The organism is Rhizobium sp. SRI_017 (assembly GCF_057586295.1).
On record NZ_JBYCZP010000003.1, the window covers coordinates 282,056 to 337,504 of the forward strand.

At 60.6% G+C, this 55,449-nt stretch carries 56 protein-coding genes (2 of these 56 only partly in view); 29 read left to right on the forward strand and 27 right to left on the reverse strand.

Annotation, left to right across the window (positions count from 1 at the left end; genetic code table 11):
- Window positions 1-192 carry the 3' portion of an ArsR/SmtB family transcription factor gene (locus tag AC2YI2_RS09075; RefSeq protein ID WP_487386141.1) on the forward strand. It extends 174 nt beyond the left edge of the window, so only the last 192 of its 366 coding nucleotides appear in the window; the start codon falls outside the window, past its left edge; it ends in the stop codon at window positions 190-192.
- A gap of 123 nt (window positions 193-315) precedes the next feature.
- Window positions 316-1,530 (forward strand): MFS transporter, encoded by a 1,215-nt coding sequence (locus AC2YI2_RS09080; RefSeq protein WP_487386142.1) that lies wholly within the window; start codon window positions 316-318, stop codon window positions 1,528-1,530.
- Window positions 1,531-1,597: 67 nt separating this feature from the next.
- Here AC2YI2_RS09080 and AC2YI2_RS09085 read toward each other — a convergent pair whose 3' ends face one another.
- The 5 genes from AC2YI2_RS09085 to AC2YI2_RS09105 all read right to left on the reverse strand — a co-directional run bounded on the left by AC2YI2_RS09085 (window position 1,598) and on the right by AC2YI2_RS09105 (window position 10,010).
- Window positions 1,598-2,875 (reverse strand): CAP domain-containing protein, encoded by a 1,278-nt coding sequence (locus tag AC2YI2_RS09085; protein ID WP_487386143.1) that lies wholly within the window; start codon window positions 2,873-2,875, stop codon window positions 1,598-1,600.
- A 161-nt stretch (window positions 2,876-3,036) separates the two neighbouring features.
- Window positions 3,037-4,848 (reverse strand): hypothetical protein, encoded by a 1,812-nt coding sequence (locus tag AC2YI2_RS09090; protein WP_487386144.1) that lies wholly within the window; start codon window positions 4,846-4,848, stop codon window positions 3,037-3,039.
- 148 nt (window positions 4,849-4,996) lie between these two features.
- Window positions 4,997-5,488, reverse strand: coding sequence for a hypothetical protein (locus tag AC2YI2_RS09095; protein WP_487386145.1), 492 nt, complete (start codon window positions 5,486-5,488; stop codon window positions 4,997-4,999).
- Between the two features lie 147 nt (window positions 5,489-5,635).
- A complete protein-coding gene (uvrB, locus tag AC2YI2_RS09100) occupies window positions 5,636-8,665 on the reverse strand; it encodes an excinuclease ABC subunit UvrB (RefSeq protein WP_487386146.1) in 3,030 nt (1,009 codons plus the stop codon).
- 154 nt (window positions 8,666-8,819) lie between these two features.
- Entirely contained in the window at window positions 8,820-10,010 is a 1,191-nt protein-coding gene (locus AC2YI2_RS09105; protein ID WP_487386147.1) for an acyltransferase family protein, read from the reverse strand.
- 385 nt (window positions 10,011-10,395) lie between these two features.
- Between AC2YI2_RS09105 and AC2YI2_RS09110 the strand changes: the two genes are divergently transcribed.
- The 3 genes from AC2YI2_RS09110 to AC2YI2_RS09120 all read left to right on the forward strand — a co-directional run bounded on the left by AC2YI2_RS09110 (window position 10,396) and on the right by AC2YI2_RS09120 (window position 15,576).
- The gene (locus AC2YI2_RS09110; protein ID WP_487386148.1) at window positions 10,396-11,343 is read left to right on the forward strand and encodes a DUF3137 domain-containing protein; all 948 of its coding nucleotides are present in this window, start codon (window positions 10,396-10,398) and stop codon (window positions 11,341-11,343) included.
- 194 nt (window positions 11,344-11,537) lie between these two features.
- On the forward strand, window positions 11,538-14,234 hold the full coding sequence (locus AC2YI2_RS09115) for a YncE family protein (RefSeq protein ID WP_487386149.1): 2,697 nt from the start codon (window positions 11,538-11,540) through the stop codon (window positions 14,232-14,234).
- A 223-nt stretch (window positions 14,235-14,457) separates the two neighbouring features.
- Window positions 14,458-15,576, forward strand: a complete 1,119-nt coding sequence (locus AC2YI2_RS09120) for a hypothetical protein (protein WP_487386150.1) — start codon at window positions 14,458-14,460, stop codon at window positions 15,574-15,576.
- Window positions 15,577-15,589: 13 nt separating this feature from the next.
- On the opposite strand, the gene AC2YI2_RS09125 is transcribed toward AC2YI2_RS09120, so the two are convergent.
- The 4 genes from AC2YI2_RS09125 to AC2YI2_RS09140 all read right to left on the reverse strand — a co-directional run bounded on the left by AC2YI2_RS09125 (window position 15,590) and on the right by AC2YI2_RS09140 (window position 19,227).
- Window positions 15,590-15,910 (reverse strand): PAAR domain-containing protein, encoded by a 321-nt coding sequence (locus AC2YI2_RS09125; protein WP_487386151.1) that lies wholly within the window; start codon window positions 15,908-15,910, stop codon window positions 15,590-15,592.
- Window positions 15,911-16,091: 181 nt separating this feature from the next.
- Window positions 16,092-17,267, reverse strand: a complete 1,176-nt coding sequence (locus AC2YI2_RS09130) for a DUF1501 domain-containing protein (protein WP_487386353.1) — start codon at window positions 17,265-17,267, stop codon at window positions 16,092-16,094.
- Between the two features lie 10 nt (window positions 17,268-17,277).
- On the reverse strand, window positions 17,278-18,801 hold the full coding sequence (locus AC2YI2_RS09135) for a DUF1800 domain-containing protein (protein WP_487386152.1): 1,524 nt from the start codon (window positions 18,799-18,801) through the stop codon (window positions 17,278-17,280).
- Window positions 18,802-18,873: 72 nt separating this feature from the next.
- Window positions 18,874-19,227 carry a DMT family protein gene (locus AC2YI2_RS09140; RefSeq protein WP_487386153.1) on the reverse strand — a complete coding sequence of 118 codons (354 nt, stop codon included), beginning with the start codon at window positions 19,225-19,227 and terminating at the stop codon, window positions 18,874-18,876.
- A gap of 542 nt (window positions 19,228-19,769) precedes the next feature.
- On the opposite strand from AC2YI2_RS09140, the gene AC2YI2_RS09145 reads away from it, so the two are divergent.
- Window positions 19,770-21,458, forward strand: coding sequence for a putative bifunctional diguanylate cyclase/phosphodiesterase (locus AC2YI2_RS09145; protein WP_487386154.1), 1,689 nt, complete (start codon window positions 19,770-19,772; stop codon window positions 21,456-21,458).
- Window positions 21,459-21,525: 67 nt separating this feature from the next.
- Window positions 21,526-22,359 carry an RDD family protein gene (locus tag AC2YI2_RS09150; RefSeq protein WP_487386155.1) on the forward strand — a complete coding sequence of 278 codons (834 nt, stop codon included), beginning with the start codon at window positions 21,526-21,528 and terminating at the stop codon, window positions 22,357-22,359.
- Here the strand turns inward: AC2YI2_RS09150 and AC2YI2_RS09155 are convergent.
- The 8 genes from AC2YI2_RS09155 to moaA all read right to left on the reverse strand — a co-directional run bounded on the left by AC2YI2_RS09155 (window position 22,337) and on the right by moaA (window position 29,046).
- Window positions 22,337-22,723 carry an acyl-CoA thioesterase gene (locus tag AC2YI2_RS09155; protein WP_487386156.1) on the reverse strand — a complete coding sequence of 129 codons (387 nt, stop codon included), beginning with the start codon at window positions 22,721-22,723 and terminating at the stop codon, window positions 22,337-22,339. The two genes, AC2YI2_RS09150 and AC2YI2_RS09155, sit on opposite strands and share 23 nt — an antisense overlap.
- 89 nt (window positions 22,724-22,812) lie before the next feature.
- Window positions 22,813-23,307, reverse strand: coding sequence for a hypothetical protein (locus AC2YI2_RS09160; protein ID WP_487386157.1), 495 nt, complete (start codon window positions 23,305-23,307; stop codon window positions 22,813-22,815).
- Window positions 23,308-23,357: 50 nt separating this feature from the next.
- On the reverse strand, window positions 23,358-23,879 hold the full coding sequence (gene mobB / locus AC2YI2_RS09165) for a molybdopterin-guanine dinucleotide biosynthesis protein B (RefSeq protein WP_487386158.1): 522 nt from the start codon (window positions 23,877-23,879) through the stop codon (window positions 23,358-23,360).
- A gap of 286 nt (window positions 23,880-24,165) precedes the next feature.
- Complete coding sequence (gene mobA, locus AC2YI2_RS09170; RefSeq protein ID WP_487386159.1) at window positions 24,166-24,804, reverse strand: molybdenum cofactor guanylyltransferase; 639 nt, start codon at window positions 24,802-24,804, stop codon at window positions 24,166-24,168.
- 5 nt (window positions 24,805-24,809) lie between these two features.
- Complete coding sequence (locus AC2YI2_RS09175; RefSeq protein ID WP_487386160.1) at window positions 24,810-25,718, reverse strand: DMT family transporter; 909 nt, start codon at window positions 25,716-25,718, stop codon at window positions 24,810-24,812.
- 130 nt (window positions 25,719-25,848) lie between these two features.
- Window positions 25,849-27,246 carry a sensor domain-containing diguanylate cyclase gene (locus tag AC2YI2_RS09180; protein ID WP_487386161.1) on the reverse strand — a complete coding sequence of 466 codons (1,398 nt, stop codon included), beginning with the start codon at window positions 27,244-27,246 and terminating at the stop codon, window positions 25,849-25,851.
- Window positions 27,247-27,334: 88 nt separating this feature from the next.
- Window positions 27,335-28,009 carry a DUF1176 domain-containing protein gene (locus tag AC2YI2_RS09185; RefSeq protein WP_487386162.1) on the reverse strand — a complete coding sequence of 225 codons (675 nt, stop codon included), beginning with the start codon at window positions 28,007-28,009 and terminating at the stop codon, window positions 27,335-27,337.
- Window positions 28,009-29,046 (reverse strand): GTP 3',8-cyclase MoaA, encoded by a 1,038-nt coding sequence (moaA, locus tag AC2YI2_RS09190; RefSeq protein WP_487386163.1) that lies wholly within the window; start codon window positions 29,044-29,046, stop codon window positions 28,009-28,011. The genes AC2YI2_RS09185 and moaA overlap by 1 nt, the downstream gene beginning before the upstream one ends.
- 138 nt (window positions 29,047-29,184) lie before the next feature.
- Here moaA and AC2YI2_RS09195 point away from each other — a divergent pair, with 138 nt between their 5' ends.
- Window positions 29,185-29,559: a gamma-butyrobetaine hydroxylase family protein gene (locus AC2YI2_RS09195; RefSeq protein WP_487386164.1), complete on the forward strand. Its 375-nt coding sequence runs from the start codon at window positions 29,185-29,187 to the stop codon at window positions 29,557-29,559.
- A gap of 12 nt (window positions 29,560-29,571) precedes the next feature.
- Here the strand turns inward: AC2YI2_RS09195 and AC2YI2_RS09200 are convergent, their stop codons facing one another.
- The 3 genes from AC2YI2_RS09200 to AC2YI2_RS09210 are packed head-to-tail and all read right to left on the reverse strand — an operon-like array spanning window position 29,572 to window position 31,126.
- Entirely contained in the window at window positions 29,572-30,075 is a 504-nt protein-coding gene (locus tag AC2YI2_RS09200; RefSeq protein WP_487386165.1) for a hypothetical protein, read from the reverse strand.
- Window positions 30,069-30,599 carry a YegJ family protein gene (locus AC2YI2_RS09205; RefSeq protein WP_487386166.1) on the reverse strand — a complete coding sequence of 177 codons (531 nt, stop codon included), beginning with the start codon at window positions 30,597-30,599 and terminating at the stop codon, window positions 30,069-30,071. Before AC2YI2_RS09205 ends, AC2YI2_RS09200 begins: the two co-directional genes overlap by 7 nt.
- Window positions 30,600-30,655: 56 nt before the next feature.
- Window positions 30,656-31,126, reverse strand: a complete 471-nt coding sequence (locus AC2YI2_RS09210; RefSeq protein ID WP_487386167.1) for a MarR family winged helix-turn-helix transcriptional regulator — start codon at window positions 31,124-31,126, stop codon at window positions 30,656-30,658.
- A 45-nt stretch (window positions 31,127-31,171) separates the two neighbouring features.
- Here AC2YI2_RS09210 and AC2YI2_RS09215 point away from each other — a divergent pair, with 45 nt between their 5' ends.
- From AC2YI2_RS09215 to AC2YI2_RS09235, 5 genes are all read left to right on the forward strand, one after another.
- Window positions 31,172-32,056 (forward strand): alpha/beta hydrolase, encoded by an 885-nt coding sequence (locus AC2YI2_RS09215; RefSeq protein WP_487386168.1) that lies wholly within the window; start codon window positions 31,172-31,174, stop codon window positions 32,054-32,056.
- Window positions 32,057-32,102: 46 nt separating this feature from the next.
- Complete coding sequence (locus AC2YI2_RS09220; RefSeq protein WP_487386169.1) at window positions 32,103-32,711, forward strand: pyridoxamine 5'-phosphate oxidase family protein; 609 nt, start codon at window positions 32,103-32,105, stop codon at window positions 32,709-32,711.
- 109 nt (window positions 32,712-32,820) lie between these two features.
- Window positions 32,821-33,606: a M15 family metallopeptidase gene (locus AC2YI2_RS09225; RefSeq protein ID WP_487386170.1), complete on the forward strand. Its 786-nt coding sequence runs from the start codon at window positions 32,821-32,823 to the stop codon at window positions 33,604-33,606.
- Between the two features lie 12 nt (window positions 33,607-33,618).
- Window positions 33,619-34,236 carry a nucleoside 2-deoxyribosyltransferase gene (locus tag AC2YI2_RS09230; RefSeq protein WP_487386171.1) on the forward strand — a complete coding sequence of 206 codons (618 nt, stop codon included), beginning with the start codon at window positions 33,619-33,621 and terminating at the stop codon, window positions 34,234-34,236.
- Window positions 34,237-34,311: 75 nt separating this feature from the next.
- Window positions 34,312-35,148, forward strand: a complete 837-nt coding sequence (locus AC2YI2_RS09235) for a sulfotransferase domain-containing protein (RefSeq protein WP_487386172.1) — start codon at window positions 34,312-34,314, stop codon at window positions 35,146-35,148.
- A 21-nt stretch (window positions 35,149-35,169) separates the two neighbouring features.
- Here the strand turns inward: AC2YI2_RS09235 and AC2YI2_RS09240 are convergent, their stop codons facing one another.
- Entirely contained in the window at window positions 35,170-36,099 is a 930-nt protein-coding gene (locus AC2YI2_RS09240) for a sulfotransferase family protein (protein ID WP_487386173.1), read from the reverse strand.
- Between the two features lie 176 nt (window positions 36,100-36,275).
- Here AC2YI2_RS09240 and AC2YI2_RS09245 point away from each other — a divergent pair, with 176 nt between their 5' ends.
- Window positions 36,276-37,043, forward strand: a complete 768-nt coding sequence (locus AC2YI2_RS09245; RefSeq protein WP_487386174.1) for an FkbM family methyltransferase — start codon at window positions 36,276-36,278, stop codon at window positions 37,041-37,043.
- 9 nt (window positions 37,044-37,052) lie between these two features.
- A complete protein-coding gene (locus AC2YI2_RS09250) occupies window positions 37,053-39,101 on the forward strand; it encodes a sulfotransferase (RefSeq protein WP_487386175.1) in 2,049 nt (682 codons plus the stop codon).
- A gap of 61 nt (window positions 39,102-39,162) precedes the next feature.
- On the opposite strand, the gene AC2YI2_RS09255 is transcribed toward AC2YI2_RS09250, so the two are convergent.
- From AC2YI2_RS09255 to AC2YI2_RS09265, 3 genes are all read right to left on the reverse strand, one after another.
- A complete protein-coding gene (locus tag AC2YI2_RS09255) occupies window positions 39,163-39,810 on the reverse strand; it encodes a L,D-transpeptidase (protein WP_487386176.1) in 648 nt (215 codons plus the stop codon).
- A 283-nt stretch (window positions 39,811-40,093) separates the two neighbouring features.
- On the reverse strand, window positions 40,094-41,158 hold the full coding sequence (locus AC2YI2_RS09260; RefSeq protein ID WP_487386177.1) for a GGDEF domain-containing protein: 1,065 nt from the start codon (window positions 41,156-41,158) through the stop codon (window positions 40,094-40,096).
- 132 nt (window positions 41,159-41,290) lie between these two features.
- Window positions 41,291-42,898: a fumarate hydratase gene (locus tag AC2YI2_RS09265; RefSeq protein ID WP_487386178.1), complete on the reverse strand. Its 1,608-nt coding sequence runs from the start codon at window positions 42,896-42,898 to the stop codon at window positions 41,291-41,293.
- A 177-nt stretch (window positions 42,899-43,075) separates the two neighbouring features.
- Between AC2YI2_RS09265 and AC2YI2_RS09270 the strand changes: the two genes are divergently transcribed.
- The 4 genes from AC2YI2_RS09270 to AC2YI2_RS09285 all read left to right on the forward strand — a co-directional run bounded on the left by AC2YI2_RS09270 (window position 43,076) and on the right by AC2YI2_RS09285 (window position 44,446).
- Window positions 43,076-43,309, forward strand: a complete 234-nt coding sequence (locus tag AC2YI2_RS09270; protein WP_487386179.1) for a hypothetical protein — start codon at window positions 43,076-43,078, stop codon at window positions 43,307-43,309.
- 34 nt (window positions 43,310-43,343) lie between these two features.
- Window positions 43,344-43,574 (forward strand): DUF4189 domain-containing protein, encoded by a 231-nt coding sequence (locus AC2YI2_RS09275; RefSeq protein ID WP_487386180.1) that lies wholly within the window; start codon window positions 43,344-43,346, stop codon window positions 43,572-43,574.
- 303 nt (window positions 43,575-43,877) lie between these two features.
- A complete protein-coding gene (locus AC2YI2_RS09280) occupies window positions 43,878-44,096 on the forward strand; it encodes a hypothetical protein (protein WP_487386181.1) in 219 nt (72 codons plus the stop codon).
- Between the two features lie 59 nt (window positions 44,097-44,155).
- Window positions 44,156-44,446: an immunity protein Imm33 domain-containing protein gene (locus AC2YI2_RS09285; protein ID WP_487386182.1), complete on the forward strand. Its 291-nt coding sequence runs from the start codon at window positions 44,156-44,158 to the stop codon at window positions 44,444-44,446.
- Window positions 44,447-44,458: 12 nt separating this feature from the next.
- On the opposite strand, the gene fumC is transcribed toward AC2YI2_RS09285, so the two are convergent.
- Entirely contained in the window at window positions 44,459-45,847 is a 1,389-nt protein-coding gene (gene fumC / locus AC2YI2_RS09290) for a class II fumarate hydratase (RefSeq protein WP_487386183.1), read from the reverse strand.
- 167 nt (window positions 45,848-46,014) lie between these two features.
- Here fumC and AC2YI2_RS09295 point away from each other — a divergent pair, with 167 nt between their 5' ends.
- From AC2YI2_RS09295 to AC2YI2_RS09310, 4 genes are all read left to right on the forward strand, one after another.
- Window positions 46,015-46,707, forward strand: coding sequence for a molybdate ABC transporter substrate-binding protein (locus AC2YI2_RS09295; RefSeq protein WP_487386354.1), 693 nt, complete (start codon window positions 46,015-46,017; stop codon window positions 46,705-46,707).
- A gap of 418 nt (window positions 46,708-47,125) precedes the next feature.
- A complete protein-coding gene (locus AC2YI2_RS09300) occupies window positions 47,126-49,057 on the forward strand; it encodes a L,D-transpeptidase family protein (protein ID WP_487386184.1) in 1,932 nt (643 codons plus the stop codon).
- 127 nt (window positions 49,058-49,184) lie between these two features.
- A complete protein-coding gene (locus tag AC2YI2_RS09305; RefSeq protein ID WP_487386185.1) occupies window positions 49,185-49,517 on the forward strand; it encodes an ArsR/SmtB family transcription factor in 333 nt (110 codons plus the stop codon).
- Window positions 49,514-49,984: an SRPBCC domain-containing protein gene (locus AC2YI2_RS09310; RefSeq protein ID WP_487386186.1), complete on the forward strand. Its 471-nt coding sequence runs from the start codon at window positions 49,514-49,516 to the stop codon at window positions 49,982-49,984. Before AC2YI2_RS09305 ends, AC2YI2_RS09310 begins: the two co-directional genes overlap by 4 nt.
- A gap of 1 nt (window position 49,985) precedes the next feature.
- On the opposite strand, the gene AC2YI2_RS09315 is transcribed toward AC2YI2_RS09310, so the two are convergent.
- Window positions 49,986-50,660, reverse strand: a complete 675-nt coding sequence (locus AC2YI2_RS09315) for an HAD family hydrolase (protein WP_487386355.1) — start codon at window positions 50,658-50,660, stop codon at window positions 49,986-49,988.
- 160 nt (window positions 50,661-50,820) lie between these two features.
- Here AC2YI2_RS09315 and rpiA point away from each other — a divergent pair, with 160 nt between their 5' ends.
- From rpiA to gor, 3 genes are all read left to right on the forward strand, one after another.
- Window positions 50,821-51,522, forward strand: coding sequence for a ribose-5-phosphate isomerase RpiA (rpiA, locus tag AC2YI2_RS09320; protein ID WP_487386187.1), 702 nt, complete (start codon window positions 50,821-50,823; stop codon window positions 51,520-51,522).
- A gap of 14 nt (window positions 51,523-51,536) precedes the next feature.
- On the forward strand, window positions 51,537-52,067 hold the full coding sequence (locus tag AC2YI2_RS09325) for a DUF2059 domain-containing protein (protein ID WP_487386188.1): 531 nt from the start codon (window positions 51,537-51,539) through the stop codon (window positions 52,065-52,067).
- A gap of 118 nt (window positions 52,068-52,185) precedes the next feature.
- On the forward strand, window positions 52,186-53,574 hold the full coding sequence (gor, locus tag AC2YI2_RS09330; protein WP_487386189.1) for a glutathione-disulfide reductase: 1,389 nt from the start codon (window positions 52,186-52,188) through the stop codon (window positions 53,572-53,574).
- A gap of 7 nt (window positions 53,575-53,581) precedes the next feature.
- On the opposite strand, the gene AC2YI2_RS09335 is transcribed toward gor, so the two are convergent.
- On the reverse strand, window positions 53,582-54,442 hold the full coding sequence (locus tag AC2YI2_RS09335) for a LysR family transcriptional regulator (protein WP_487386190.1): 861 nt from the start codon (window positions 54,440-54,442) through the stop codon (window positions 53,582-53,584).
- A 157-nt stretch (window positions 54,443-54,599) separates the two neighbouring features.
- On the opposite strand from AC2YI2_RS09335, the gene AC2YI2_RS09340 reads away from it, so the two are divergent.
- From AC2YI2_RS09340 to AC2YI2_RS09350, 3 genes are all read left to right on the forward strand, one after another.
- The gene (locus tag AC2YI2_RS09340; protein ID WP_487386191.1) at window positions 54,600-54,842 is read left to right on the forward strand and encodes a hypothetical protein; all 243 of its coding nucleotides are present in this window, start codon (window positions 54,600-54,602) and stop codon (window positions 54,840-54,842) included.
- Window positions 54,843-54,962: 120 nt separating this feature from the next.
- A complete protein-coding gene (locus AC2YI2_RS09345) occupies window positions 54,963-55,133 on the forward strand; it encodes a hypothetical protein (RefSeq protein ID WP_487386192.1) in 171 nt (56 codons plus the stop codon).
- Window positions 55,134-55,337: 204 nt separating this feature from the next.
- A protein-coding gene (locus AC2YI2_RS09350) for a class II 3-deoxy-7-phosphoheptulonate synthase (RefSeq protein ID WP_487386193.1) crosses the window boundary here: on the forward strand, window positions 55,338-55,449 show its 5' end (the start). It continues 1,262 nt past the right edge of the window; 112 of the gene's 1,374 nt are visible here — the first part of the coding sequence; it begins with the start codon at window positions 55,338-55,340; its stop codon lies beyond the right edge, outside the window.

The window sequence follows — 55,449 nt, forward strand, 5'->3', positions numbered from 1 at the left end:
GCCGGGCTGATACAGCGCGAGGTGCGCGGCCGCACCCATGTCTGCCGCCTCGACCCGCGACCGCTCGAGCAGGCGCATGGTTGGCTGGGCTTCTACAGGCAATTCTGGACTGAGCGGCTCGATGCGCTGGATGAATTGCTGGCGGACGAACATGTTCGCGCCCAGCTGGAAGCCGAGGCGCGGAAGAGATGACGTGCTGCGCAAGATTTCTTGCGGACACCTGTCGGATCCGGCGTCGCTCGTTCGACAAGACTGATCAAGGTTAGAGCCGGCTGGCGCCCTGGTCGCTCGCCGCGGATGGAAGGGGAGAATGGCATGACGAATTCGCAATATCGCTGGGTCATCGTCGCGGCAGGCGGCCTTCTGGGTTGCCTGGCCATCGGCGCTATGTTCTCGCTGCCGGTATTTCTGCGGCCGATGGCTGCAGAGACTGGCTGGTCGGTGACCGGCATTTCGACAGCAATGACCATCGGTTTCCTGGCCATGGCTTTTGCCAGCATGGCCTGGGGCGGGCTCTCCGACCGGATCGGGCCGCGGCCGGTGCTGCTTGTTGGCTCTGTCCTCATTGCCGGCAGCCTGGCGCTTGCCAGCCGCGCAAGCTCGCTGATCGAATTTCAGCTGCTTTTCGGATTGATATTGGGTGGGGCCACGGCCGCGGTCTTTGCGCCGATGATGGCCTGTGTCACCGGTTGGTTCGACACACACCGCAGCCTCGCGGTCTCCCTGGTCTCCGCCGGCATGGGCATGGCGCCGATGACCATGTCGCCACTCGCCGCCTGGTTGGTCACCGACTATAACTGGCGGACCTCCATGCTGATCCTCGCCGGCATTTGCGCCGTCCTGATGATCCCGGCAGGGCTGCTCATCAAACGCCCTCCGGCCAGTGAGGAAGAGCCCGCGCCCGGGCAGGCGGGTGCCCATCCCCAGGCATCCATGTCGGTCGCTGAGGCCGTGCGCACGCCGCAATTCATCGTTCTGGTGCTGACCAACTTCTTCTGCTGCGCCACCCATTCCGGGCCGATCTTCCACACCGTTAGCTATGCCGTCGCCTGCGGCATTCCGATGATCGCCGCGGTGACGATCTACAGTATCGAAGGGTTGGCCGGCATGGGGGGACGTGTGGCCTTCGGCCTGCTTGGCGACCGTTTCGGCGCAAAGCAGATCCTGGTGCTCGGGCTCCTGACCCAGTCGCTCGGAGCGCTCGCCTATCTGCTGGCAAGCGGCCTGGTCTCCTTCTATATCGTCGCGGCGATCTTCGGCTTCATTTATGCCGGCGTCATGCCGCTCTATGCCGTGCTGGCGCGCGAGAATTTCCCGCAGCGGATGATGGGAACCGTGATCGGCGCCACATCGATGGCAGGCGGTCTCGGCATGGCGCTCGGCCCGCTGGCCGGCGGGCTGATCTACGACACCTTCGCCAGCTACACATGGCTCTATGTCGGCGCTTGCGGCATGGGCATCGGCGCCTTCCTGATTGCCATGCTGTTCAGGCCGTTCCCGAAGGGTGCGGCGCAGCCTGTCGCTGCCTGAGCCCGGAAAAAGATTGTCTCTGGCGAAGCGGGGTCTTGGGGGTCCCGCTTCGGCCACTCTTCGTGGACTAAAGGTCAAAATCCCCTGCAACGAGGGTGACCGTTCCGTCCAGGCGGATCATCAGGTCGGCCTTACGGTCGCCATTGGTGTCGCCCTCGATCCGCGTCTCGCCGCCGTCCTGGACGAAGCGCAGTTCCCCGGTCGTACCTTGAAAGTTTTGCGTGCCGATGAAATCGAAATCCTGGTTTCCGGTTTGCTTGGAACTCGCATCCCAGAAATGCAGGTCGATCTGGTCGCCATCGCCCTGTGAGAAGTCGGCGATCGTGTCCGCCTTCGCTTCGGTCTTGCCGGTGGTGCGCTTGAGAAAGACGAAATCATCGCCGCCGCCATTGCCCTCGAACGTGTTGAGGCCGGCATTGGCAAACATCGCCTGGCCGCTATCGGCACCATGCAGGTCTGCCTTGCCGACGCCGAGAAGATGGATTTCGGTGACATTGGCGGAGACGTCGTCGATCGTGGCATTGGTCCAGACCTCTGTGCCATTGACGACGTCGACCTTGACATTGGTGGCGCCGAGCGTGAGCTCGACGGTAACCGTGCCGCCGGCGATATTGAAGTCGATGGACTTTGCCCCGCCGGACTCGAATTCGAGCTCGTAGCCTCCGCCTGCACCGGTCTGGTCGTTGATGCCGCCGCCGGCATTCACTGTCCGGCCCGCAACCTGTTCGCCGACGCTGAAAAAGTCGTCGTCGATCGTCGTGTCGTTGTAGACGACGCCCGTCACGAAGGCGCTGCTGCCGGATTTGGCAAAATCCTGCGTCACCATGGAGGCGTTGAACGTCTGGCCGCTCGAGGTGAACTTTCCGGTTTCCTGGCCGACGCCGACCTCCTTGAAGAGGTCGCTCAGGATATTCAGACGATGTCCGCGGCCGTCGACGCCCTTGTCGATGAAGAGATCCGCATGCTGCTGGATGATCATCTCGGTTTCGTTGATCGCGCCCGACGAACCGCGGAAGCTGATATTCTCACCCGAGGCCGAGGGCGCGGTGAAAACATAGCCCGCCGCCTCCATGCGGTCGTCCGGGTTCCTGCCGGTGCTGCCGCCGCCGGTTTCCTCATGCGCGAAAACGTCCTCCTTGATCATCCAGTCACTGTGGCTGTTGGCGGCCTGGAGCAGGTCGTCATTGCCGGCCAGGACCTCCTTGGGCGCCTTCGTGATCTTGTCGCCCGCGGCGACGCCTTCATTCAAGCCTATGCCGAACCGCTTGGCCTCGCCGTTCGGATCCATCCGGGCGCGGTTGATGAGTTCCAGCATCAGCTGTTCCTGCGGGGTCATGTTCGACATGCGAGCCTCCTGTCGATGCGGCGCCAAATTCGGTCATGTGGTTGAGCCGGCAATGTTCGCCTCTTTGCGGCAAAAGAAAAGCCCCGGCTTAGTGAACTGGCCCTATCAAGTTGGACGGCTTATTGGCGGAGATGATTTGAGCGCTGCAAGTCTCGGCGCGGCTAGTAACTGAGATGTTCCTCGGTCAGGGTATTCATGTCGACCCCCAACAGGACGATCTCGTCTTTCGGATGCGATCCGGTGTGGTCCACTATGATCGTGTCGGCGCCACGTTGAGATACGAAGCGCTTAATGAAGCTGTCGAATGATATCAGGTGTGAGTAGTTCATCGTGAGACGGTCATAGTCGAGGCCCGCCGTCTCGAAGTCGGTGATGACGTCCTTGCCGTGGCCAATTCGGAATTTGAACATGTCTGCACCGCCATTTCCCGTCATCCGATCATTTCCATCGAAGCCGTCGAAGCGGTCGCTATCATAGGTGCCTATCAGGACGTCCTTGCCGTCCGTTCCCTTGAACCAGTCGTTGACGTGCCGCACGTCGAAGGTGAGAGTATTGGCCGTTCGGTCGATGGTTTGGCCCCCGTTCTTGGTGTCGCCCGTGTCATGAACCTTGAAACTGATCGTCGCGTAATCGGTGCCGAATTCTTCCGCGTCCGGAGTCCAGGACAATCTCCCCTGAGCGATGGCTTTTGCCGAGATGAACGTATCGAATGTGATCGGGTGACCGTTCAGCGTTATCTGTCCGCCGCCCGAGGCTGCGGTGATCGTGGCGCCGGCAAAACTGTGGCGATTGAAGTCGCGGAATCCGAGGGCGTCCTTGGACAGGATAAATGTCGCGTCTTCGGGGACGATGAATTCGCCATCGGTGCCATCCGGCGCCGTGTGTGAAACGACAAGATCGCCGTTCTCGCTGAATCGCTGTTGGTAGACACTCCGCCAACCGTCCGGCGCCGAGCCTCCGCTCCATGTCGCAAGCCAGCCACCGTCATCGAGTTGGGTAATCTCCGGCGTGCTGCCGAAATAGGTGCCAAATTTGATCGGATCGCCTCTCCCGGTGCCGTCCGCGCGAAAGCTCTGGATGAAACATTTCGGGTCTTTACCCGAGCCGAGAAGCGTCCAACTCGCCATCCAGCCGCCGTCGGGCAGGGCAACGATGTTGCCGAGCCTGTCCCATGCGGTGTCGGGATACTCCATGAGCTCGCTGTCGACCAACGTATCCCCGTCCGCGTCGAACCGGCTCAGGAACAGCGCACCCTCGTCATCGGTCCAGGTGACCAGCCAGCCACCGTCGCTGAGCGCGTTCACGTGGCTGACAAAACTTGATATAAAGTCACCATCAACAAGGGTTTGCCGATCGCCGGAAATCGCGCCTTCGGCATCATATCTCTGCATGTTGAACGTGCCGGCAGAACGGTCACGCCAGGTCACGACCCAGCCGCCGTCGGCGAGAATATCGAAGTCGGATACAAAGACTTCCCGTTCGATGTCCGGGGCGGCATAGGTCGCGAGGATCGCGCCTGTCGCATCCGTCCTGATGAAACCTGTGCCGTATTTCACGCCATTCGACAGGAAAGTGCCATCGGCGAAGTCTTTTTGTGGCAAGCTGTGTTTAATGTCGGCGTAGTCCCAGCTGCCGATGACATTGGCGAGCTGGTCGTATTTCCGGTAATGGACCTCGCTGTCCGCAGCCGCATTGCTGTCGTAAAGCGCCCATCGCACGGTCCAGGCGCCATCCGGCTGGGCTATGGTGTCGATCTCGAGATAGGTGAGGTCAGCGACCGGGGAGACTTCGAGCGGGTCGCCCGCCATTGCGCCGGTCGAGTCGAAGACCTGCGCTCGGACGCTATAGGTGTAGTTGTCGTGCTGGACGAACCAGGCCGTAACCCATCCGCCATTCGAAAGCTGGGTGGTGCTGAACTTCGCAGCCCCGTATTCTTCAGAAGGGGATATCAGCCGATCTCTTGCCCACGCCATCAAAGACTCCTTCATGCCCATCGCGCAATCTATCGTAGCCGGGATGTAAGAAGTCAATTTGTCGGTGTTGTGTCCCTCAGAAACGGATCGGCCCCATATCGGGTGCCGATCTCACCAAGACAACGCGCACTTTGCGCGTCACGGCTGATCACTGGACTGGCTTCACCGAACGCAGCATGTCGCGGACGGCCGGAAGGTATTTCTGCTGCTCGTCCTTGGTCGCCCAGTAGGTGAAGAGGACCTGGCTTTCCTTGTTGAGCTCCAGCGCCGCGAAGAAGATCGAGACCGGGCCTTCCTTGTCCGTGCCGTCGGCATCGATGGCGGCATAGGCCATGCCATTGATCGTCCCGGTGGAGTCTTTGCGCGTCTTGTCATCGACTTTGACGCCCTGTCCGACAAGCCACTTGGCCCATTCGTTCATGCTATCCTTGGCCTCTGCCGCGTCGGCAGCCTCAATGCCGAGATAGACTGAATCCTCGGGCGAAGAGACATCGAGCGCGCCGTCGTCTTCCTTGGCGGTCCACCCGTCCGGGATTGTGATGACCGCGACCGGGTCACCGGCGGGGAATTTGACTTCGCCGGCCTGGGCGGTGGTGGCGACGAAGAGGGCCGCTGCAGCGGCAAGCAGAAGATTTCGCATCGGGGGAGCTCCATTGGGGTCGCGCGGCGGCAGCATATACATCTGGACCTTCCGCGATAGGAGCCATTCTGACGAAATTTGGGTGCATTTCGCCCGTGCATCGCCGTTCGACGCGGCGAAGCCGATCATGTGGCGGGAGACGAGGATCTATGCCCCCGGCTTGCCGGATTTGCCCTTGCCGCGCTTGCGCTGGTCGGACGGATCCTCGTAGGAGCCGACGCCGACCTTGCCGCGAAGGACAGGCTTGAAGCCTTCGTCGCCGCGCTCCGGCTGGCCTTCGCGCTTCACCTTGGCCGTGGGATCGACAGGCTTGTCCGGCAACTGGGCCACAGAGGCTGGCTTCTCGGTGCGCCGGACGGTCATTTCGTCGAGATCGTTCTTCCTGAACAGCGACTGGCCGCGCGCCGCGGGTTCCGAGATGTCACGACCCATGTCGTCCAGCGTCGGCTTGCGGAACAGCGAGCTATCCTTGACCTCGCCGCGATCCTTCGGCGATTGCTTGGGGAGCGGCTGCTCCATGTCGGTGCCTGGTCCCATGTCATCGAGTGAGGGCTTGGCGAAGAGCGACTTGCCGCTGCTCTTGCTTGCCTTCTCCTGACCGCGGGCCTCTTCCCGTGCCAGCGGGTCGTCCATCGTTGCGAGTTCGACGGCCTTGAGGCGCTTGATCTCGTCGCGCAGCCGAGCTGCGGTCTCGAAGTCGAGATTGGCGGCGGCGTCACGCATGTTCTTTTCGAGCGCGTTGAGATGGGCCTGCATATTGCCGCCGACAAGTTCGTTGGCGCCACCCTTGACGCCCTTGACGCCGATATCGGCGCGGACGTGGTCGCGTTCATAGACGCTGTCGAGGATGTCGGAGATACGGGCCTTGACGCTTTCCGGCGTGATTCCATGGGCGGTGTTGTAGGCGACCTGCTTCTCGCGGCGGCGCGAGGTTTCGCCCATCGCGCGTTCCATCGAGCCGGTGATGTTGTCGGCATAGAGAATGACCTTGCCGTCGACATTACGGGCGGCGCGGCCGATCGTCTGGACCAGCGAGGTCTCGGAACGCAGGAAGCCTTCCTTGTCGGCGTCGAGGATGGCGACGAAGCCGCATTCCGGGATGTCGAGGCCCTCGCGCAGCAGGTTGATGCCGACGAGGACGTCGAAGGCGCCGAGGCGGAGATCTCGGATGATCTCGATGCGCTCCAGCGTGTCGATGTCGGAATGCATGTAGCGGACGCGGACGCCCTGTTCGTGCAGGTACTCGGTGAGGTCCTCGGCCATGCGCTTGGTCAGCACGGTCACGAGCGTGCGGTAGCCCTTGAGCGCGGTCTCGCGGATCTCGCCGAGCACATCGTCGACCTGGCTGCGGGCCGGTCGGACTTCGACCGGCGGATCGATCAGGCCGGTCGGGCGGATGACCTGTTCGGCGAAGACGCCGCCGGACTGTTCCATTTCCCAATTGCCCGGGGTTGCCGAGACCGAGACGGTGTCGGGACGCATTGCATCCCATTCCTCGAAGCGGAGCGGGCGGTTGTCCATGCAGGAGGGCAGGCGGAAGCCGAATTCGGCCAACGTCGCCTTGCGGCGGAAGTCGCCGCGATACATGCCGCCGATCTGCGGCACGCTGACATGGCTCTCGTCGATGAAGAGGATGGCGTTGTCGGGGATATACTCGAACAAAGTCGGCGGCGGCTCGCCGGGCTTGCGGCCGGTGAGGTAGCGCGAATAGTTTTCGATCGACTGGCAGGAGCCGGTGGCCTCGAGCATTTCGAGGTCGTAGCGGGTGCGCTGTTCGAGGCGCTGGGCCTCGAGAAGTCGTCCAGCCTTTTCAAGCTCTTCGAGGCGAAACTTCAACTCTTCCTTGATCGATTTGATCGCCGAATTGAGGGCAGGGCGCGGCGTTACATAGTGCGAGTTGGCGTAGATCTTGACCGACTTCAGGTCGCCGGTCTTCTTGCCGGTCAGCGGGTCGAATTCGGTGATCGACTCGACCTCGTCGCCGAACATGGTGATGCGCCAGGCGGCATCCTCCAAGTGGGCGGGGAAGAGTTCGATCGTATCGCCGCGCACACGGAACGAACCGCGCTGGAAATCCATGTCGCGGCGCTTGTACTGCTGGGCCACAAGGTCGGCGAGCAGCTGGCGCTGGTCGAGCCGGTCGCCGACATCGATCTGGAAGGTCATCGCCGTATAGGTCTCGACCGAGCCGATACCGTAGATGCAGGAGACCGAGGCGACGATGATGCAATCGTCGCGTTCGAGGATCGCACGGGTGGCGGAGTGCCGCATCCGGTCGATCTGCTCGTTGATCGTCGATTCCTTCTCGATATAGGTGTCGGTGCGCGGGACGTAGGCTTCGGGCTGGTAATAGTCGTAATAGGAGACGAAATATTCGACCGCGTTGTTGGGGAAGAAGTTCTTGAATTCGGAATAGAGCTGGGCGGCCAGGGTCTTGTTGGGCGCCAGGATGACGGCCGGGCGCTGGCTGCGGGCGATGACCTGGGCCATGGTGAAGGTCTTGCCCGAACCGGTGACGCCGAGCAGCACCTGGCTGCGTTCGCCGGAAGCCAGCCCGTCCATGAGGTCTGCGATCGCCGTCGGCTGGTCGCCGGCGGGCTGGTAATCGGTGACGAGATCGAAGGCGATGCCGCCCTCGGATTTTTCCGGTCGCGAAGGGCGATGCGGCGTCCAGATCTTGCCGTCCTTGAACAGCGGATTGCCGGATTCGATGAGCTTGGCGAGCGCATCGACTGTCGCTGTGACGGCGCCGGAGGCGAGATTGTCGGTGCCGGTTGCCTCGTCATTGGCGGCGGCGCGTTTCTTGTTGCGGCTGGCGCTCTCGGCATTCAACCGTTCGGCATCCTCCAGCGATATGTCGAGGCCGGCGACCGGGTTGAGGCCCGCCGCGGCGCGGGTTCGCGGATCGTTGGAACCGCCAAGCGAACCGCCACGGGCGGAGCGCTTGTCGCCAACCTGGCTTTCGCTATGCTGGCGCGCTGAGTTTTCCACTGCCTTCCGGTGCTTGCCGGCCTTGGAGCGGATCTCGCGCATGCTCTCGGTACGCGACTGCTGCTCGGCATCCTGCTCGAGTTGCTTGACCCAATCGGAAACCGAGCCGGACAGCGGCTCGCCTTCGAAGGCGGCCTGGGGGGCTTCCTCGAATCCATCAGGAGCTTTTTTCGGAGATTTTGCCATGGTCGATATATGGCAAGGGAATCGCGGAAAATAAAGGCTGGGCAGGTGGAAAGGTGGGCGACATGCTGACAGTTCGTGTCAGCAGTCGATGGTGCCTTCGTGAGACGCTGTTCCAAACACCAGAGAAAGGTTGCGGGTGCTCCTCACGCGTGCGCTATTTGCTGGGCGCGGTGGCCGTGACTACCGGATCGCGGTTCGGCACATCCGAGGCGAAACGCCTTGCAAAGCCCTTGAAACGTGCCTGTCCCGGAAGCTCGATAAACCGGTGGGTGAAATGGCTCACCAAGACGACGCCAGCGAGGAGGGCGAAAGCGTAGAGATCGGAGACGAGAGGCGAGAAGGCCAACGCGAGATGCTTTTCGCCGCCCTCGGCGACGTAATCGACCATGTGAAGGCCCGTCAGACGCGACAAAAGGGCGACGACATTGTCGGCCCGCATCATAAGCCAGACGTGGACGACGTAGATCGACAGCGAAATGGTGCCGAAATAGACGAATACCCGGGACGCCATCAGCGCGGAGACGGCTCCGCGCCCATAGGCGAAGACCACCAGCATCACCGCAAACAGCGGCGGGACCACAACGGCCCATTGGCTGCCGACCAGCGCATGGTGAAGAAGGAACAGTCCGGCCATCCCGCTGATTTCGAATGCGGTGAACACCATTGAACGCATGGTTTCTAGGGGCCATCGGCGGCTGATGGCGACATGCGCGTAGTATGCGAGCGCACCGGCGGAGAAGCCGAGAATGGAACGGAAGACGCCGAAATCATAGAAGGAGTCCATGTGGTGCGGCGCTACAAATGCGAGCACCATCGCCGCGCCGACCAGGCCAACCACCGCGACGGCCAGGAAGCGCCTGCGCAAAAGCACGACGGCAACCGCAAATATGATGTAGGTGGCCCACTCGGTGGACAGGCTCCAGGTCGGAAAGTTCCATGTCGGGTGGTCGTGCAGATGCCAGCCCTGGATGAGCACGAGATTGGTGAAGATGGCGGAGATCGCCTTGGATTCGTCGAATGCCATACGACCGGACTGGCCAAGCGAATGAAGCACGGTCGCGACGGCAATTTCCGTCAGCACGAAGAGCATGAGCATGACGAAATGAATGGGGTAGATGCGTCCCAGTCGCTCGATCAGGAATCGCAGCGCGCCGTAGCCGCGCAACAGCTTCTCCTCGTAGCCGGCAACGATGACGAAACCGCTCAGAACGAAGAAGAAGTCCACGACCATATCGGAGGCGTCATCATAACCGTATCGCCGCAGGAATGTGGCGGCGGGTATGTGACCCACGACAACAAGGAGCGCAAACACGCCTCTCAATCCATCGAAAGCAAGATAGCGCACGGAAATACTCGTCAAACACGACATCTGACGATCTAGATGCCATATGGCGGTTAATTTACCCAGTATTGGCCCGGCGGAGGCGCTCCCTTTCGCCAAACGAGGTTAAGATCGCAAGCTCCCGTTAGGCGGGCGTTCCATCTATGGACGTGTGGCGAAGAAGCGTTTCTTTCTGGCACTAGCATGCTGGCAGCGGACCACCAATTTCCATTCAAACCGCCTGCGATCAGCCGCGCAAACCGACAGACTGTTCACGGCTGGAGATTGGTTTTGTCGCGTGCCGGAGCCTCGGTGAGGGCCACGGTAGAATAATTGATGTCGTTCCAGCGTTGCAGTCATAAGCAGACTGTCAAGTCACACACCGGTAGGAGACGCCGTGCAGACGTTGATGGATCCAGACCTGTATATGCCGGGCGAGGCCGCGCTGGCCGAGATCGAGGCGCAGATCGATGCCTATAACAAGGCAAGGCCGGCGATCTATCAAAGCTGCATGACCTGGGCCTTCGTGGCGGTGGGGATCTATAGCGCCTTTGGCGCGCTCATCTTCTTCTATTGCCTACAGCTCGACATGGAGACAAAGGGCCTCTTCTACGTCGCCGGCGGATTGGTCATCGGCGGCTATTTCCTATGGCAATTCATGTGGTCACCGATGAAGAAGCATCAGGCTGTCTTGCGCGGGCGGCTGTTTCCCAAGCTGTTCAGCTTCATCGAGAACGTCACCTATCAGAAGGACGCGAAGCCGGGCTTTCTCCAACACATTTCCAAACTCAAGCTCGTAAACTATCAGGATGCCGAGACCGACGACCTGATCATTGGCCGGCACGAGGGTATGGATTTTGCCCTACTTGAAGCGACCCTCACTGTTGGAAACAAGAACAAGTCGATCGTGTTTCGCGGGCTGATCTTTCACTTCAGGCTCGCCGATCCGTTTCCTGGAACCCTCGTCGTCGCCAAACGCGGTGGGTGGTGGGAGCAGACGATGAAGGATCTCTGGCGTATCGGCCCGAGCACTGAAATCTCATCGGGCAACCGCCAACTCGACGAGAGCCACCAGTTCTACACGGACAACCGCGCAGCGGCCCGGCCGGTCATCGCCGGTCCGCTGACGTCGGTGCTGACCTGGCTCGGCAATGAATGGCATGGCGGCGACGTGCGGATCGCGCTTTCGGAAGAGCACGGCTTTTTGCTGCTGCCCTCGTCGCACAATTACTTTTCGCTGCCCGGCATGGAGGATAATGTGGTCTATCAGCGGCATGTGAAGCCGCTGGTACATGAACTGGTGATGGCGCTCGCCATAGCGCATGTGGTCGGCAGATCGTTGACACCTGCGGACTGAACGCGGCGTCGAGATCCCGAATGTTGCGCGCGGACCCGAAAGTCCGCGATCGACGAAGATTTGCTGGTGGTTGTCCGGCTGTGCGGTGAACATTCTGCACGTTGTACATGTCCTTCAAGCAATTTACGTTTTTTCTTCGGTTGCGGGACACATCCGGGGGGCATATCATTAGGTCTATCTAATGGGAGGTTGCCATGCGTGTTCTGGAATCGCCTTCCCTGGACAGGGGGGCATCCCTGTTTTTTCTGCATTCAAGACGGTCTCTACTTCTGGCGGCACTGGCGGGACTGGCCTTTGCCGCAATTCCTCTTGGCGGCGGCGGTTGGTTCGACCCTCCCGTCGCGCTCGCCCAATCCGAGGAGGAGCTTTCGGACCCGAAAAAGCCGCCGACGGATGATTTGCCGGACTCGACGGTCGAAGCACCGGCGGATGACTCACAGGAGCCGGCCGTGGCGGCCGAAGACAGTGAGGACGTCCAGCCACTCGAGCCGGGCGAGGCAGTGGTCACCCGCTTTCCGCACACGATCGACGGCACCAATGCCAAGGGCGATACGGTCAAGGTGATCGATACGACCGGTATCTCGGTCAGTGTCATCGATGTCAGGAATCCGTCCAGTCCGCCGATAGGACAACATTGGATCGACGAGCCGCAGCGCATGTTCGTGACGGCAGCGGATGTCGGCCAGGTGTTCGGCGTTGCGATCGCGCAGAGGCCGGACAATGACGCACCGACGATCTTCGTCTCGGCGACGGCGGCCTATGGCCTGCACCGGCTGAACGATGACTGGATGGCCGGCATGTGGGGCACCGACGGCGGGCCGGGCACGATCTACAAGCTCGATCCGGCGAACGGCTACAAACCGGAAAAATTTGCCGATGTGGTGCTCGAGGGGCGGCAGAACAGCGGCGCCTCGCTCGGCAATATCGCCTATGACAAGGTGCATGACCGGCTCTTCGTCTCCGATCTGGAGACCGGCATGATCCACAGCATCGATGCAGGATCCGGCGAGGATCTCGGCACGTTCGACCACGGCAATGACGGCCGCGCCTCGTTCCTCGATGTCTGGACACAGCAGCAACAGCAGCTCGATCCGGTCGCGTTCGACCCGAAGTCGAAGGCTCGTATCGAGGAATGCGGCGCGAAGTTCACTGCCGATCCTTCGTGTTGGAACCTTGCGGACTTCCGGCGCCGGGTCTGGGGCCTCAAGGTTCGGACGGATGATGCGGGCGCCGTGCGCCTCTATTATTCGGTCTGGGGCTCGGATGCTTTCGGCAATCCGGACTGGGCAAAGGCAGGCGACGACCGGCGCAATGCGGTCTGGTCGGTGGCGATCACCGGCGAGGGCCTGTTCGACACGGCGAGCGTGCGGCGCGAATTCTTCATGCCGGGCTTTTTCCCCGCCATGCCCAACCTGGGCGACAAGGCCGGCAACAGCAATCCGGTGGCGGATATCACCTTCCCGGAATGCACGACGCAGAATGTGATGCTGGTGGCGGAACGCGGCAGCATGCGCAATCTCGGTCTCGACGAGGTCGAAGCGTTCGCGCGGCCTTACGAGTCCCGCGTCGTGCGCTACGAACTCGGACAGGACGACATCTGGCGGCCGAAGGGGCGCTATGACGTCGGTTTCCACGACCGCAACAGCAATGAAGGCGAGCCCTTCATGTTCGCCAATGCGGCGGGGGGCGTCGACTTCGGCTACAAGATGGATGCCAACGGCGTGGCAGACATGTCGACGCCGTCGCAGTCGGTCTGGGTGACGGGCGACGGCCTCTGCTCGCCCAAGGGTCCGTGCAACGACACGACCAAGGGCGTCGGCACCGACCAGAGCGAAGTGCATGGACTGCAGGGTTCGCCGGCCGATGGCTTCGTGCCCCTGGAAGACGGCGTGCAGACCGCCGCTGCCGAGCAGAGTGCGCTCTTCCGCTCCTACATGATCGACACCGACATCAATATGGATGACGAGGGCAAGCCCTCGACGGAGGAACTGTCACGCAACGACGCCACGACAATCGGCGACGTGGCGATCTACCAGGTCTGCAAGGCCGCGGATCCGCTGCCGGCGATCGATGTGCCACCCGAAGGCGACGTGGTCACGGTCGACACACCGCCGGTCGCCGAGCCGCCGGAGGACTGGCCGGTGCATACCCTCAATGCGAGCCACAACAAATGGGCCTCGAACAGCCACAAGGTGCGGCAGTCGTGGCACTACCGGAAGGGCTCGTGGCACAAATATCAACGGTCCTGGCATTGGCGGGATGGTTCCTGGCACCGTGAAAAGCGGTCGTGGCACTGGCGGGACGGCTCATGGCACCGCGAGAAGCGCTCCTGGCACTGGCGGCAAGGTTCGTGGCACAGCGAAAAACGTTCCTGGCATCGGCGCGAGGGATCCTGGCATACGATCAAGCGCTCCTGGCACAACACCAGGCGGTCATGGAACAAGCCGCAACATCTGAGATGGCCGAGCCGTCAAAGGCCCGAACATCTGCGAGGCCCAAGCCGCAAGAAACATGTCAACATCCATTCACGCTGGGAAAGCCGCAAGATCGAGGGCCACAAGAAGCCGCGTCGCGATCCGTGGGTGAACCGAGGCAAGATCAAAAAGAAACATATCAACCGGCATTCCGGTTGGGACAGCCGGCAGGTCAACCGCAAGAAGGCGCATGTGAACCGGCATTCGCGATGGGAGAGCCGTGGCATCACCCGGAACAGGACACATGTCAATCGCCATACCAACCGGGACAACCTTCGGATTCACCGGCGGCAGCGGGTTGACCAGGGCAACCGGCATCTTCGGCAACGCCAGCAGTTCCGGCAGAACCGCCAGAACTTCAACAATCATAACCAACGGCGTCACGGACGGCGTTTGAGCCAGATGCAGGGCGGCTGAGCCGCCCTGCGGGATGCGGTCGCATGCTGGGCGTTGTTGCCGGATGTGACTGGAGAACCAGACCAGCGGCCCGATGGGTCGCTGGTGAAGCTTGGAAGGCAACCGTGGCTTCTCGGAAAACGCGGGCGATGGCGCTGTGCGCCCGGGAACCTGAATGATATGGTGCCGGTCAGCCATATGCCGACGTTCCCCATCCGAAATTCAACCTGTCAAAGGCAAGAGAATGAAGATCAGCACCGGTACCGTGATCGGCGCCCTCATGGGCATTTTTCTCTCCGGCCCGCCTGCCCAGTCGCAAACCTCCGACAAGACGACGGTCTATCTGAATGAGAGCTACATTGAGGAGACGCGAAGAGAACCGGAATTTGCGATCGACAATCCGACAGCCGTGTTTGGTGTCGTCTTTGACAGCCTGCCAAGCTCGGTGAAGGTCTATCCGACGGAAGGCTATTATTACTTCTCCTTCCATTATCGTGGCATCCGGTACGCCGGCAATATCCGCTTCGACATTGCGGATCGGGACCAGGGCGTCATTCATTTCAACTACTTCAAGGAATTCACCGACTGGCAACGCGACGAGTCCGGCTACAGCGTCGACCTTGCCAAGAAGGACGGCATCAACCTGACGCCGTCGGGAAAGCTCGCGTACGATCTCGAATACAAGGGCAGGAAGGTTCAATTCCAGCTCAATGATCTCTCGGATCACCGGCCGCCGCCGGGCCTTGTCCTCAAGGGAGAGACCTATATCGGGCCGGTCTTCGATGAATCCGGCATGCGGTTTTTCCTGCTGTTTCACCAGCAAGCCAAGACGTTCCTGTTCGTTCTCGACGAAACCGTGCCGGTACCGGACCAGTTCAACACGATCGAGAACGTGGATCGGATCACCAACGGCATACGGACGGGCTTTGCCTTCTACAGTGATCGCTATGCGAAGCGAAAAATCCTGGTCGGTGTCAGCCAGCTCAATACGTCGATTAACAACTATCTCGACGGGCCGTTCGACCAGCTGCCGGACAATTTCATTGTCGGCGATACGCTCAAGAATGCGATCCTTGCAGCAAGTCCGGAAATGGAAGGGCAGGTGGACCGGTTCGGCAACTCGCCCGACGGCGAGTCGCGCTATCTCATTGCGCCATATATGCAATATGAGGAGCCGGGCGAGCTCAGCCTGATCGCCGACTGTACGGCAGAGAAGGTCCCGCCGGCCTATTACGGATGCTTCTTCTATGTCGGCGGGGACGAGAGCGACGATGCGCCTCCCGGCGATGACGCGGCGAAGCCGAAGGATACTGAAACGCAGGACCAGAAGACGGAAAAGCCGGCAGATCAGCCCTCAAAGTGAGGGCCGGACACCTTCAATTGGTCGAGCAATGGATCGAGCCCTGGGGCGTCGCAACCTTGTTCTCTGCCACGACGGTGTCGTCGCCCATGACCGCACAGCGGGTCTTGCCGAAATGCACGGGCTTGAAATGAACCATGGGCTGGCCATCGATCATGACCGAGCTGATGATCTCGTAGCTGTCGGGCGGGCACATCACGACGTCGGAAAGCCTGAGCGCCGGCTTGCCGCCGATCATCATCGTCTTGCTGCCGGTTACAGCGCAGCCCGGAATATCCTGGCTCAACGCGATGCCGGGAACCAACAGAAAAAACAGGACTGCCGTGCTTCTTTTCATAACGAGTCTCCCCGGCACTCTTCTAAACCCCCGGCTTGCTGCGCAACCGCTTCGTCCCATTGTGAGAATGACGTTTCAGAAAAAAGATCGAACGTCCGACAGCCCAAAAAAATAGCACTAAGCCGCTTGAGCGGGGCTTGGGAGGGCCCCTCGAACGGATGGATTCCGCGAAACATTCTCTTTACCCCTTGAGATAGGCCTGCTTGCGCAGGTCGAAAGAGAGGCCGGGAAAGACTTTCGAGGTGAGGTCGCCGTCGGAAATGTCGAACTGGCTATGCAGCAGGGCTGCAGCCACCTCGCGCACGTCGGCTGTCGGCATCAGGTCGCGTCCTTCGAAGAGCTGGTCTTCCTTGAGACCGGGCCATTGGCCATAGACCTTGCCGCCGCGGATAGCGCCGCCGGCGATGATGGCGAGCCCGCCGGTGCCGTGGTCGGTGCCTTTCGAGCCGTTCTGGCGCGCGGTGCGGCCGAATTCGGTCAAGGCAAGAACTGCAGTCTTGCTCCACACATCGGGGCCGAGTTCGGCCTTCAGGGTCGTCAGCGCGGCGACGAGAGCGCGCAGCGGCTTACGGAAGATGTTGGCCTGACCGACATGGGTATCCCAGCCGCCGATCGAGAAGCTTGCGAGGCGATAGTCGCCTTTGAGCATGCCGGCCGTAAGTCGGGCGATGCCGGCAGCATCGGCGCTGCGTTTGCCGGTTCCGAAGATGTCGTCCGAATCCTTGTCCGTGTTCATCGCTTCGGCAAAAGCTTGGGAGAAGAACGGGTCATTGCCATAGAGGCGCTGGAAGAACGTCAGCTCGTCCGGCTCCATCGCGAGATCGGATTGGGTGGACCAGGTATCGACGGGATTGGGGCCGCTCAGGATCAGCTCGGCCGATGTGTTGACATCGATGGCCTTGCGGTTCTCCGAACGCGGGATCGAGGCCAGCGCCCGGTTGAGCCAGCCGGTATTCTCGTCGGCAGCGGAAGAGCCGCCGCTTTCGAGGATGTCCTGGCCGTCGAAATGGCTGCGCTGGTCGCGATAGGGTGTGGAGACCGCATTGATGAATCCGAGATCCCCGCTTTTCCACAGCGGCAGAAGATCGGTCGCCTCGCCATGCAAGCCGAACTGGCCGTCGAGGTCGATCAGGCCGGAGCCGGGATCAAGCGTCAATTCGGGACGATATTGCCTGAGCAGCGGGTCAGCATAGGGTTGTAGCAGGAACAGGCTGTCGAGCGCACCGCGGAGCACGATAGTCACGAAACGCCGCTCGCCGGGAAGGGCGGCGAAGGTGACGGGCGTGAACAGCGGAGAGGCGGCGGCGCAGCACGCCGAGGCGAGAAAGGAGCGGCGGCTCAGGATCATGGGGCCCATCATGTCTCTTTCAGCGCCGGTTGAATTCGGGTGAGGCAAGAAGCAGCGACAGGCCGGCCTGCCGGCTCGGGGCCTGTGATACGACCATCAGCGTGTCGTCTCGCGCAGCGTCACGCAAGACGACCTTGGCAAGCGCCAGCGGTTCGGCGCGGCTGCCGACCTTGGCTGCGATGCTCTGCGCCCATTCGATACGGCCCGTCAACTGGGTCGAGGAAATCCAGGCGTTGAACTCTTCTTCCGTGCCCTCAGGGCTGGCTGGCTCCCAGACGGGTTGGCCGAGCTTCTTGATCGCCCCGACGGTCAGAGGATTGGCGAGCGGCCGCAGTTTTTCGCGCTCGCGGCGCTCCTCGCGCATTTCAGCCTGGTCGCCCATCGCCATGCGTTTCGCGGCGCGCTTCTTGCGCCGCTCGGCCATTTCGGGCGTGATCGCCATCATGTCGTCGCCGTCCATGTTGTTGGCCGTGGGGCGGACTGGCTGGGCAAACTCGCCCTCCGGAAGACCCGCCGCGCGCAGGCCGGTGACGACATAGTCAAAGGGCTGGCGTGCCTTCCTTCCCGGCTCGGCCCATGCCGCGGGATGATGGAGCATGGCGCCATAGACGTCCATCAGATTGCCGTTCGACGTCGTCCAGGCCTCGACCATGGCTTTGACCAGCGGCATGGGAGGGTCGTCTGCGATGAAATGTATCGCGAGCTTGCGGCAGATGTGCTGCGCCGTTGCCGCTTGCCGAGCGAGGTCATCGAGGAGGGCGTACACGTCCTCGATGGTGCGACGTTTGTCGCCAAAGGATTTTCCGAGGAACGGCACCGCGATCGGGCCCGGCTCGGCGGTCCTGGACCGGAACTCGGTGTGGCCGTTGTCACGGTCGACATTGAGGCCTGTCAGCGCCAGTGCAACGGCGCGAACATCGTCTTGCGTATAACCGCTGCCGACGCCGACGGTGTGAAGTTCGAGCAGTTCGCGGCCGAGATTCTCGTTGAGGCCCTTTTCTCCGTCTTCGCCGCGTTTGGAGTTCGGGCCCGCCGACTTCACCTGGTCGAGATAGATGAGCATCGCCGGATGCGTCGTCGCAGCACGCAGCAGTTCGGAGAAAGGACCGGCGAGCCGCCGGCGGATCACCTCGGCTTCGAAGAGCGAGGTGTAGAGATACATCGGCCGCTTCTTGCGAGCGCTCACGGCAAAATGATCGGTCCAGAAGGTCGCGAGACGTTCGTAGAAGCCATGAGGCGAGAAGACCGCCTGGGCGACGCGCGCGTGCTGGTCTCGGCCATTGGCGTGGAACACTTCCTTGCGTATGGGCCGCACGGCCTCGCGCCGTTCTGTCTTCTTGAAGGGAAGCTCCGAGCTCTTGAGGTAGAAATCTGCTATCGTCTGCCAGCGCCCATCGATCCCTTCTTCGGGGAAGCGCGGGCTTTCCGCCAATCCAGCATCGATCTGGGCGAGCAGGGCTTCCGGACCATCGGGCACTGGTTCTCCCGGCTTGATGCCATAGCCGAAGCGAATGGCACTCATCGCGGGCCTGGACAGGGACATCGGCTGCTCCTCGAAGCTCAGTAGCCGGATACCATACCAACGACACCGGCACCGTTCGGGTTATCAGCGGGCTTATGAACGGAAGATGAAGGATGCGCCGACTGCAATCAAGGCAAAACCGATGAGATGATTGATCGTGATCGCTTCCTTGAGCCAGAAGATCGAAAACAGCGCGAAGACGGCGAGCGTGACGACCTCCTGGATCGTCTTGAGCTGTGCGGTGGAATAGTAAGCGCTGCCCATGCGGTTGGCCGGCACGGCCAGGCAATATTCGAAGAAGGCGATGCCCCAGCTCAGCAGGATAGCAATAAAAAGCGCCGTTCCCTTGTGCTTGAGGTGACCGTACCAGGCGAATGTCATGAAGACATTGGAGAGCACCAGCATGAAAATCGGAGCGAGGGGCAGGAGCTTTGCGATGGGGAACATGGGAGTCTCGAATCTGGAAGAATGGCCCGACGATTGGGCTAAGCCATCGGTATCGTCAAGCCGGTTGCCCCACCCACTGGGCCGATACCAATCCTTGAGCGTTTTGCACTAACAAGTCAGTGCCAGAAGTTGCATCTGGAAAATGACAGGTGCAAAATCAGGGTAGCCCCTTCAGCTTTGATTATCGATCCCCCGGCTACTGCTCAATCTGGAGATTGCAGAACTCTTGGGGCAGGGCTCGGCACATGGATTCGCAGACCGGTACGGCCGACGAAAACGACCATTTCCGACGATTGCGCACCGCACAAGCAGTGAGCATACTCGGTAACATTTCGCTTACGCTGGCCGCAAATATCTTTTTAGCGGCGACGACTGCCTGGCTCATCTGGCATTCGGGTGGAACTTGGACGGTCTTTGTTTGGCTCGCGTTCGTTTCAGCCCTTAGTATCATTCGTTTTGCCGTTTTCTTTTACATTTCAGCAGTTGGCGGCCATTCCGCAAGACCGGTGCAGGTCCTTCACGTCTTGACGGTCACGTCTTTCATGAGCGGACTTTCCTGGACGCCGGTGCCGCTCTATTTCGCGGTGCCAGGGGACGGCAGCGTTCTCGGCTATATCGTCTTCGTGATGGCTGGCGTGACCACAGGCGCTATCATTCAGAGCCTGGCCTACTGGCGCGTGGCCGTGGCCTTCGGCGCGCCGCTGATGCTTTCGACCGTCGCGATGATGGTCGCGCAAGGCAATATCATCTCCTATTTCCTCGCCGCCAATGTGACGCTGCTGACGCTAATGCTGTTCCGGGCGAGCATGCGCAGCGAGAGTTCCTTCGTCCAGAGCCAGAATGTGGCGATGCGGACGTCCCAACTTGCCCAATCGCTGGCGGTTGCGAATGGCGAGATCAGCCGATCGAGCCAGCGGCTCGAACATCTCGCCAGCAGCGACGCATTGACCGGACTCGCCAATCGATCCGTCTTCAATCGTCGCATGGAACAGCTCTTCGACCGCTGCCGCCGCGGGCAGACCGATGTGGCGCTGCTGTTGATCGACCTCGACAAATTTAAGACCGTCAACGATACGCGTGGACATAGCGCCGGCGACGCACTGCTCAAAGCTGTTGCCAGCCGACTGGCGTCGGTCTGTGCCGCCAATGATCTCGCCGTTCGCCTTGGTGGCGATGAGTTTGCGCTGGTGCTTTCGGGCGCGGATCTGGAAGCGCGTGTCAACGCCACGGTTCTCGACATCATGAAGCGGATTTCCCAACCGATCACCTTCGGCGGGCACGATATCGTGCCAGGCGCTTCGATTGGGGTTGCCTTCGCGCCGCGCCACGCCGAAAACGGCGATGACCTCTATGCCTGTGCCGATCTCGCGCTCTATCGGGCGAAGCTGGAGGGCCGCCGGCAGATCCGCTTCTTCGACGCGGCCCTCAAGGACCGTCTCGACTATGAGCGTGCACTCGATCGCGATCTCGCCACTGCCATCGACAATGGCGGGCTGGACGTGCATTTCCAGCCGCAGGTCGACATGCTGCGCGACACGGTCACCGGCTTCGAGGCGCTGGTGCGCTGGTGGCATCCGGAGATCGGCGCCATTGCGCCGCCGGACATCATTCGCGCCGCCGCCAAGCTTCAATTGTCTGAACTGCTGACAGGCTATGTCATCGATCGCGCCTGTCGCTTCTCGCGCATGCTCGATGCCGACGGTCATGTCGACGCGAAAGTGTCGATCAACATGTCTCCCGCGGAATTCGGCGCTTACGATCCGGTTCGGCTGCTGACAGGCATCGCCGCGCGCCACCAGGTCGATCCGGCTCGTATCGAGGTCGAGATCACAGAGGATGCCATTCTCGACCCGAAGAAAGTCGAGCGCACTCTTGCCGGTCTTCGCAAAGCAGGCTTTGGCATCGCCGTCGATGATTTCGGCATGGGTCATTCTTCGCTCGCTCATCTGATCAGTCTCAAGATCGATCGGCTGAAGATCGATCGCCATTTCGTGACCGACATTTCCAATAATGTGCACAGCCAGGCATTGGTGGCCGCATTGGTCAGTGTCGGGCGCGCGCTCGACATGGAACTGGTGCTCGAAGGTGTGGAGACGGCTGCGGATGCCGAGACGCTGCGTCTTCTCGGCTGCCGCACTGCGCAAGGCTGGCTGTTCGGCAAGGCGATGGCGCCAGCCGACGCCATGGAATGGCTCAAGCGTCATGCCGCGCGCACCCGGGCGGTCGCCTGACCGGGCGCCGGCCTTGACCGATCCCGTTGCTGCATGAGATGCCTGAGACGGATCGGAGTTGTGGCACATGACGAGCACGGACATGGTGGGCGATCGCGAGCCGCGCTATTTCTGGCGCAGGGCATTCGCATTTCTACTTGATGTGCTCGTCGCCCAACTCGTCGTTTCACTTGTCTTTGCCGCAGTTGACGGCGTGGCCGGGACGTCGCTTGGAGATTCCCTCGCCAACTCCCAATCACAATGCAGCCCGGCACCGAACGACCATCCACAAGTCCTGCGCATCGAGAGTCTGTGGCCCCTGCCGGCGGGTTGGCAGCGTGAGAACATCATCTGCAGCGAGGGGACCGGGGCTGACCAGAGTTGGTCCTTCACCACGCGTGCAATACTAAATGGGGAGACGACTTACACCAAGGAAGTCGGCTACTCGATCGACAAGGACGGCAACGCTTTGCCGACTGAATATGCTCCGAATTTCGGCCCCTTTGCCATCGTGCTGTTCTTCATCGTCCTCGCGGCGAATGGATGGCGGACGCCCGGAAAGGCAGCCCTGAGCCTAAGGATAAAGACCACGGCCGGGGGTACGCTTGATTGGGGCCATGCGTTTCGCCGAGAGGTGCTGAAGCTCATGCCGATCGTGAGCTTCGGGGTGATTGCGGTCTGGGTGGCTGTGGCACCGCCTGACGTACTGACCAATTCGGAAGTGTCAATCGTCGCCATGCGTGACGGCACATTCCTGACGTCGCCCTGGATGCTCATGCTTTTCGCCTGGTGCGCGGGAACCATCGTCTGGTGGTTTGGCCCGTTCGTCCGGTGGCGCGACAGGACCTGGTATGACGCCCTCGCCGGAACGAAGGTGGTTCGGTCCGACTTACCGGCTGCTACCGCGCGCCGACGGTCGTAGGGCGACCTTCCTTGTCAAGCGCGACCATGACGAAGGTCGCGGCGGTAACCTTTTCCATCACCGGCGTCAGATAGCGTTGCGCCCATGCCTCAATGATGAGTGTGATGGATGAGCGGCCGATACGCTCAAGGCTCGTATAGATGCAGAGCGTGTCGCCGATCTTGACCGGCATCTGGAAGACCATTTCCTTGACTGCAACCGTGACGACGCGTCCGTGGGCGATTTCCGCAGCGCGGATGCCGGCCGACAGATCCATCTGCGCCATGACCCAGCCACCGAAAATGTCGCCCGCAGCATTGGCATCAGCCGGCATGGCGAGCGTGCGCAGCGTCAGTTCGCCGTTGGGCTTGGTCGTCTCCGTCATCCGCTTCTCCCTCTGGTGCTGCTTCGATCCTTAGGATGCCATGCGGCACTTGGAAAGACGAAGGGCTCAAGGCGCTGTATTCGCGCCAACTACTTGCCGCAGGCCTTGATGAGCTTGTCCAAGGCCTCGCGCGCGCCGTTCAGCGTGACGGTGACACCCGGAACCTTGTCATTGCGTTCAGAAATGATGAGTTGCTTCTCTCGCTTCATGGCGCTGAGCAGGGGGGCATCGACCGTCGTGTCCATGGCCATGGCGCCGTCCATATCCTCGTAGCGGGCTGGTTCGGTGAAAGCATCCGGGCCGAGCGAGAATTTGATGTCCGTGTTGAATCCCTGGTCGCCGCCAGGCGGGTAGTTGTGTTCTGCGAAAGGCAGATAGCGCATCCAGAGACTGCCCTGGCCCGCACACTGGATGAGGAAATAATGCCGGGTTTCCGGCGTGCCTTCGGTCGACTCGGCACAGATACTGGCAGTCATGACCGGCCCTACCTCCTCCTCCTGTATGGCAGCCTCCCAGCGATCACATTCCGCCGCAAGGGCTGCGGTGCCGAGTAGGCAGAGGAAAAGTGTCGAGACAAGTCGCATGGAAGCCTCCGAGTGTTAATTCTTATACCTAGACGTTCGACAGGCTGAGACTATGCGCGGCGCTCGGGCAGGTCCAGCGTTGCGAGGATGAAGTCGGCGACTGCCAGTGTATCGTCCAGGTCAAAGACGGGGAGGTTTTGGTCTTCAACCGCATGATCGGCGGCAATGGCGCGGATGTGAGGGTCTGTGGGAGCGAGCGGCGTGCGGTTTGCGGATTCAAGGCGCCGGGCTTCGATTTTCGGCACCGGTTCGCGTTTGTAGCCCTCGATCAGGACGATATCGCAGGGAGCAAGCCGGGCCAGAACCTCCTCGAGCGTCGGCTCGGGTCCGCCGCGCAATTCGTGCATGATGGCATAGCGGGTGCCGGACACGATTGTCACCTCATGGGCGCCGGCTTCGCGATGACGCCAGGAATCGGCACCCACCTTGTCGATATCGAAGTCGTGGTGGGCGTGCTTGATGGTCGAGATCCTGTATCCACGGGCGGTGAGCTCGGTCACGAGGCGGACGGCGAGGCCGGTCTTGCCGGAATTCTTCCAGCCGGCGATGCCGAAGATTTTCGGAGTGGTCATGCTGAGTCCGACGGTTGGGAAACTTGAAAAGAGGCGGCACTTGGGTTAGTTTTCAGGAGTGAGGATCGGGCTTTCGCCCGACCCTCGTTTGCTAGACGGCGAATTGAACCCGGAACGTGAATTGCCATCCAGTCCGGGTTCTCTTCAGTTCCAGCGTAATGCAAACGGGTCGAAACCGCATTTCCATTACCTCCTGAAAAGAGACGAGGCTGTCGCCACAGCCGGAAAAGCCTATCCATTCCGGTCGCGCCGGATGGCAAGACGCTGCTGCTTCCGTCCCGATCCCTCAATTGTCTACAACTTCCAGCATTTTTCGTGCGCGATCAAGATCGTTATGCGTGTTGATGTTGGAGAAGGGATCGAGTGGGCCAAGCGGGGTCTCGATCACGGGAAATTCGGTGACGCGGACTGGAAGGCCGTCGAGGAACGCCCGCACTTTTAGCGTCGGCGGGTCCTCAAGCCATGCGGCGAGTTTCGCGGTGAGAGCTACCGGCCAGAGACCGAGGACGGGGTGCATGCGGCCGAGAGAGGAGGCGAGGGCGATATCGTTGGGGCCAGTCAAAGACTCGGCGAGGATGGTGACGAGATCTTTGGGAAAGAACGGGCTGTCGGTCGGGACGATGAAGACATGCGTTGCGGTTGGGTAAGTCTCAGCGACTTGGGCGAGTGCAGCGTGAATGCCTGCGAGGGGGCCGTGGAAGCCGGCGAAGCGGTCGGGGAAGCTCGGCGCTCCCGGCAGCGTGATCGCCGGATCGTTGGTATTGACCGCGATCGGGCCAGCCTGTGGCCGGATGCGGCCGGCGACGTGGTCGATCAACCGGGCGGGGCCGAAAGGCAGGAGCGCTTTGGGCTCGCCCATGCGCGAGGATTTGCCGCCCGAGAGGATGACAGCAGGGAAACGGGACATGGCGGCCGGATCGGTCATGGCGTTCAGTTTACCGTCAGATTGTTCTCGATTTCGGCCATCCTGCGGCGCTGGGTGATCGTTTCGCGGTAGAAGGCATAGAGGCCGGCAGCAACGACGATGGCCGAGCCTATCAGCATGAAGCGATCGGGCATTTCGCCGATCAACAGGATGCCGAGCGCGATGGCCCAGAGCAGGCTCGTATAGCGGAAAGGCGCGATGAAGGAGATCTCGCCGGTGCGCATCGCCATGATGATCGTCTGATAGCCGGCGAAGAGCATGACTGAACCAAAGGCCATGATCAGGAAATGGTTGGTCGAAACCGGCTTCCAGGTGCCGGTGGCGCCGATCATCAAGGCACCAACGACCGTGATCGAAATCGCCGCGATCAGCGAGATCATCAGTGATGGGACTGCGGGATTGATCTTCTTGGTGGCAAGATCGCGGGTTGCGGCGCCAACAACAGAGCCGACGACGAGGAGCGAGGCGGAGGAGAAGCCTTCCGCGCCGGGCCGGATGATGACCATCACCCCCAGGAAGCCGACAAGGATCGCGAGCCAGCGACGCCAGCCGACCTGCTCGTGAAGAAACAGCGCGGCACCCATGGTGACGGCGAGCGGCAGGGCCTGCAGGATTGCTGCGGCATTCGGCAGAGGTATCATCGACAGCGCATACACATAGGTGACGGCGCCGACGATTTCGCCCGCCGTCCTGAGGATGATCCATCGGTCGAGCAGCAGGGAAACCGGCCGGAGCGCCCCCATGCGCCAGGCAACGGCAAGGATCAAGGTCGAGGTCATCACGCCTCGGACGAACATGATCTGGCCAGTTGTGAGATCACCGGTCACCAGCTTGATCATGGCGTCGTTGAAGTTGAAGCTGGCCATGGCGAGCGACATCAGCAGCGCGCCCTTGAGGTTGTTGTTCAGCGCCATGCAGGAAGACTCCGGGAAGCCGGTCTATAGACAAGGCTGATCTGTTGTACAACTGTCTAATTTGCCGACCACGCAACCTCCGCTTCATGGCAGATGGCGGGATGATCGGAGTATGGCCAGGTTTGGAGGATCAAGCGGCGCGGAGGTCATCAGAGTGTTGTGTGTCGTCACCGTCGACATAGAGGCAGTTCTTGCCGGATGCCTTTGCGTGATAGAGCGCCCTATCGGCCCGATCGATAAGGTCGGTACCGGCTTCCTCAGGGTCCGTGCCGTGGGCAATGCCGATCGAGCAGGAAATAAGAGTTGGTCCGGCCGGCAGCGGGTAGGGCACGGCGATTTCGTCCAGGATGCGCTTGCCCATCACTTTGAGATCCTCGGCGATGATCGGCGCGGTGAGGAGTACGGCAAATTCGTCGCCGCCTAGACGGGCGACCCTGTCACCATCGCGGACACAGGTCTTCAGCCGGCCGGCGACCTGCTGCAGCAGGACGTCGCCTGCTCCATGGCCCATCGTGTCATTGACTGCCTTGAAACCGTCGAGGTCGATATACATGACGGAGATTGCGGCATCGCCCGGCTGCATCTTGCGGACCGCATTGTCGACATCGGCGAAGAAGAGCGCACGATTGGCGAGATTGGTCAGCGGGTCGCGGAACGCCCGCTTTTCTCGATCGCTGATGATCTGCGCCGACATGATCGCGTGGCGGAGGATGAAGGCACCGAGGACAGTGAGCGCGCCCAAGAAAATGGCGATAAAGGGAAGCGCAATCTGTAGCAGGTTGTCGCCCGGCCGGTTGGGGTCCCAGGCGATTTGCGAAACCGTGCGCCCCTGACCATCCTTGATCGAGAAGGTGGAGCGCGTGTCGGAGACATCCTTGTGGGAATGGGTCAGCCGCAGATTTGCGAGTTCATAGTCCCGGCTGATCGACTGAAGCAGCGAGCCATCCACCAATTGTACGAAGAGAAGTGAATAACCCGTCGGCGGGCGCGTCTTATCTTCCCAGGACTTGACCGACGCAATTGCAATGATTGCCGCCGAATTGCCGTAGGGCACGACGCCGGAATAGAACTTGTCTGCCGGTAGATTCTTCCACTCCGCATGCGCCTCCCGGAAGCCCTGGGGGAAGAAGCGTGCCGGATCTTCCTGGCCGTCGACGCCGCCGATGCGCGAATAGACTGCCTTGCCATCGGGATCGAGTGCAAAAGACATCGCTGAGCCAAAGTTTTTCTCGGGGCTGATGCCGATATTGTCGATCAACCATGCGCGGTCGGGCTTATCGACGACTGCCGCGACAGCCTCGTCCCAATGGCCGTAATCTGCGGCATTAACGCCGAGCCGCTCCGCGTAGAGGTGGAAGGCGCGGGTAACGAGGCGTGTCTGCTGAGCAATGGCGACGTCGGTCTGATAATCGGCGATCCAGATAATGCCGCCGACCGCGGAAAGGAGAAGGCCAATCACCAGCCCGGCGAGCGGCAATATGACCCTGCGCATGAAGGCTTGGCTGGCATCGGCCGAAAGATAGTTCATCCAAAGATCCCCTGACAACGGGAACCTAACGCAAGGTAATTCAGATTTTGCTTATTCAAGTGGTGAATAATATGTGAAGGCTGGCGACTCACTCCACGGGTTCTGCGGGCCTTTGCTCGCCGAACAGGACGTAGCTCTCAGGCTGGTTCGGATCCTCTTCCTGGCCTTCAGGCACCTGCTGCGTCGGATCGATCTCGTATCGCCTGAGCACGAAGGTGCCTTGGTCGAACTGCCATTCACCCGCGGACCAGCTGTCGCCGATGCCCCGCCATTTCGCCGTTGCCGTGATGGTCTTCGAGGCGTCATCGAACTCGCTGTTGACCATCTGTGTGCTGGTTACATAGCCGGTGACTTTCGGGGGCGCTTTGAGCTTGGAAAAGTATTCGTCGGCATAGTCATAGTCGGCAGTGGGTTCGGCAAAGGTCAGCAACTCCCAGCCACCCTCATCCTTGTCGTCATTGCGCAAAAGATAGACCGCGCTGAAATTGTAGGCGGCGGCATAGCAGGAAAGCTGGACCAGCGTGCGCTTGTAGTCCGGCGAGTCCTGATCCTGCCCCTTGGTGCGAAAGGTCAGGTGGAAGACATTGTTGTCGCCCTCCGGTACGCCCTTCTCGTCATATTTGAACTCGCATTGCTTGCCCATGATGGGCTCAGCGAATTTGCGTGCCGCGAGAATATCGGCGGCGTCGGTCACCTCATCGGCCAGCACCGATGCCGGGATCAGCAACAGCCCCGCCAGGATCGGAAAGAGAGCGCGGCGCATCAGCCCCCCGTCAGGCTCATATGTCGGGCAACGGCCGGCCGATTGTGGTCGCGGTCGATAATGAAGTCGTGGCCCTTCGGCTTGCGGCTGATGGCTTCGTCGATGGCGTGCTTGAGCACCGCATCGTCATCGGTCGTACGCATCAGGTCGCGGAATTCGGCGGCGTCGTTCTGGCCGAGGCACATATAGAGCGTGCCGGTGCAGGTGAGGCGGACGCGGTTGCAGCTTTCGCAGAAATTGTGGGTGAGCGGCGTGATGAAGCCCAGCCGGCCGCCGGTCTCCTCGACGGTGACATAGCGCGCGGGGCCGCCGGTGCGATAGTCGTTCTCGGTCAGCGTGAACTGTTCTTCCAGGTTTTTCCGCAGTTCCGAGAGCGGCAGATACTGGTCGGTCCGGTCTTCGTCGATCTCGCCCATCGGCATGGTTTCGATGACGGTCATGTCCATGCCGCGACTGTGTGCCCAGCGCATGATCTCTGGAATTTCATGGTCGTTGAAGCCTTTGAGCGCCACGGCATTGAGTTTGACGTGAATGCCGGCCTTCTGCGCCACTTCGATGCCTGACAGCACTTTGGAGAGATCGCCGATGCGGGTGATTTCGCGGAATTTCTGCGGGTCGAGCGTGTCGACGGACACGTTGATGCGCTTGACGCCATTGTCGGCAAGCTCAGCCGCGTAGCGGGACAGTTGCGAGCCGTTGGTGGTGAGCGTCAATTCGTCGAGTTCGCCGTGCTGGACTTTACGGCCCAGCGCGCGGACAAGATACATGATGTTGTGGCGCACAAGAGGTTCGCCGCCGGTGAGGCGGATCTTGCGGACGCCTTTCTCGATGAAGGCGGAACAGAGGCGTTCGAGTTCCTCGAGTGTGAGCAGGTCCTTCTTTGGCAGGAAGGTCATGTGCTCGGCCATGCAATAGGTGCAGCGGAAATCGCAGCGGTCGGTCACTGAGACACGCAGGTAGCTCACCATACGACCGAAGGGGTCGATCATGGGCGCTGCGGCACCGGAACTTTTGAGATGGCCTGAGAAAATGTTCATCACTGCTCCCGAGCGGTATTTCGGACCGGCCGCGTGTTTCCGTCAACCCCTATATAGGGCCGTGATAGCCGAGATTGAAGCAGATTTGTCTTGCGGATGCGACAGGGGCCGTCTAGGGCGAGGAAAAAGGGTAGGGACATGAGCGATTTCTGGCCGACTGAAATCAAGGTTGCCAAGGACCGGCAGAGGCTGACGGTCGTCTTCAACGACGACGCGGCCTATGAACTGTCGGCAGAGATGCTCAGGGTCCTGTCGCCCTCCGCCGAGGTCAAGGGGCATGGGCCGGGGCAGGAGGTGACAGTGCCCGGCAAGCGCAATGTCGCGATCATCTCGGTGCAGCCGACGGGAAACTATGCCATCCGGATAGGTTTCGACGACGGCCATGATACCGGGATCTTCACCTGGCCCTATTTGCGCGAGCTCGGAACACGCGGCGTCGAGCTTTTCGCGGACTACGAGCGTGCATTGGCTGAGAAGGGCATGAGCCGGGATGTGAGTGCCAAGCCGCGCTGACAGGGATCTGGGTCAGAACTCGTGGGAGATGGTGACGCCGACGCTCGAATTGACGCGGGAAAAGCTGACTTCCATCTGGCCCTGTGTCCAGGTGACGACCTCACCGAAATCATGGCTGAAAACGTCGCTGGGAGTTCCGAAAGCCTGCCTAAGGCCATCAAGAAGTCCCTCGGGCTCGCCAGTGGCGTAGGAGCAGGCCCTATGCCGGCTCTCGCCAACCGCGATCCAGAAGGAAAGCATGCCGTCCGCCTCACTCTCGCTACGCCGCCAGACCAGGACGTCGACCGTGCCGTCGTTCGCATCGAGAAAGCCTTCGCGCCAGCTTTTCTCGTCACCGCCTCTCCGCCAGCCGAAGGCATCGCCCTTCCTTTCCGCTTCGGCCATGGTGGTGGAGCGGCAGAAGTCGAGAAGCTGGGCCACGTTGAGCATCGGCGGAGGCGCGGCCATCGCGACGATGTCGGACAGTGCCATGAGCAGGGCTGCAAGCGCGATTTTCCGCGCTTGATCGATCAGCATTCGAAGCCGAAATTCTGGCGATACCATTCGAGTTCGTTCCTCGGGCCGCGCAGCAGGATCGGGCAGGCCGTCGCATTGCCGATCATCTTGCCGTTCTCGATATACATCCAGTCAAAGATATCGCTCTTGCTGAATGTGATCTCCTGGCCCTCGCGCACATTCCTGGCAATGCCGGGCTGGTTGGCGATGGTGCCGCGGAAGCTGTCCTTGTTGCGCTGTAGACTGCCAAGCCAGAAGTATTCGACATTTTCGACACTCTTGAGCCCAGTGAGCGCGAAGCCGTTGCCATCATCGACGATGCCAATCTTGACGCTGTAATGTTCGGTTCCCGCGGGCGGGCTGTCGAACTTGGCGAGGAAGTCGTCGAGGCTGGACTGGGCCTTGGCTGCGGCAGCGGCCATCTCCGGATCATTGAGCGGGATGAACTTGAGGTTTGCCGGCTCTTCGGCGCGGGCGACGGTGAGGCACGCCGCAAGAATCAAAGCGACAGATAGAAAAATTCCAAAAAATTTACGTATATTCACGAAAATGCCCTCGCAATCATCAAATCCTGACAAAAGGGACGGATGATTGGCGGGTTTTATTCCGCGTCGCCGCGATCCTCCGCCAGCAGCACTTCGATGATCTTCTCCATCTGGTCGGCGACCATGAGGCAGCGCTCTTCGCTCGATGTGGCCATGACCGTGTCGATCAAGGTGGTCTGGATCTTCATCGCCTGTTCGGTGACGGCCTTGCCTTCGTCCGTCAGGTGCAGGCGGAGAACACGCTTGTCGCGAGCGTCGGCGCGCCGTTCGATCAGGCCGCGCTTCTCGAGCTGCGGCAGAAGCATCGACATGTTGGAGCGGCCGACGAGGAGTTTGCGGGCCAGTTCCTGCTGCGAAATTCCCTCGCGCCGGTAGAGATTGATCATGATATCCAGATGCGGCGGCTTGATCTCGAGATGGGCCATGTTGCGGGCAAGCGTGAGCTGCATCAGCTGGCAGGCACGGGCTACGGCGATCCATGTCCGAAATCGTGGATGGTCCCATGGCAGGACTTGATTTTTGTTCATAGTTGTACTTTATTGTTCATGCTTGAACTTAACAAGAGCATAACCATGTCATCTTACCTGCACAAGGTCGCCGGGCAAGCGATCAATCTGACCGGTGTCGTCTCGATGCGGCTCGCCGGCCGCATCGCATTTAGGTTGTTCTCGTCGACCGGACCCGCCGAGCCGAAGAACGACAAGCAGCGCAAGCTGCTTGCCATGTCGCGCGTATCGATGCGCGAGGCCGAGAGCTTGATGCTGCCGATCCATGCGGGCATGGTCGCGGCACATCGCTTTCCGCCGATTGGCGAGCCGAATGGCAAGATCCACCTCGTCGTCCACGGCTGGGGCTCGCGCATCGACTATATGCAAGGGCTGATACGGGGGTTGCGGCAGACCGGCGCGACCGTGGTCGGCCTCGACCTGCCGGGTCATGGTGGGTCGACCGGACGTTATCTGACGGTGCCGCTGGCGATCGAGGCGATCGACGCGGCATGGCGGCAATTCGGGCCGTTCGATGCCGTGGTCGGTCACTCCTTCGGTGGCTTCGTGTCGGCCATGTCGGCTGCTGGTCCTGAAGACTGGATGCGACGTCGGACGCCGGACAAGTTGGTGCTGATCGGCTCGCCCGTCGCGGCCGAGCATGTCTTCTCGCAATTCTCCGGCCATATGGGTTTCACGCGCAAGGTCAGTCGCGCGATGGACGAAGAGGTGCAGCGCATTGCCGGGCAGCCGATCGCATTCTTCTCGGCTGGGCGGATGCTTGTCGGCAAGCCGGATCTTCCGGTGTTGGTGCTGCATGCCGAGGATGACAAGGAAGTGTCGGCCCGGGCGGCACGGCTCTATGCCGAGGCGGGGCCGCAGGTGCGGGTCGAATGGCTGAACGGCCTGGGGCATCGCCGCATCGTCAATTCACCACAAACGATCGATGCCATCACGAAGTTTCTCGTTTAATTGTCATGGTTTGCGAGTATAGGCGGGTCTCGTCACGGAGTTCGCCATGCGCAAGATCGAGACAGTCGAGGAACTGAACGCCCTCTACGGCGTGCCCGGTGAGGCATCCATCATCAAGGTGACGCCGTTTCTGACGCCCGAATACCGGCGCATGATCGAGGCATCGCCCTTCGTGGCGCTTGCCACGGTCGGTCCTGAAGGGCTCGACTGTTCGCCACGCGGCGATGCCGGCCGGATCGTCCATATCGGGGACGAGCGGACGCTGATGATGCCCGACTGGCGCGGCAACAACCGCGTCGACTCGATCTCCAACATCGTGCGCGACCCGCGGGTGGCGCTGATGTTTCTGATCCCTGGCTCCAACACTGCAATGCGGATCAACGGCCGCGCCGTCGTCGCCATCGAACCCTCCTTGCTCGACCGCTTCGAAATGGATGGCAAGCATCCGCGCTCGGTGATCGTGATCACCATCGATGAAGTCTATTCGCAATGCGCCCGTGCGCTGATACGTGCGGACCTGTGGAATCCCGAGAAATACGCCGATCCGAAGACATTGCCGTCTGTCGGCGACATGCTGAAGGGCGTGAAGGACGGCTTCGACGGCGCGGCCTATGATCGCGAGTGGCCGGGGCGTGCCGCCAAGACCATGTGGTGACCTACGCCTCTTAAGGCTATCAGTAGTATTAATTGGGCGGCACTTTCAAAAAGTGCTTGAATAGACATCGTCTTTCGGGCGTTACCCGTGGGAGCAAGGGGTGGCTGCCATGAAAAGTTTTGTCTGGGGATTCGTGTTTGCGGTTGCTGCTGCCAGCGCGCAGGCCAAGGATCTGAGCCTAGCCGAGAAGATCGACATACTCGTGAAGTCCTATCCGGGCGTGTTGAACGGAGGCTCGGAAAAGGGTGTGGGGTTTGTCGAGCACGCCCAGATCCTGCCGGTCGACGACGGCGTCACGCGCGATCATTTCCAGATGCTCGAAAACGGCGATATCGAGGATAGCCTGCAGCAGATCTATCCGTACGGTCCGTGCGAAACGAAGCCTGCCGTGAATTTCGATCCGGGCCGCATTCGGTCCGAGCCGCTGATGAAGCTGATATATGGCCAGTCGAAGAAAGAGGTCGCGCGCAATCTCGTGCCGGTGAAGTGGTTCGGCGAGACCTTGCAGGTGACCAAGGTCAACGGCGTCAACAAGGCGCTGGAGGCCGTGCGGGATGAACTTGTGTCGCGCACTGACCTGAGGAAATTTCTCACGCCATCCGCAGGTGTTTTCAACTGGCGCAAGGTGGCGGGCCAAGCGAACCTTTCGGTGCACAGTTTCGGTGCGGCGGTCGACCTCAACACCAAGTTTGCCGACTACTGGGTCTGGTCGGGCGGAAAGCCGGGCCGTGTGCCGGTCTACAAGAACAAGTTTCCGATGGAAATCGTCGAAATCTTCGAGAAACATGGTTTCATATGGGGCGGGCGCTGGTATCACTACGATACGATGCATTTCGAATACCGGCCGGAACTCCTTGAAATCGCAAAGCGCTCTGGAGTCTCGGCCTGCAAGTGACAGGTTGGTCCCATGAAGAAGCTTTATATCGCCGGCCCGGAGGTGTTTCTGCCCAACGGCCGCGAACAGATGGCTCGCAAGGCGGCGCTGGTCCGGCAATATGGCTTCCAACCTCTGTGTCCCGGCGATCTCGATATTCCGCCACAGAAGACCAAGAAAGCCTTCGGACTTGCCATTTCGAAGGTCAATGAGGGCATGATGAACGATGCCGACGGCATCATCGCCAATCTCACGCCCTTCCGCGGCGAATGGGCTGATGTCGGCACCGTGTTCGAACTCGGCTATATGTGCGCCCGCGACAAGCTGGTCGCCGCCTATTCGAATGCCGCCGACGATCATTACCAGCGGCTGCTACGTTACTATGACAATGACGTCACCGAAGGATCCGACGGCTACAAGCGCGGCCCGGATGGCCTTTCGCTCGAAGATTTCGAGATGGCCGACAACCTGATGCTCGACGGCGGCGTCGAGCGCCGGCGCGGCATCGTTGCCACGCATAACGCCGCCAAGGCCGAGCTCTATACCGATCTCACAGCCTTCGAAGCCTGCCTCAAGCATCTCGCAGCATTCCCCGATTTGCGGGACGGAGGTCTTCGGCCCGACGAACTCGACGCCAGCAACGACGACTGAGCGGGTCAATTGCCGGCTTGTGGATTGCGGCCTGATCAGGCAAAAGGTGCCACCCGTCGTTGCCAAGGAGAAGAGATGCGACTGCCCGGCTTCCTGTGCATCGGAGCGCAGAAATCAGCGACCAAGTGGTTCTACGAGATGCTGCGGCAGCATCCCAAGGTGTGGATGTCGCCACTCAAGGAATTGCATTACTTCGACCGCTTCATGGACGATAGCCGCGAAACCCGCTGGCGCCATAACATGCTCGCCGAAAAGAACCGGACTTCGCCACCCTGGGATGCGGATCTCGATCAGTGGACCGCCTATATGGACCGCATTTCGGCTTATGAGGAGGTCTCGCTTGATTGGTACCGGGATGTGTTTTCCTGGCCAGCCGCCGACGACGTCGTGACGGGTGACATCACGCCCGCCTATATGGAAGTGCCGGAAAGCGCTGTTATCCATGCACGCGAGTTGCTTGGCGACATCAAGATCATGCTGATCGTGCGGCGTCCGCTCGATCGAGAACTTTCGCAGCTCAGGATGTGGCGGACGAAGAAAGACAGCGGCGTGCCGGAGCCGCAGACCGAAGCCGAATGGATGCATCTTTACGATGTCATGCTGGCTCGGGAGACGCGGGGCGCCTATTCAAGAGGCATCCCCTTGTGGTTGAAATACTTTTCCGAAAAGAACTTCTTCGCAATGCCCTTTGCCAATGTGCGCGAGCGGCCGCTGATGCTGATGAAGGAGGTGGAAGATTTTCTCGAGATCCCGAATTTCGGCCTCTACCGCATGCTGAACAAACAGATCCACAAATCGAAGGAGGCCGTCATCCCGCAAAGCGTAATTGACCGGGCGAGCGAGCGGGTGGCGAACGAGAACGAGTTCCTCAAGAGCCATTTCGGGCGAGAGTTTTACGCGCGCACGAAGTAGCGCCCCGCTCGGTACGGGCGCTCATGCGATGCCGCGCCAATAGTCGGCAGGCTTGCCGATATGCTCCAGAAACTTCAGCGCATCCGGCCGGATCAGCCCCTTGATCTTCTCGCGAAGCACCGGGTCCCATTCCGGTGCGGGAACTTCCTTCTTCTTTCCTGAATCCGCTGCGTTGGCATGGACGAACTGGCCGCCATCGAGAAGCCGGTCGATCGCCGGAGAGCGAGCATCGACACCGAGAAAGTCGAGGATCGTCCTGAGGGACGCTGCCGGATCCGCGATCATGTCTTCGAAGGTGAGGCACAGAATCTTGTCGTCACCGAACAGCCGCCGGTAGGGTTCGAGCTTTTCCCAGTAGAGCGAGCACTCGAAGATGCGGCGGCGCTCGGCCTCGTGGTCGAAGAAGTCGTTGAACTCGCCGTCATAGTCCGGGCGGATGCCCTTGTAGTGACGCCAGTGGGAGACGATGCGCGCCATCGGGTCGCGCGCGAGGAACAGGAATTTGGGATCGGGGATGTAGTGGCGGATCATTTGCGCCGCGCCATGGAACAGCGCGTCCCCGCCGGTATAGAGGACACTCGCCTCCATACGCACCGGCAGATGCCGGCCCGCCTCGAAGAGGGACAGATACCAGTCCCATCCCTTGTAATATTGCGCGCCGAAGAATTTCGGCTCCTTGGGCTGGCTGCCGTGGATCTCCGGGTGTTCGCGCAAGGTTCGGAACAGGGTGGTGGTACCGCATTTGGCAGCACCGATGAGAAATGCGTTGGGTAGCGCGTCCTCTCGCCCCGCGAAGCGCTCGGCATGGCGGCCGAAGAGGCCGTCCAGATAGTCGCTCGTCGCCGGTCCGTAGAAGTCGAAATCCGGGTCTTTCCGACGCGGGGCGTCGTTGTCGACGGCCTTGGCGGCCTTGCGAATTTCGTGCTTCGTACGCTTGTCTTCTCCTGCCATAGAGCCTCTCAAGCCTTGATCGACGCGATGCGACGGGGCGTTCCCGTCGGCCCCTCTATCTGGAAAACCCATGGAAAAGCAAGCGGTTTGACATCCGCTTACCCACATCTATAAGTCTTGCCGGACGCGCGATCTCGCCGGGATGTTCGGCACGCGATCGCATGGAAGGACGAGGAATGACGAAGGGTGCGTTCTCATATGGCTTCGACGATGTGAAGGCATCGCACGACATGCTCGGCTATGTCGTCGACCTCTATCTGCCCGAGCGCGCCGCCCATCGCGTGGCCGTGCGGGAGTTCGCAGAGGGACGTTACTACGAGCCGTTCACCCATTTCGCCTTCCAGACGATTCTCGAAGCCAAGGGCGGTCGCAATGTCGTCCATGCCGGCGCCTTCTTCGGCGACATGCTGCACACGCTGTCGAAATCTGCCGCGCGCGTCTATGCCTTCGAGCCGGTGCTGGAGAACTTCGTCTTCGCCAAGAAGAATGCAGAACGGCTGGGCCTCGACAACGTCGTTCTCGTCAATGCGGGGCTGGGCGAGGAGGACGGGCTCCTGCCCATCCGGACGACCGACAAGCAGGGCCGGTTCATCGGCGGCGGGTCGACCTTCAATACGGGCCCGCGCACAGAACAGCATGTCTATGAGACGGCGCCGGTCTTTCGCATCGACAGCCTGCCGGTGACGGATGTGGCCCTTATCGAACTCGACGTCGAGGGCTTCGAATTGCCGGCACTCAGGGGAGCCCAGGCGACGATCGAACGTGACAGGCCGGTGATCCTCATTGAGGACAACAAGGAGAACTGCGCCGATTTCCTGGTATCGCTCGGCTATCAATTCTGTTTTGCGACCAAGGGCTTGAGTTTCTGGGGCGTGAAGGAAGATGCGGCGTTGCTGGGTGGCCTCAAGGCCAGTGCGGTGGAACAGGGCGTGCTCGAGAGCTGAGGGCAGGGGATGGCAACCGGCAAAGAGGCGACCTGGGGCGTTTGCGCCACGGTAAACGAGCGACCGGAGGTGCTCGAGGCTTTCGTCGCGCACTATAGTGCGATCGGCGCGAGCGAGATTTTCCTGTTCCTTGACCAGCCTGACGAAAGTCTGATGGCAACGCTTGCACGGCGTGATGGCGTCAGGTGCCTGGCGTCCATCGTCCTGCCCGACGTCCAGGGCAAGCCGGCGCCGCACGAGGACCGGCAGAAGAATAACTTTCGCCACGCGCTCACCCTCGCGACATCGGACTGGCTGGGGCATGTTGACGCTGACGAGCTGTTGGCGCCGATTGGGGAGCAGTCTTCGTTCGCGGATTTTCTCGCTGGCATCGCGTCTCACTACAAGTCGGTGAAGATCGCTCCCGCGGAAGCGGTATTCGGACCCGGCGACGCGATCGATCGATCCTGGGGTGCGACCCATGCCCGGCTGTCGACCCGCGCGATCGCGATCGAAAAGCCCGTGCCTGTCGCGGCGGCGCCTGAGAAGCGCAAGAGCGGGTTGATCGAACGGATGATGCAGCGCCTGCAAGCCCAACCGGAGCCGCCGGCCAAGACCAAGCGGCCGCAGGCAGCCAAGCCGATCGACAAGCAGGTTTTGATCCGGGACGTCTATGGCGCTCTTGCCCGCAAGTTTCTTCAGAACGGGTTGAGCGGCCATTTTGCCGGCAAAAGCTTTTTGAGGTGCGGGGAAGCCTTCTCAGAGATCACGCTGCATAAGGCGACACCGGTTTCGGGTGACATCCTCACGCTCGAAGGCGAGCGTTTCGCGATCGTGCATTACGATGCGCTGAGCTACGATGACTGGTTCGCGAAATGGCGGCGCCGGGCGGAAAAGCGCGTCAACATGGTGATGATGTCGGATCGCCGGGTGGCCATGCTTGACGAATTCAGGACCTTTCAGGGTGACGAGAAGCGGCTGCGGGAACTCTTCGACGCGCTCAATGTCGTTGATGCGCGGCAACTCGGGCTGCTCGCCGGCGCGGGTCTTGCCTTCCGGATCAGCGGCATCGGCACGGTCGCGGCGCGGATCGACTTGTTGGCGAAGGGAGAAGTCCAAGCGGCTGACGACAAGGGCGAACCCAAGGCGCCGAGCCGTGCCTGGGACGGCCGGTATCATCGCGCGGTCGACAACATCGACAGCACGGTGATCGCAGAGATGCGCGACAGTATTTTGCGTTCGGACTTCGCGGCCTATCGCAAGGCATTCGCCCGGATCGGGGTCGACCGGTTCACCGACCGGCGCAAGCTGTTTGAGCCGAGCGCTACCACCGACATCGACAATGTGTTGTTCATCGCCGGCGTTCATCGCAGCGGAACGACGCTGCTCGAATCCCTGATCCAGGAGCGCTATGACGTTCGGGTGCTGCGCGCGCCGGTGCCGGAGAATGAAGGCCAGTTCCTGCAGGATGTGATGCGGGACGAGGTCGTGTATGGTGGGCCGGGCATGTTCGCCTTCTTCGATCAGAGCAGGCTGGAGCCGGTCACGGATGTGGCAGAGGCCGCGGAAAAGCGCGCGCGCCTGCTTCGCGCCTGGGACCGCTGGACGCTGGGCGATTCCAGGACTTTGCTGGAGAAGACCCCCGCAAATATCGTGCGCATGCCTTATCTCAGGAGCGTCTTTCCGGGATCACGCTTCGTCGTGCTGGTTCGCGACCCGCGGGCGGTGGTTCTCTCCGTCAAGAAATGGAACCCAAGCCCGAACGAACTCCTGTTCATGAACTGGTGCTCTGCCTATGCGTCTGCGCTGCATGATGTGGCGGATGATTGCCTGTTCGTGCGCTACGAGGATCTCTGCGAGGATCCGGCGCGTGAACTCGATCGCATCGGCAGGTTTGCCGGTCTTGATGAACGCGCCGAGCGCGCGGTGCAGCAAATGCGCTTCGAGGAGGTGAAAAACTCCAACGATCGCTATATCCTGCAATTTCCCAAGCTGCCCTTGGCACTCCGCCAGCGGCTCGTTTTCCGTCCGTGGGAGATATTCGGCTACGATATGGACGGTGCTTTTGAAGAAACGTGATGTTTTCAAAGCAGAAAAGCCGGCCTTGGGCCGGCTTTTCTAGTTTTGAAACATGGTCGTCTTAGTCGCGGACGATGACGCGGGTGCCGATCTTAACATGAGCATAGAGATGTTCGACATCTTCATTCGCCATGCGGAAGCAACCGGAAGAAGCAGCCTTGCCAATCGAGTCCGGCTTGTTGGTGCCGTGGATACGGAACTGGCTTGAGCCGAGATACATGGCACGGGCGCCGAGCGGGTTGTCGAGGCCGCCTTCCATTTTGGCCGGCAGGATGTGGCCCTTCTTGGCTTCGCGGACGCGCATTTCTTCCGGGGGCGTCCAGGTCGGCCATTCGGTCTTGGCGGTCACGACTTCTTCACCGGTCCAGCCGAAGCCTTCCTTGCCGATCGCGATGCCGTAGCGCATGGCGACGCCCTTGGAGATGACGTGGTAGAGGCGGCGGTCCGAATTGTCGATGACGATGGTGCCGACCGGAACGCTTGCGTCGAACTTGACCAGCTTGCGAGCGATGGGCGAGGTGTTGATCGTCTTCTTCTTGGCCTTGACCGGCTTGTCGTCGGAAAGAACCGACAGCCAACCAGCCTGATCCGAAAGAGCGGCGACTTCAACCTGCTTTTCGGCGTTCTTGAATAGGAAGCCTGCATTGGCGGGAGCAGCGAGCATCAGGGTGGCGAAAGCGGCTGCGGCGATTGCGATCATCTTGTTCATGGCAGTATCTCCGTTCGGTATGTGGGAGGCTGCCTCATTTGCCCTGCGGCGCCTCACCCGTTGTTCATGAGCTTGTTCTAGAACGCCGGGGTGAGGGCCGCTGTTTCTTTGGTAACAAGGTAAATATTTCTGAAACTTTTAGCGGAATTGTAGGTTTGTTACGTCCCACGAAGTGGCCAAACCATTGAATATGTTCAACGTGCAGTGGCCGCATGGTTAATGCGGCTGCGCATAGGAACAGTGCTGGAGATGGTGGAGACGCTATGCCGAGACGTGGTTGGGGCTACTTTTTGTAGAGCAACCAGCTCTTGGAGGCTTCTTTCTTCATGCCGTCTTCGAAATGCATCGAGCGATTGCGGCCGGTGGTCTTGGCGCAATAGAGTGCAACATCCGACTTGAAGTAGAGATCCTGAGCATCTTCAGTCTGGTCGGCCATGCACAGGCCGAGCGAGAGCGTAACCGGGCCATAGTTGACGCCGGTACGGGAATTCTTGAACGGGGTCGCTTCGAGTGCCTTGCGAATGCGCTCGCAGACGACAAACGCGTCATCGGCAGTGGTGAGGTCGAGGATGATGGCGAATTCCTCGCCGCCGGTGCGAGCGACGAAGGCGTCCTTGCGGACGCTGCTCTTGATGATATTGGCGACTGTGGCCAGGATCTTGTCACCCACCGGGTGGCCGAACGTGTCGTTGATCCGCTTGAAATGGTCGATGTCGCAGACGATGAGGGCCGTCGTGCCGCGACCGCGCTGGCTGTCATAGACAGCGGCGAGGCGATCGTCGAAGGCCCGGCGATTGTTGAGCCGGGTCAGCGAGTCAGTGTTGGCGATGCGCTTGTATTCGTCGAGTTCCTTGCGGATGTCTTCCATCTCGCGCGACTTGGCTTCGACGCCTTCAACCGTCACCTTGCCATGGGCCATGGTTGTGCCAGTGGCTTCTGAGAGCACGCCGATCGCGTTGCGCAGCAGGTCGACGCTCGCCGCACTCTTGGAGGTTATCCGCGAGTGCGTGTCCTCGAGTACCTTGTTGTAGGTTTCTAGCGCGCTCTGCTCTTCCTTGAGGAGCGAGAGAAGATCCTCCAGCTCGTCGACAATGCGGCCATGCGCGCCCTCGACGGCCTTCGCCTGGTGCTGGCCGAAATACTGCGCGCCGATGGCGTCCAGTTCTTCCTGAGTCGCGCGCGAGCCGAGAGAGGCGAGGTCTTTGGTGAGCCGGGGATTGGAGCCGATATAGGCTTCGTAGAAAAGTTCATAATTGCGGGGGATCGGGGCGACGCCCATTTGGCGCATGGCATAGGATACTTGTGCGGCGATATCCGGCACCTGTACCTTTGGCTGCACCACGTTCATCCGAAACTCCTGCGTCCCCGCTTTACCTCTATCTTTCTAGGCGCGAAGTGTTGGAAATCGGTTAACTTCCGACTGTCAGCACCCGGAGAATACTAGGAAATTTCTACTCTTTGCGATTGTCCCGGAGGGTGTTTACTCGAGATTCAACTCCTTGAAGAAGTCGTTGCCCTTGTCGTCGACGACGATGAAGGCCGGGAAGTCCTCAACTTCGATGCGCCAGATCGCTTCCATGCCCAGTTCGGCATATTCGACGACCTCGACTCGTCTGATGCAATCCTGGGCGAGACGGGCGGCGGGCCCACCGATCGAGCCGAGATAGAAGCCACCATGTTTGGCGCAGGCATCGCGCACCTGCTTCGAGCGGTTGCCCTTGGCCAGCATGACCATCGAGCCGCCGAACGATTGGAACTGGTCGACATAGGAATCCATGCGACCGGCGGTGGTCGGACCGAACGAGCCCGAGGCATAGCCCGCGGGCGTCTTGGCAGGGCCGGCGTAGTAGATCGGATGATTCTTGAAGTATTCGGGCATGCCGAGGCCCTCTTCGAGCCGCGCGCGGATCTTGGCATGCGCCAGATCGCGCGCGACGATGATCGAGCCGGTCAGGGAGAGGCGGGTCTTGACGGGATGCCTGGAGAGTTCGGCAAGAATCTCCGGCATCGCGCGATTGAGATCGATGCGGACAACACCGTCATTGAGGTGACTATCCTCAACTTCGGGCAGATATTTCGACGGATTGGTTTCCAGCGCCTCGAGGAAGATGCCGTCCTTCGTGATCTTGCCCTTGGCCTGCCGGTCGGCGGAACAGCTGACGCCGAGTCCGATTGGCAGCGAGGCGCCATGGCGGGGCAGGCGGATGACACGCACGTCATGACAGAAATACTTGCCGCCGAACTGCGCGCCGACGCCCATCGACTGCGTCGCCTTGTGTATTTCCTTCTCCATCTCGAGATCGCGGAAGGCATGGCCGGATTCCGAGCCTGATGTCGGCAGGTCATCGAGATATTTCGTCGAGGCGAGCTTCACCGTCTTCAGCGTCATCTCGGCCGAGGTGCCGCCGATCACCACGACGAGGTGGTAGGGAGGGCAGGCCGCGGTGCCGAGCGTCAGGATCTTCTCCTTGATGAAGGCGACCATGCGGTCATGGGTGAGCAGGGACGGGGTGCCCTGGTAGAGATAGGTCTTGTTGGCCGAGCCGCCGCCCTTGGCGACAAACAGGAAATCGTATTCGTCGGTGCCTTCCTCATAGATGTCGATCTGGGCTGGCAGATTGGTCTTGGTGTTCTTCTCCTCGAACATCGAGATGGGTGCCAGCTGCGAATAACGCAGGTTCTTCTTCAAATACGCGTCCATCACGCCCGCGGCGATCGCTTCATAATCCCCGCCCTCGGTCCAGACGCGGCGGCCCTTCTTGGCCATCACGATCGCGGTGCCGGTATCCTGGCACATGGGCAGCACGCCGCCAGCGGCAATATTGGCGTTCTTGAGCAGGTCATAGGCGACGAAGCGATCGTTGCTGGTTGCTTCCGGGTCGTCGAGGATCGAGGCCAACTGCTTCAGATGCGCAGGGCGCAGGAGATGGTTGATGTCGGCAAAGGCGGCCTCGGCGAGAAGCTTCAGGCCTTCGGGCTCTACCGTCAGGATTTCCTGGCCTTTGAACGTGTCGACCGAGACAAAATCGCTGCTCAGTTTGCGGTATTCGGTCGTGTCATTGCCGAGGGGAAAAAGGTCGCTGGCCATGCTGCCGCCTTCCAGAGTCGCGGTGAAGATGGCTGCGGGTTTAAGGGCCGGCGGCGCAAATTGCAACGATTCCAAAGTAGCCCCCCGAAGCGACTATTTCTGGGGTGAACGGCGCGACACCTTTCGGCTTTCCGTGCTGACACGTACACTCTATGCAACGAAATGGGGGATAACCCAATGAGCAGGAAATTGATGCTGGCGGCACTCTCGGCTGCGGGACTTGCACTCTCGTGCAGCCACGCGCTTGCCTGGAGCTGCGTGGCCTCGTCGAGCGATGGAGCCCAGGGCTGGAGCAGCAATTATGCCGAAGAGGGTGCCGCCGAACACCGGGCGATGATCGAATGCCAGAGCCGCACCACCTCAAATGACTGCGAAGTCCAGAGCTGCGTCCCTGATAACGGCAAGTCCTGAACCGGATTGCCGCACGAAAATGATGGAGAGGATTATGCGGAAATTGATGCTGGCCTGCCTTGCAGCGGGTCTGATTGGCGGCGCCACGACGGGTCAGGCGCTTGCCTGGGGCTGCGTCGCTGTTGATAGCCAAGGCGCCTATGGGTACAGCAACAACTGGCCGAGTGAGCAGGACGCCGAGCTGACGGCCCTCAAACAATGCGACAAGTATACCAAGACATATGATTGCCAGACGCAATCCTGCGATCACGACGCGGGCGGCTGATTTCGAAGTCCAAGTGTCGGGGAGTCTGTGGGGATGGGGAATAGCGGACGCTGTGCATCAGCAAGCCGATGGTCTGGCCGCGGGGCAGACCATGCGCACGGGCTCGATCATGACGGCGATGTCGCCCCAATTCACAAAATCGATCCAAACCTAGCAGGCGGGAACGGGGGCCTGCTCGCCGAGGGCCGGAACGGCGCCGCCATATCGCCGTTCTGGCCCTCGGCTCTCACCGTTTCCGCGCGATGGCTGTACGACTCCTGCGAAAAGACATAAGTCTCGGGCATCAAGGAATGGAGAATGCCAATGCGGAAACTGGCACTGGCCGGCATGCTACTGATGGTGCTGGGCACAAGTTCGAAGGCCTTCGCCTGGGGCTGTGTCGCGGAATCGACCGACGGCGCTTCCGGCTACAGCAGCAACTGGCCGAGCGAGCAGGACGCGCAAGCGAATGCGATCAAGGAATGCGAGGTGCGCTCCTCGACCGACGACTGCGCGACGCAGAGCTGCGATCCGACGCAGTGAAATTGGACTCAATCCAAGAAGAACAGCGAGCGCTCTGTCTCAGGTTTGGCGTCGAGTTCATGCCTCCTGTCGAGCAATCCATCGTCGGTGTCAGTCTCAGTGTTCGACACGGCATCGTCCCCTTGAATGGGCTGCGTCACCCGCCAAGCAACGATACCAATGGCTGGTATATTTGGGCGGGTGAGATCTTGGAGCAACGAGAGGACTTCTTTGTTCCGCTCCATCTCGAACATCTGGGTCGCTGGCGCAGAGGCATTTTGAGATTCCTCGCACTCCCGCCGGGGTGGCGATTTCTCGTCGCAGGCGATTGCGAGGACGTCTGGTTCGATCCGGCCCTGCTTCAGGTCTGACGAACCGTGCCCCTACTTCGGTCCGATCATGTCCTCCGGCCGCACGATGCGGTCATAATCCTCCGCACTGACGAGACCGCTCGCGAGCGCTTCCTCCTTCAGCGTCGTGCCGTTCTTATGGGCGGTCTTGGCGATCTTGGCGGCGTTGTCGTAGCCGATGGTCGGGGCGAGCGCGGTGACCAGCATCAGCGAGCGTTCGAGGCCGGCCCTGATATTGTCCTCGCGCGGCTCGATGCCGACCACGCAATTGTCGGTGAAGGAGCGGGCGGCGTCGCCGAGCAGCTGCACCGACTGCAGGAAATTGTAGGCCATGACCGGATTGTAGACATTGAGTTCGAAATGGCCCTGGCTGCCGGCGAAGCCGATGGCGGTATTGTTGCCGAAGATATGAACGCAGACCTGGGTCAGCGCCTCGCACTGGGTCGGATTGACCTTGCCGGGCATGATCGAGGAGCCGGGCTCGTTTTCCGGTAGCGAGAGCTCGCCGAGGCCGGCGCGTGGGCCGGAGCCGAGCAGGCGGATGTCGTTGGCGATCTTGAAGAGCGCGACCGCGGCGGCATTGATAGCGCCATGGGCAAAAACCATGGCATCGTGGGCGGCGAGCGCCTCGAACTTGTTGGGTGCGGTGACGAAGGGCATGCCGGTGATGTGGGCGATCTCGGCCGCAACCTTTTCGGCAAATCCGACGGGCGCATTTAGGCCGGTGCCGACGGCGGTGCCACCCTGGGCGAGTTCGAGCAGGCCGGGCATGGTATCGCCGATCCGCTTGATCGCGGAATGGACCTGGGCGGCGTAGCCGCCGAATTCCTGGCCGAGGGTCAGGGGGGTGGCGTCCTGCGTGTGAGTCCGGCCGATCTTGATGATATGCGAGAAGGACTCGGCCTTGGCATGCAGAGCCTTGCAGAGGTGGTTGAGCGCCGGGATCAGGTGATGGGAGATCTGCTCGGCGCAGGCAATGTGCATGGCCGTCGGGTAGGTATCGTTCGACGACTGGCTCATATTGACGTGGTCGTTGGGGTGGACCGGCTTCTTTGAACCCATGACGCCGCCGAGCATTTCGATCGCCCGGTTGGAGATCACCTCATTGGCATTCATGTTCGACTGGGTGCCGGAGCCGGTCTGCCAGACGACGAGCGGGAAATGGTCGTCGAGCTTGCCCGCGATGACCTCCTCGGCCGCGGCGACGATCACATCGCTGAGATTCGCATCGAGATGGCCGAGCGCCGTGTTGGTCTTGGCCGCGGCTTTCTTGATGATGCCGAGCGCACGGATGATGGATGCCGGCTGCTTCTCCCAGCCGATCCTGAAATTGCCGCGCGAGCGTTCCGCCTGGGCGCCCCAGTACTTGGTGTCCTCGACTTCGATCGGGCCGAACGTGTCCGTTTCCGTGCGGGTGGTCATGGGCGCCTCCGTTTCCTGGCTTTACCGGACTTATTTAGAGATGCCCGCCCGGTTTGGAAATAGAGCAGAAGCGGCAGTGATACGATCATCGGCGCTTGTTCGAGAATTGCAAAGCGCGCACGGTGGCAATTGCGGGCAAGTTGTTTCAATCGATTTTGGGGCAGGCCATGAATCAGGATATCCGGCTCTTTGGCGCCATCGCGGTCCGGCCAGCCGTGCTTGCAGTCCTACCCAAATTTGATGGCGACACGGGTCTTACGGTTACGGCCAAGTGGGAGCTCAATCCGGTGCTCAAGAAACAGATCGAAGAGGGGGAGCCTTTCGATGTCGTCATCACAAATCCGAATCTTGTTGAGGACTTGGCCGGCCTGGGGAGGGTCGCAGCGGGGAGCCAGGTGGCGTTCGGACGGGTAGCAATGGGCGTGGCCGCCAAAGCCGGCACCCAACCACTCGACATTGGGTCCCTGGACGCATTCGCAAATGTGCTGAAGAGCGCCAAGTCGATCGCCTATGCCAGTGATGGAACCAGCGGCGGATACTTTTCCGGTTTGCTCGAACGCATGGGGATTGCAGATCAGGTAAGGCCCAAGCTGGTAGCCATATCAGGCGGGCAGACCGCGCCAGCCGTCGGCCGCGGGGAGGCCGAGTTGGGGGTCGTTCCCGTAACCTCGATCCTCGCCGCTGCTCCAGAGGTGATGTTTGTCGGCAAGTTTCCTGCTGAACTGCAAAGCTATATCGACTTCGCAATTGGCATCAGCGCCGATGCGGCGGATTTGAGGGCCGCCAGGCGGCTGTCGGATTTTCTAATGTCACCGACCGTCGATGGCATTCTGGCGGCAAAGGGCGTCGAGCGCCGCTAAATGCAAAGGAAATCCTTGGAGGCTGCATCTCCCGGAAGCGGGACCCGGCGGCCATGTCGGCGCGGGTTTGGGTGCATCTTTTCGTGGCCTGGTCAGGGGCATAGAGGAAGAATTACTTGGCCCGGCTCAAAATCCAGTGCCATTTTCGCCACAGACGTCTGGCGATCGGCCTCCGGCAAGCGGGCGAATGGCGTGCCGGAACGCTTGAAAGCCACACTTCTCCCTTTAATAAAAATTTAACGTTATCATAGTGTTGTGATGGTCTTTGTAAGGCCTTCGCCGGATTTTCGTCACAAAATCGTGACCCCGTGAATGAACGGACTGGGCTATCCGTTTTCTTTTCAACCGGTGCGCAATCAGATAAGTATTGCAGCATCATAACAGGGGTGAGGGCGGTCAGCCGCCGGGATCAAGACATATGAAATTGTTGAAGAACGCGACCATTGCCGCTCTGACGCTGTCCTGCGCCATGACTTTCGGCGTGCCGTCAGCGCAGTCCGCGACGCTTCTTGACTTCCTCCAGGGCAAGAAGACGAGCAACGACCGCAGCAAGCCAGCTCGCACCAACATGTTCGGCGCTTCGCTCGACGACGACGATTTCGGCGATTTCCCGGATCCCGCAAAGCCGGCCAAGGCGTTGCCGAAGGTTTCGGCGCCCAAATATTTCACCTACAAGGCCGACGCCCTGAAGCTGGTCGCGGTTTCGAAATTCGCACCGGCCATGCAGACGGCTTCCGCGGACCCTGTTGCTGATCCCGCTGAAACCGGGTCGATCGCGACCGCCAATCCGGATGCGTCCGTGCTCCAGGGCGAGCGTGCGCTGATGGCTGACGTCAAGGTCAAGGCACCGGCCGAAGTTGCTGCTGCGATCGAGAAGTTCTACGCCGCCAATAGCGGCCTGCTTTGGGTCGATGCCAACGGCCTGAAGGAAAACGCCCATGTTGCGATGGCCTATCTCGAAGGCGTCGATATGGTCGGCCTCGATCCGACCGATTACAAGGTGGCCGATCCCACCGAGGGTTTTGCAACCGCCGATGCCGTGACCAAGCAGCGCCAGCTAATGCAGTTCGAAATCGAACTCTCGGCCAAAATCCTGACCTATATCCAGGACACACAGCGCGGTCGCGTCGACCCCAACCGGATCGCCGAATATTATGATTTCAAGCGCAAGACGGTGAATCTCGACGGCGCATTGATGGTGATGCGCGCGAGCCCCGATCTCGCTGCCTATCTCGAAAGCCGCACACCTGTTAATCCGCAGTTCGCAGCCTTGCAGCGCGAATATGTGCGCCTGAAGGCCCTGTCGGGTGGCGAAGAGGAACGTATCGTCATTGCGCCGGGAACTCTGCTCAAGCCGGGCAAGGCAAACCCCGAAGTCGCCAATGTCATCGCGGCAATCAACAAGAATGGCTCAGATACGCTCAAGGTCGAGCACTCGCTGACGCTCGCATCCTACCAGGGCACGCACGACTATACGCCCGAACTGGTCGAGGTCGTGAAGGCCTTCCAGGCCGAGAAGGGTCTCAAGGCTGACGGCGTCGTCGGTCCGGGCACGATCCGCGTGCTGATGGGCGGCGACGACAATGCTGCCAAGATGCACAAGATCAAGGTTGCCATGGAGCAGTTGCGCTGGCTGCCGAAGGATCTCGGCTCGCGCTATGTCTTCATCAACCAGCCGGCATTCCTGGCCTACTATCACAACAACAACAAGGAAGAGTTCTCAATGCGCGTGGTTGTCGGTTCGCCGCGCAACCAGACGTTCTTCTTCCAGGATGAGATCGAGCTCATCGAGTATAATCCCTATTGGGGCGTGCCGCGGTCGATCATCGTCAACGAGATGCTTCCCCAGCTCCGCGCCGACCCCTCCTATCTCGATCGCCAGGGTTATGAGACCTCGATCAATGGTCAGTCGGTATCATCCAGCTCGATCGACTGGAACAGCACCGACTCGGTCGACGTGCGCCAGCCGCCGGGCCGCGGCAATGCGCTCGGCCAGCTGAAGATCATGTTCCCGAATTCGCATGCGATCTACATGCATGACACGCCGCAGAAGAAGTTCTTCGAACGCGACATGCGGGCGCTCAGCCACGGCTGCGTGCGTCTGTCGGATCCCAAGAAGATGGCAGCCGCCGTTATGGGCCTGACGATTCCCGAGATCGAGGCGGAGATTGCCACCGGCCAGAACCACCAGGTCAAGGTGCCCGAGAAGTTCCCGGTCTATGTCTCCTATTTCACGGCCTTCCCGAACAAGGATGGCGTGGTGGAGTATTTCGACGACGTCTACAGCCGCGACGCCTATATGGAAAAGGCATTCGCGGCCACGGCCAAGGCCCGCACTGTCGAGGGCTGATCAGCCGGCCACGACGTCAGCACGATTCAGCGGCTCCGATTTTTCGGGGCCGCTTTTTTGTCAGAAATTAGGTAGCCATTCGGATATCTATATTGACAGGCAAGCCCGCATGCTTTTAGGTAGCTTTATGGCTACCTTTCATACCCAACTCTCCGACGTCTTCGGTGCGCTTGCCGATCCAACGCGGCTCGCAGTCGTGGAGCGACTGGTTTCGGGGCCGGCCTCGGTCTCGGAACTGGCCGAGCCGTTCGACATGGCCGGACCCTCCTTCCTCAAGCATCTCAGGGTGCTGGAGGAGGCTGGCCTGGTCACCAGCGACAAGGCGGGACGCGTCCGCACTGTGCGGCTGGCCCCCGATGCGCTGGGCTGGGTCGAAAGCTGGGTACGCCAGCACCGCCGGGCCTGGGAGCGTCGCCTCGACGATCTCGGCACATTTCTCAAAGAGGACAAACAATCATGAGCGAACAGAACCACCAGCTCGACAACTTTACGATCGAACGCATCTATCCCAACTGCCGTGAACATGTCTGGTCGGCCTGGAGCGTGCCGGAGAAGAAGGCGGCCTGGTTCGGCAACCGGGCGCTGGACATGGATTTTCGTCCCGGCGGTGGCGAGCGCACGAGTTTTTCCAACGATATGGGCGAGCACACCAACGACACCCGCTATTTCGAGATTCGCGACGAGGAGCTCATCGTCCTCGCCTATTCCATGGCGATGAACGGCCGGGTTCACACGGTGTCGCTGGCCACGATCGTCTTCCTGGACGAAGGCGGCGGGACACGGCTGCGCTACACCGAACAGATGTGCGTATTGCCACCGAGCGATGGACCGCAGGGCCGTACGCATGGCTGGGGCGTGTTGCTCGATGGTCTCGGACAATATCTCGAGGCGGACACTTTGGCGAATGCCAACGCCGCGCGGGCGTAGCTCAGCGAAGCAGCGAGAGGACGAGATCCGGTGTCAGCTGGTCGTAATGCGTGATCAGCACCGTCGGATCCAGCGTCTGGATCGGTACGTCGGAATAGCCGAACGGCACGCCGATCGAGGGCACGCCGGCATTGACGGCGACCTTAAGGTCATTGAGGCTGTCGCCCACCATCACCGTCCGCCTGATATCGCCGCCAGCAAGCTCGACCGTGCCGGTGAGATGCGCGGGATCGGGCTTGCGCACGGGAAAGGTGTCACCGCCGGTGATCGCGGTAAAGTATCCGCCCAAATTCAGGCCCTCGATCAGCGGGCGCGCAAGACTCTCCATCTTGTTGGTGCAGACTGCGAGCACCATGCCGGCGTCGCGCAGACGCTCGAGCGAAGCGGTCAAACCCGGATAGGGTTGGCTCTCGCCAGGCATATTGGCGAGATAGTGCTCGACGAAACGATCCATCATTGCGGGGAGTTCAGCCTCGTCGAGCGGATTGCCGCGCAGCCGGAAGGCGCGTTCGATCATGGCGCGCGCGCCGTGGCCGACGAGATGCGTCAGATCCTCGTAGGTGACAGGCGTCAGGCCGTGGGCTGATATCGTGTGATTGAGGCTCGCAACGAGATCGGGGGCGGTATCGATAAGCGTGCCGTCGAGGTCGAAGACGACGAGAGGGGCGGGCAAGATTCTCTCCAGGATAGCTGTGATCCCCCGGTAATGGAGCCCCGTGCACTTGGCAACTGTACTGCCGTCGAAATCGGCCGGTTTCTCAGAAATAGCGCTTTTGTTTGACAGGAAGCGCGTGTAGATACGTCAACCATTCGAAACAGCAGGGAGTTGCTGGTGCATGGATGCCCGGCAGATGAAGATCGAGGCCGCCGCCGAGGCGCTCAAACATGTCGAGGACGGCATGCGTCTCGGAATCGGGACCGGTTCGACCGCCGAGGAATTCGTACGCCTGCTCGCTGAAAAGGTCGCCGAAGGGATGACCGTCAGGGGTGTGCCGACCTCGGAACGTACCGCTCGGCTTTGCCTCGAACTCGGCGTACCGCTGAACTCGCTGGACGAGTTGCCCGAGCTGGATCTCACGATCGATGGCGCCGACGAGGTGGATTCGAAGCTGAGACTCATTAAAGGCGGCGGTGGCGCGCTGTTGCGCGAAAAGATCGTTGCGGCCGCATCGCGCCGCATGGTCGTGATTGCCGACGAGAGCAAGGTGGTCGAGACGCTCGGCGCCTATCCTCTGCCGATCGAAGTCAATCCTTTCGGTCTTGCGGCGACGCGGGTTGCCATCCAAAAAGTGGCTACGGAGCTTGGCCTGAGGGGCGAAATCGTCCAGCGCGGGCAGAATGGAAATCCGTTCCGCACCGATGGCGGCCATTTTATTCTCGATGCTTCTTTTGGCCTCATTCCTGATGCAGAGGCATTGGCAAACGCGCTCAACACCATCCCAGGTGTGGTCGAGCACGGTCTTTTCATCAATCTGGCGTCTCTCGCGATCATCGCCGGACCGGCGGGCGTGCGGATTCTGCCAGAACAAGTCAACTAGGAGACGGACACAAGATGAAGCAGTTTTCGAAACTCGGCCGGCTGGCCGCGGCGGCCATTGTTGTTGCAGGCCTCGGCGCCGGTAGCGCCTTCGCGGAAGATCCCAGCCCCGAGCACATCAAGGCTGCCCGCGCGACCATCGCAGCGGTCGGCGCGACCGCGAACTTCGACACCATCCTGCCGACCATTGCTGGCCAGATCAAGGAACAATTGATCCAGGCGACGCCGAACTTCGAGTCTGTCATTACCGAGATCGTCGATGGCGAAGCGATCAAGATCGCAGCGCGCCGCTCCAATCTCGAGCAGGAAGCCGCAAAGGTCTATGCGCAGACGTTCACGGTGGAAGAGCTGAACGCCATCACCGGATTCTACACCTCGCCTGTTGGCAAGAAGCTCCTGGAGAATGGCCCGATCGCCCAGCGCGAACTCGCCAAGGCTGCCGATATCTGGGCAACAGGGATTTCGCGCGATCTGAGCAAGGCCTCGACCGATGCGATCAACGCCAAGCTCACGGCTCAGGACAAGGCTAACGCGCCGCAGCAGTAGGCGTCGAAGATTTTCGATCCATTCAAGCCCGCCATTCGGCGGGCTTTTCTTTTGCCGGTCTTTCCTTTTCATGACCTTCGCCATATCTAGCTCACATCATCCATGCTGCGAGGCTTCTATGTCCGGATTTGATTTCGACCTTTTCGTCATCGGCGGCGGTTCGGGCGGCGTCCGGGCAGGGCGGGTGGCAGCATCGCTCGGCAAGAAGGTCGGCGTCGCCGAGGAATACCGCTTCGGCGGGACCTGTGTCATCCGCGGCTGCGTGCCGAAGAAGCTCTTCGTCTATGCCTCGCAATATTCCGAGCATTTCGAAGATGCAGCCGGTTTCGGCTGGACGGTCGGCGAGAGCACCTTCAGCTGGGAAAAGCTGATCGAGGCAAAGGACAAGGAAATCGGCCGGCTCGAGGGCCTCTATCGCAAGGGGCTTGAGAACAACAAGGCCGTCATCTTTGACAGTCGCGCCGTATTGGTCGACCGGCATACGGTTCGCATCGTCAAGACCGGCGAGACTCTAACTGCCGAGCGGATCATCATCGCAACCGGTGGCGCGCCGAGCATGCCCTCGTCCCTGGAAGGCCACGAGCTCGGCATTTCCTCCAACGAGGCGTTTCACCTCAAGACACTTCCCAAAGCGATCGCGATTGCCGGCGGCGGCTACATCGCTGTCGAATTTGCCAATATATTCCATGGTCTCGGTGTCGAGACGACGCTGATCTACCGCGGCAAGGAGATCCTGTCGCGCTTCGATGGCGATTTGCGACGCGGTCTTCACAAGGCGATGGAAGAGAAGGGCATTCGCATCATTCTCGAAGATGTCTTCACGAAGATCGAGAAGAATAGCGAGGACCGGCTGGCAGCGACGACGCTGAAGGGCGAGACGCTGGCTGTCGACCAGGTGATGTTCGCGATCGGCCGTCGCCCCAACACGGCCGATATCGGCCTGGAGGCTGCAGGTGTCGCGCTCGACGAGAAGGGTGCGATCAAGGTTGACGCCTATTCACGCACGAATGTGCCGGGCATTTTCGCGCTTGGCGATGTCACCGACCGCGTCCAGCTCACGCCCGTCGCCATCCACGAGGCGATGTGCTTCATCGAAACCGAATACCGCGGCAACCCGACGTCGCCGGACTTAGATCTCATCCCGACTGCCGTTTTCTCGCAGCCCGAGATCGGGACGGTCGGCCTGAGCGAAGAGGCGGCTGCGCAGAAATACGAGGAGCTCGAAGTCTATCGCGCCGAGTTCCGGCCGATGAAGGCTACGCTGTCGGGTCGGGTCGAGAAGATGATCATGAAGCTCGTGGTCAATGCGGCTGACCGCAAGGTAGTCGGGGCACACATTCTCGGCCACGACGCGGGCGAGATGGCGCAACTTCTCGGCATCACGCTGAAAGCTGGCTGCACCAAGGACGACTTCGACCGCACGATGGCAGTACATCCGACGGCGTCCGAAGAGTTGGTGACCATGTATGCACCGAGCTACCGCATCAGGAACGGCGAGCGGATCTGAAAGCTGATCACGCGCCGCCGCTGAATTGCTTGTCGTTGCGCTTCAGGATTTCGGCGAGCCGGTCGATGACGCTGCGCACCTCTGGTCGATGACGATCGTCGGCGTTGGCGACGATCCAAAGGTCGTGGTCGAGTTCGTCGATGATATCATCTTCGCGAACCAGTTCCGGATCGGCGTCGCCCACGAAAACGGGCATGACGCCGCGGCCCGCACCTTGGCGGATCAGGCGATGCAGCAAGTCATGCCCCGGCGTCCAGGTGTAGATCTGGGACTCGCGGTTCTGGAACACCCATTTCTCCGAGGGCGCGAAGGAAATGTCGGTGCTCATCGATATCCAGCGGATGTCATTGCCTTCGAGCAGGTCCTTGGCGCGATAGGCGGCATAACGGACCTTGATCGACCGCTGGGCGGCAAGATTGCCGGTTTCTGGCCGCTCCCGCACGACCGCGACGTCGGACTCGCGAAATGTAAGATCCAGTCCTGGGCGAGCGGCCTTGCAGCAGATGCGATAGGCATCGTCCCGCGTCCGGATCGCACCGATATGATCAGCCACGAAGCCTGCGAGCCAGGGATCGCTGGCGATCGAGACGATCGGCAAGGTGAAGGCGCCTCGGTGCCAATCGGCAATGTTTTCGGCCGCCTTATGCATGTTGCGGACGTGCTCGAGCAGGACTTCGCCGTCATGGGCGAGCCGATAGCCCTGCTGGCTGCGGACGAAGAGGGCACGACCAAGGCCGCGTTCGAGCGCGAACATGCGCCGGCCGATCGTCGGAGCGCTCAATCCCGTGCACAGGGCGGCGCCGGAGAGCCCACCTTCGGAGGCGACATGCAGGAAAAGCTTGAGGTCATCCCAGGCTGAATCGGTCATCAGGTCTCTCCAGTTCGCCGGAAGATATCGGTATTCCGGCCAGTAAAGTCGATGGTGCCGGGTCTTGCATGGATGAAATGCACCTTTCACCAGCGCGTCTACAATCACCCGCCCTCGGACATTAGTTCAGTACCAGCTCAACGAAGGAGAAGGTGTGATGGACATTCAATGGAGCATGATCTGGACGCAGTCTAATGCCCTCGCGACGAAGTCCGAGACGCGGCGTGACGCCTTTGCCGATCCACTCGAAGGGGGCGAATGGAAAGGGCTCGGTTGGTCGGTTCCGCTTGTCTCACGGCTGGTTTCCGGCGAGCATGCCGAACAAAAGAATCGTCGGAAAATCAAGGAAGTAGAGCGGTTTACAGAAGCCGCGTCCGCGCGCGCCGTTTGTGTTTCCTGATTTTTCTGTTATTTTAGCTTTTACGAATACCAACATATTCCGTAGTTCAGGTTCGCTTGGAGGAGCAATGCCTGAATGTTGGTATCGGTGCGTGCCTTTGATCCCTTGGAGGAAGAGACCATGAACACGCGTGCCAAGACTGACATAGCGGTTGGCCCCGACGGTTGGACAGGTATCGACGATCGGCAGCTCGAAACACAGAGAAGCGGTGGCGGGTTTCTGACCCTGCTGATGTTTCCTCTGATCGCGCTGGCGGCACTCGCCTTTGCCGCCGCGGAACTGGCCAAGTAGCGATTAGATCGGGCGCCGCGCCGCCATGCGGCGCCCGAAGTCCGTGATCTGCCCGTCATCACTGCCTGCGTCCAAAGCCGAGGCCTTCAGGCCATTGCCGATTAAAGTGATTTGCAATTTCGTTATCAAAATATATATAGCCGCGAACCCCGCCGAGAGCCGGGGCACGACAGAACACGACCATTGACGAGACAGGTGAGTAAGATGGCACAGAATTGGAACCCGACAAGCTGGAGGAATAAGCCCATTCAGCAGGTTCCGGACTATCCGGACATGGCTGCACTCGATGCCACGGAAGCCCGTCTCGCCAAGTTTC

Bases quoted from the DNA above. Each gene is read 5' to 3' on its own strand.
- AC2YI2_RS09080 (WP_487386142.1), top strand. From the start codon at position 316: ATGACGAATTCGCAATATCGCTGGGTCATCGTCGCGGCAGGCGGCCTT.
- AC2YI2_RS09085 (WP_487386143.1), bottom strand. From the start codon at position 2,875: ATGTCGAACATGACCCCGCAGGAACAGCTGATGCTGGAACTCATCAAC.
- AC2YI2_RS09090 (WP_487386144.1), bottom strand. From the start codon at position 4,848: ATGGCGTGGGCAAGAGATCGGCTGATATCCCCTTCTGAAGAATACGGG.
- AC2YI2_RS09095 (WP_487386145.1), bottom strand. From the start codon at position 5,488: ATGCGAAATCTTCTGCTTGCCGCTGCAGCGGCCCTCTTCGTCGCCACC.
- uvrB (WP_487386146.1), bottom strand. From the start codon at position 8,665: ATGGCAAAATCTCCGAAAAAAGCTCCTGATGGATTCGAGGAAGCCCCC.
- AC2YI2_RS09110 (WP_487386148.1), top strand. From the start codon at position 10,396: ATGGATCCAGACCTGTATATGCCGGGCGAGGCCGCGCTGGCCGAGATC.
- AC2YI2_RS09115 (WP_487386149.1), top strand. From the start codon at position 11,538: ATGCGTGTTCTGGAATCGCCTTCCCTGGACAGGGGGGCATCCCTGTTT.
- AC2YI2_RS09120 (WP_487386150.1), top strand. From the start codon at position 14,458: ATGAAGATCAGCACCGGTACCGTGATCGGCGCCCTCATGGGCATTTTT.
- AC2YI2_RS09125 (WP_487386151.1), bottom strand. From the start codon at position 15,910: ATGAAAAGAAGCACGGCAGTCCTGTTTTTTCTGTTGGTTCCCGGCATC.
- AC2YI2_RS09130 (WP_487386353.1), bottom strand. From the start codon at position 17,267: ATGGGCCCCATGATCCTGAGCCGCCGCTCCTTTCTCGCCTCGGCGTGC.
- AC2YI2_RS09135 (WP_487386152.1), bottom strand. From the start codon at position 18,801: ATGTCCCTGTCCAGGCCCGCGATGAGTGCCATTCGCTTCGGCTATGGC.
- AC2YI2_RS09140 (WP_487386153.1), bottom strand. From the start codon at position 19,227: ATGTTCCCCATCGCAAAGCTCCTGCCCCTCGCTCCGATTTTCATGCTG.
- AC2YI2_RS09145 (WP_487386154.1), top strand. From the start codon at position 19,770: ATGAGCGGACTTTCCTGGACGCCGGTGCCGCTCTATTTCGCGGTGCCA.
- AC2YI2_RS09150 (WP_487386155.1), top strand. From the start codon at position 21,526: ATGACGAGCACGGACATGGTGGGCGATCGCGAGCCGCGCTATTTCTGG.
- AC2YI2_RS09155 (WP_487386156.1), bottom strand. From the start codon at position 22,723: ATGACGGAGACGACCAAGCCCAACGGCGAACTGACGCTGCGCACGCTC.
- AC2YI2_RS09160 (WP_487386157.1), bottom strand. From the start codon at position 23,307: ATGCGACTTGTCTCGACACTTTTCCTCTGCCTACTCGGCACCGCAGCC.
- mobB (WP_487386158.1), bottom strand. From the start codon at position 23,879: ATGACCACTCCGAAAATCTTCGGCATCGCCGGCTGGAAGAATTCCGGC.
- mobA (WP_487386159.1), bottom strand. From the start codon at position 24,804: ATGACCGATCCGGCCGCCATGTCCCGTTTCCCTGCTGTCATCCTCTCG.
- AC2YI2_RS09175 (WP_487386160.1), bottom strand. From the start codon at position 25,718: ATGGCGCTGAACAACAACCTCAAGGGCGCGCTGCTGATGTCGCTCGCC.
- AC2YI2_RS09180 (WP_487386161.1), bottom strand. From the start codon at position 27,246: ATGAACTATCTTTCGGCCGATGCCAGCCAAGCCTTCATGCGCAGGGTC.
- AC2YI2_RS09185 (WP_487386162.1), bottom strand. From the start codon at position 28,009: ATGCGCCGCGCTCTCTTTCCGATCCTGGCGGGGCTGTTGCTGATCCCG.
- moaA (WP_487386163.1), bottom strand. From the start codon at position 29,046: ATGAACATTTTCTCAGGCCATCTCAAAAGTTCCGGTGCCGCAGCGCCC.
- AC2YI2_RS09195 (WP_487386164.1), top strand. From the start codon at position 29,185: ATGAGCGATTTCTGGCCGACTGAAATCAAGGTTGCCAAGGACCGGCAG.
- AC2YI2_RS09200 (WP_487386165.1), bottom strand. From the start codon at position 30,075: ATGCTGATCGATCAAGCGCGGAAAATCGCGCTTGCAGCCCTGCTCATG.
- AC2YI2_RS09210 (WP_487386167.1), bottom strand. From the start codon at position 31,126: ATGAACAAAAATCAAGTCCTGCCATGGGACCATCCACGATTTCGGACA.
- AC2YI2_RS09215 (WP_487386168.1), top strand. From the start codon at position 31,172: ATGTCATCTTACCTGCACAAGGTCGCCGGGCAAGCGATCAATCTGACC.
- AC2YI2_RS09220 (WP_487386169.1), top strand. From the start codon at position 32,103: ATGCGCAAGATCGAGACAGTCGAGGAACTGAACGCCCTCTACGGCGTG.
- AC2YI2_RS09225 (WP_487386170.1), top strand. From the start codon at position 32,821: ATGAAAAGTTTTGTCTGGGGATTCGTGTTTGCGGTTGCTGCTGCCAGC.
- AC2YI2_RS09230 (WP_487386171.1), top strand. From the start codon at position 33,619: ATGAAGAAGCTTTATATCGCCGGCCCGGAGGTGTTTCTGCCCAACGGC.
- AC2YI2_RS09235 (WP_487386172.1), top strand. From the start codon at position 34,312: ATGCGACTGCCCGGCTTCCTGTGCATCGGAGCGCAGAAATCAGCGACC.
- AC2YI2_RS09240 (WP_487386173.1), bottom strand. From the start codon at position 36,099: ATGGCAGGAGAAGACAAGCGTACGAAGCACGAAATTCGCAAGGCCGCC.
- AC2YI2_RS09245 (WP_487386174.1), top strand. From the start codon at position 36,276: ATGACGAAGGGTGCGTTCTCATATGGCTTCGACGATGTGAAGGCATCG.
- AC2YI2_RS09250 (WP_487386175.1), top strand. From the start codon at position 37,053: ATGGCAACCGGCAAAGAGGCGACCTGGGGCGTTTGCGCCACGGTAAAC.
- AC2YI2_RS09255 (WP_487386176.1), bottom strand. From the start codon at position 39,810: ATGAACAAGATGATCGCAATCGCCGCAGCCGCTTTCGCCACCCTGATG.
- AC2YI2_RS09260 (WP_487386177.1), bottom strand. From the start codon at position 41,158: ATGAACGTGGTGCAGCCAAAGGTACAGGTGCCGGATATCGCCGCACAA.
- AC2YI2_RS09265 (WP_487386178.1), bottom strand. From the start codon at position 42,898: ATGGCCAGCGACCTTTTTCCCCTCGGCAATGACACGACCGAATACCGC.
- AC2YI2_RS09270 (WP_487386179.1), top strand. From the start codon at position 43,076: ATGAGCAGGAAATTGATGCTGGCGGCACTCTCGGCTGCGGGACTTGCA.
- AC2YI2_RS09275 (WP_487386180.1), top strand. From the start codon at position 43,344: ATGCGGAAATTGATGCTGGCCTGCCTTGCAGCGGGTCTGATTGGCGGC.
- AC2YI2_RS09280 (WP_487386181.1), top strand. From the start codon at position 43,878: ATGCGGAAACTGGCACTGGCCGGCATGCTACTGATGGTGCTGGGCACA.
- AC2YI2_RS09285 (WP_487386182.1), top strand. From the start codon at position 44,156: ATGCCTCCTGTCGAGCAATCCATCGTCGGTGTCAGTCTCAGTGTTCGA.
- fumC (WP_487386183.1), bottom strand. From the start codon at position 45,847: ATGACCACCCGCACGGAAACGGACACGTTCGGCCCGATCGAAGTCGAG.
- AC2YI2_RS09295 (WP_487386354.1), top strand. From the start codon at position 46,015: ATGAATCAGGATATCCGGCTCTTTGGCGCCATCGCGGTCCGGCCAGCC.
- AC2YI2_RS09300 (WP_487386184.1), top strand. From the start codon at position 47,126: ATGAAATTGTTGAAGAACGCGACCATTGCCGCTCTGACGCTGTCCTGC.
- AC2YI2_RS09305 (WP_487386185.1), top strand. From the start codon at position 49,185: ATGGCTACCTTTCATACCCAACTCTCCGACGTCTTCGGTGCGCTTGCC.
- AC2YI2_RS09310 (WP_487386186.1), top strand. From the start codon at position 49,514: ATGAGCGAACAGAACCACCAGCTCGACAACTTTACGATCGAACGCATC.
- rpiA (WP_487386187.1), top strand. From the start codon at position 50,821: ATGGATGCCCGGCAGATGAAGATCGAGGCCGCCGCCGAGGCGCTCAAA.
- AC2YI2_RS09325 (WP_487386188.1), top strand. From the start codon at position 51,537: ATGAAGCAGTTTTCGAAACTCGGCCGGCTGGCCGCGGCGGCCATTGTT.
- gor (WP_487386189.1), top strand. From the start codon at position 52,186: ATGTCCGGATTTGATTTCGACCTTTTCGTCATCGGCGGCGGTTCGGGC.
- AC2YI2_RS09335 (WP_487386190.1), bottom strand. From the start codon at position 54,442: ATGACCGATTCAGCCTGGGATGACCTCAAGCTTTTCCTGCATGTCGCC.
- AC2YI2_RS09340 (WP_487386191.1), top strand. From the start codon at position 54,600: ATGGACATTCAATGGAGCATGATCTGGACGCAGTCTAATGCCCTCGCG.
- AC2YI2_RS09345 (WP_487386192.1), top strand. From the start codon at position 54,963: ATGAACACGCGTGCCAAGACTGACATAGCGGTTGGCCCCGACGGTTGG.